Source organism: Pseudomonas sp. A1230 (assembly GCF_044218825.1).
GTDB lineage: Bacteria > Pseudomonadota > Gammaproteobacteria > Pseudomonadales > Pseudomonadaceae > Aquipseudomonas > Aquipseudomonas iridis.
The window spans coordinates 1,813,398-1,871,068 of sequence record NZ_CP162582.1 but is presented as its reverse complement, the minus strand read 5'-3'; the positions used below and the strand labels follow the sequence as shown (position 1 = coordinate 1,871,068).

The 57,671-nt window shown below is 59.4% G+C and carries 40 protein-coding genes and 4 pseudogenes (1 of these 44 only partly in view); 35 read left to right on the top strand and 9 right to left on the bottom strand.

Features of this window, described 5'->3' with window-relative positions:
* A protein-coding gene (locus AB4P97_RS08940) for a hypothetical protein (protein ID WP_042559031.1) crosses the window boundary here: on the bottom strand, window positions 1-99 show its start. It extends 153 nt beyond the left edge of the window; 99 of the gene's 252 nt are visible here — the first part of the coding sequence; its start codon is at window positions 97-99; its stop codon lies off the left edge, out of view.
* A 154-nt stretch (window positions 100-253) separates the two neighbouring features.
* Here AB4P97_RS08940 and AB4P97_RS08935 point away from each other — a divergent pair, with 154 nt between their 5' ends.
* Window positions 254-571 carry a YqjD family protein gene (locus AB4P97_RS08935; RefSeq protein ID WP_047300978.1) on the top strand — a complete coding sequence of 106 codons (318 nt, stop codon included), beginning with the start codon at window positions 254-256 and terminating at the stop codon, window positions 569-571.
* Window positions 572-612: 41 nt separating this feature from the next.
* On the opposite strand, the gene AB4P97_RS08930 is transcribed toward AB4P97_RS08935, so the two are convergent.
* Window positions 613-1,653, bottom strand: coding sequence for an Ldh family oxidoreductase (locus AB4P97_RS08930; RefSeq protein ID WP_115148051.1), 1,041 nt, complete (start codon window positions 1,651-1,653; stop codon window positions 613-615).
* A gap of 219 nt (window positions 1,654-1,872) precedes the next feature.
* Between AB4P97_RS08930 and AB4P97_RS08925 the strand changes: the two genes are divergently transcribed.
* Window positions 1,873-6,672, top strand: a complete 4,800-nt coding sequence (locus AB4P97_RS08925; RefSeq protein ID WP_395602478.1) for a dermonecrotic toxin domain-containing protein — start codon at window positions 1,873-1,875, stop codon at window positions 6,670-6,672.
* Between the two features lie 58 nt (window positions 6,673-6,730).
* Here the strand turns inward: AB4P97_RS08925 and AB4P97_RS08920 are convergent, their stop codons facing one another.
* Window positions 6,731-7,000 carry a PepSY domain-containing protein gene (locus AB4P97_RS08920; RefSeq protein WP_042559028.1) on the bottom strand — a complete coding sequence of 90 codons (270 nt, stop codon included), beginning with the start codon at window positions 6,998-7,000 and terminating at the stop codon, window positions 6,731-6,733.
* A 152-nt stretch (window positions 7,001-7,152) separates the two neighbouring features.
* On the opposite strand from AB4P97_RS08920, the gene AB4P97_RS08915 reads away from it, so the two are divergent.
* Window positions 7,153-8,154 carry a FecR family protein gene (locus AB4P97_RS08915; protein ID WP_395602477.1) on the top strand — a complete coding sequence of 334 codons (1,002 nt, stop codon included), beginning with the start codon at window positions 7,153-7,155 and terminating at the stop codon, window positions 8,152-8,154.
* A gap of 55 nt (window positions 8,155-8,209) precedes the next feature.
* On the opposite strand, the gene AB4P97_RS08910 is transcribed toward AB4P97_RS08915, so the two are convergent.
* Window positions 8,210-10,555: an acylase gene (locus AB4P97_RS08910; RefSeq protein ID WP_395602476.1), complete on the bottom strand. Its 2,346-nt coding sequence runs from the start codon at window positions 10,553-10,555 to the stop codon at window positions 8,210-8,212.
* Window positions 10,556-10,856: 301 nt separating this feature from the next.
* Here AB4P97_RS08910 and AB4P97_RS08905 point away from each other — a divergent pair, with 301 nt between their 5' ends.
* Complete coding sequence (locus AB4P97_RS08905; protein WP_261735335.1) at window positions 10,857-11,234, top strand: fe2+ zn2+ uptake regulation protein; 378 nt, start codon at window positions 10,857-10,859, stop codon at window positions 11,232-11,234.
* 18 nt (window positions 11,235-11,252) lie between these two features.
* Here the strand turns inward: AB4P97_RS08905 and AB4P97_RS08900 are convergent, their stop codons facing one another.
* The gene (locus AB4P97_RS08900; protein ID WP_042559024.1) at window positions 11,253-11,441 is read right to left on the bottom strand and encodes a hypothetical protein; all 189 of its coding nucleotides are present in this window, start codon (window positions 11,439-11,441) and stop codon (window positions 11,253-11,255) included.
* A 450-nt stretch (window positions 11,442-11,891) separates the two neighbouring features.
* Here AB4P97_RS08900 and AB4P97_RS08895 point away from each other — a divergent pair, with 450 nt between their 5' ends.
* Genes AB4P97_RS08895 through AB4P97_RS08875 form a run of 5 tightly spaced genes read left to right on the top strand, consistent with a single transcriptional unit; the run spans window position 11,892 to window position 18,954 of the window.
* Window positions 11,892-13,139 carry an MFS transporter gene (locus tag AB4P97_RS08895; protein ID WP_395602475.1) on the top strand — a complete coding sequence of 416 codons (1,248 nt, stop codon included), beginning with the start codon at window positions 11,892-11,894 and terminating at the stop codon, window positions 13,137-13,139.
* Window positions 13,140-13,149: 10 nt separating this feature from the next.
* Window positions 13,150-14,280: an acyl-protein synthase gene (locus AB4P97_RS08890; RefSeq protein ID WP_395602474.1), complete on the top strand. Its 1,131-nt coding sequence runs from the start codon at window positions 13,150-13,152 to the stop codon at window positions 14,278-14,280.
* 1 nt (window position 14,281) lies between these two features.
* Entirely contained in the window at window positions 14,282-16,684 is a 2,403-nt protein-coding gene (locus AB4P97_RS08885; protein WP_395602473.1) for an aldehyde dehydrogenase family protein, read from the top strand.
* A 46-nt stretch (window positions 16,685-16,730) separates the two neighbouring features.
* Window positions 16,731-18,041, top strand: coding sequence for a phenylacetate--CoA ligase family protein (locus tag AB4P97_RS08880; RefSeq protein ID WP_395602472.1), 1,311 nt, complete (start codon window positions 16,731-16,733; stop codon window positions 18,039-18,041).
* Entirely contained in the window at window positions 18,019-18,954 is a 936-nt protein-coding gene (locus AB4P97_RS08875; RefSeq protein ID WP_395602471.1) for a GNAT family N-acetyltransferase, read from the top strand. Before AB4P97_RS08880 ends, AB4P97_RS08875 begins: the two co-directional genes overlap by 23 nt.
* A gap of 63 nt (window positions 18,955-19,017) precedes the next feature.
* Here AB4P97_RS08875 and AB4P97_RS08870 read toward each other — a convergent pair whose 3' ends face one another.
* Window positions 19,018-19,545 carry a hypothetical protein gene (locus tag AB4P97_RS08870; protein ID WP_042559018.1) on the bottom strand — a complete coding sequence of 176 codons (528 nt, stop codon included), beginning with the start codon at window positions 19,543-19,545 and terminating at the stop codon, window positions 19,018-19,020.
* Window positions 19,546-19,925: 380 nt separating this feature from the next.
* Between AB4P97_RS08870 and AB4P97_RS08865 the strand changes: the two are divergent.
* The 25 genes and pseudogenes from AB4P97_RS08865 to AB4P97_RS08745 form a co-directional block, all read left to right on the top strand.
* Window positions 19,926-21,008, top strand: a pseudogene (locus AB4P97_RS08865) (cache domain-containing protein); the annotation flags it as partial.
* A 381-nt stretch (window positions 21,009-21,389) separates the two neighbouring features.
* Window positions 21,390-21,917 (top strand): annotated as a pseudogene (locus AB4P97_RS08860) (methyl-accepting chemotaxis protein); the annotation flags it as partial.
* 272 nt (window positions 21,918-22,189) lie between these two features.
* A complete protein-coding gene (locus tag AB4P97_RS08855; RefSeq protein ID WP_395602470.1) occupies window positions 22,190-22,636 on the top strand; it encodes a DUF411 domain-containing protein in 447 nt (148 codons plus the stop codon).
* Window positions 22,636-23,070, top strand: a complete 435-nt coding sequence (locus tag AB4P97_RS08850; protein WP_261735326.1) for a YqaA family protein — start codon at window positions 22,636-22,638, stop codon at window positions 23,068-23,070. The genes AB4P97_RS08855 and AB4P97_RS08850 overlap by 1 nt, the downstream gene beginning before the upstream one ends.
* Window positions 23,071-23,156: 86 nt before the next feature.
* On the top strand, window positions 23,157-24,206 hold the full coding sequence (locus tag AB4P97_RS08845) for an alpha/beta fold hydrolase (protein WP_395602469.1): 1,050 nt from the start codon (window positions 23,157-23,159) through the stop codon (window positions 24,204-24,206).
* A 13-nt stretch (window positions 24,207-24,219) separates the two neighbouring features.
* The gene (locus AB4P97_RS08840; protein WP_395602468.1) at window positions 24,220-25,173 is read left to right on the top strand and encodes a D-2-hydroxyacid dehydrogenase family protein; all 954 of its coding nucleotides are present in this window, start codon (window positions 24,220-24,222) and stop codon (window positions 25,171-25,173) included.
* Window positions 25,174-25,790: 617 nt separating this feature from the next.
* Complete coding sequence (glgA, locus tag AB4P97_RS08835; protein WP_042559011.1) at window positions 25,791-27,377, top strand: glycogen synthase GlgA; 1,587 nt, start codon at window positions 25,791-25,793, stop codon at window positions 27,375-27,377.
* Between the two features lie 18 nt (window positions 27,378-27,395).
* Entirely contained in the window at window positions 27,396-29,198 is a 1,803-nt protein-coding gene (gene treZ, locus AB4P97_RS08830; RefSeq protein WP_115148060.1) for a malto-oligosyltrehalose trehalohydrolase, read from the top strand.
* Window positions 29,195-31,273: a 4-alpha-glucanotransferase gene (gene malQ, locus AB4P97_RS08825; protein WP_047300953.1), complete on the top strand. Its 2,079-nt coding sequence runs from the start codon at window positions 29,195-29,197 to the stop codon at window positions 31,271-31,273. The genes treZ and malQ overlap by 4 nt, the downstream gene beginning before the upstream one ends.
* Window positions 31,270-34,038: a malto-oligosyltrehalose synthase gene (locus tag AB4P97_RS08820; RefSeq protein WP_395602467.1), complete on the top strand. Its 2,769-nt coding sequence runs from the start codon at window positions 31,270-31,272 to the stop codon at window positions 34,036-34,038. Before malQ ends, AB4P97_RS08820 begins: the two co-directional genes overlap by 4 nt.
* A gap of 27 nt (window positions 34,039-34,065) precedes the next feature.
* Entirely contained in the window at window positions 34,066-34,395 is a 330-nt protein-coding gene (locus AB4P97_RS08815) for a DUF2934 domain-containing protein (RefSeq protein WP_395602466.1), read from the top strand.
* Window positions 34,396-34,618: 223 nt separating this feature from the next.
* Window positions 34,619-36,778, top strand: a complete 2,160-nt coding sequence (gene glgX / locus AB4P97_RS08810; RefSeq protein ID WP_042559006.1) for a glycogen debranching protein GlgX — start codon at window positions 34,619-34,621, stop codon at window positions 36,776-36,778.
* A gap of 1 nt (window position 36,779) precedes the next feature.
* Complete coding sequence (locus AB4P97_RS08805; RefSeq protein ID WP_395602465.1) at window positions 36,780-37,778, top strand: acyl-CoA dehydrogenase; 999 nt, start codon at window positions 36,780-36,782, stop codon at window positions 37,776-37,778.
* The gene (locus AB4P97_RS08800; protein ID WP_395602464.1) at window positions 37,775-38,545 is read left to right on the top strand and encodes a PIG-L deacetylase family protein; all 771 of its coding nucleotides are present in this window, start codon (window positions 37,775-37,777) and stop codon (window positions 38,543-38,545) included. Before AB4P97_RS08805 ends, AB4P97_RS08800 begins: the two co-directional genes overlap by 4 nt.
* Window positions 38,542-39,141, top strand: a complete 600-nt coding sequence (locus AB4P97_RS08795; protein WP_042559003.1) for an SAM-dependent methyltransferase — start codon at window positions 38,542-38,544, stop codon at window positions 39,139-39,141. The genes AB4P97_RS08800 and AB4P97_RS08795 overlap by 4 nt, the downstream gene beginning before the upstream one ends.
* The gene (locus AB4P97_RS08790; RefSeq protein ID WP_042559002.1) at window positions 39,138-39,824 is read left to right on the top strand and encodes a glycosyltransferase family 2 protein; all 687 of its coding nucleotides are present in this window, start codon (window positions 39,138-39,140) and stop codon (window positions 39,822-39,824) included. The genes AB4P97_RS08795 and AB4P97_RS08790 overlap by 4 nt, the downstream gene beginning before the upstream one ends.
* Before the next feature lie 155 nt (window positions 39,825-39,979).
* Window positions 39,980-40,738, top strand: coding sequence for a PIG-L deacetylase family protein (locus tag AB4P97_RS08785; RefSeq protein ID WP_042559001.1), 759 nt, complete (start codon window positions 39,980-39,982; stop codon window positions 40,736-40,738).
* 116 nt (window positions 40,739-40,854) lie between these two features.
* Window positions 40,855-41,010 (top strand): hypothetical protein, encoded by a 156-nt coding sequence (locus AB4P97_RS08780; RefSeq protein ID WP_395602463.1) that lies wholly within the window; start codon window positions 40,855-40,857, stop codon window positions 41,008-41,010.
* Between the two features lie 21 nt (window positions 41,011-41,031).
* A complete protein-coding gene (locus tag AB4P97_RS08775) occupies window positions 41,032-42,237 on the top strand; it encodes a YncE family protein (RefSeq protein ID WP_395602462.1) in 1,206 nt (401 codons plus the stop codon).
* Window positions 42,238-42,410: 173 nt separating this feature from the next.
* A pseudogene (locus AB4P97_RS08770) lies at window positions 42,411-42,593 on the top strand (PIG-L family deacetylase); the annotation flags it as partial.
* 116 nt (window positions 42,594-42,709) lie between these two features.
* The gene (locus AB4P97_RS08765; RefSeq protein WP_395602461.1) at window positions 42,710-44,083 is read left to right on the top strand and encodes a YncE family protein; all 1,374 of its coding nucleotides are present in this window, start codon (window positions 42,710-42,712) and stop codon (window positions 44,081-44,083) included.
* Between the two features lie 206 nt (window positions 44,084-44,289).
* Window positions 44,290-44,394: pseudogene (locus AB4P97_RS08760) on the top strand (DUF6124 family protein); the annotation flags it as partial.
* 125 nt (window positions 44,395-44,519) lie between these two features.
* Entirely contained in the window at window positions 44,520-45,302 is a 783-nt protein-coding gene (locus tag AB4P97_RS08755; protein ID WP_042558998.1) for an endonuclease/exonuclease/phosphatase family protein, read from the top strand.
* Window positions 45,303-45,501: 199 nt separating this feature from the next.
* Window positions 45,502-48,054: an autotransporter outer membrane beta-barrel domain-containing protein gene (locus tag AB4P97_RS08750; protein WP_395602460.1), complete on the top strand. Its 2,553-nt coding sequence runs from the start codon at window positions 45,502-45,504 to the stop codon at window positions 48,052-48,054.
* Window positions 48,055-48,374: 320 nt separating this feature from the next.
* On the top strand, window positions 48,375-49,445 hold the full coding sequence (locus AB4P97_RS08745; protein ID WP_395602459.1) for an autotransporter domain-containing protein: 1,071 nt from the start codon (window positions 48,375-48,377) through the stop codon (window positions 49,443-49,445).
* A 129-nt stretch (window positions 49,446-49,574) separates the two neighbouring features.
* Here the strand turns inward: AB4P97_RS08745 and glgB are convergent, their stop codons facing one another.
* The 3 genes from glgB to AB4P97_RS08730 all read right to left on the bottom strand — a co-directional run bounded on the left by glgB (window position 49,575) and on the right by AB4P97_RS08730 (window position 57,291).
* Entirely contained in the window at window positions 49,575-51,806 is a 2,232-nt protein-coding gene (gene glgB, locus AB4P97_RS08740) for a 1,4-alpha-glucan branching protein GlgB (protein ID WP_395602458.1), read from the bottom strand.
* Between the two features lie 2 nt (window positions 51,807-51,808).
* Window positions 51,809-55,150, bottom strand: a complete 3,342-nt coding sequence (treS, locus tag AB4P97_RS08735; protein ID WP_395602457.1) for a maltose alpha-D-glucosyltransferase — start codon at window positions 55,148-55,150, stop codon at window positions 51,809-51,811.
* 143 nt (window positions 55,151-55,293) lie between these two features.
* A complete protein-coding gene (locus AB4P97_RS08730; RefSeq protein ID WP_395602456.1) occupies window positions 55,294-57,291 on the bottom strand; it encodes an alpha-1,4-glucan--maltose-1-phosphate maltosyltransferase in 1,998 nt (665 codons plus the stop codon).
* Between the two features lie 218 nt (window positions 57,292-57,509).
* On the opposite strand from AB4P97_RS08730, the gene AB4P97_RS08725 reads away from it, so the two are divergent.
* Window positions 57,510-57,668 (top strand): hypothetical protein, encoded by a 159-nt coding sequence (locus tag AB4P97_RS08725; protein ID WP_164488111.1) that lies wholly within the window; start codon window positions 57,510-57,512, stop codon window positions 57,666-57,668.
* The last annotated feature ends 3 nt before the right edge of the window (window positions 57,669-57,671 follow it).

The window sequence follows — 57,671 nt, the reverse complement described above, 5'->3', positions numbered from 1 at the left end:
CTTGCCCAGATTACTTTGCCAGAGGTCGAACAGACGGGATTTCTCGTCTTCCAGCGCGGCGCGCTCTGCGAGGGGTTTGTCGGCCAGATTGAAACTCATGGGGATTTATCCTGCGGCGTAAAATGCCGACATCTTACACGCTCGACGGAAATCTCCCGCGCAGGTTTTTGATTCCGGACTAAATTCAGTGCAACTTTTCACCCAGCGTCACACTCCATTGATCACTGTCCATTCAACTGCAAGGAGTCACCCAATGGCCCGCAAATCCGCCGTGCAAGCCGCCCAGGATCAAATCAAGGATCAAGCCTTCAGCGACCTTCAGGCGCTGATCGAAGAGTCCGAAAAACTACTCAAGAGCAGTGCCTCGATGGTAGGTGAAGAAGCGGAGACCCTGCGCGGACAAATCTCGGTGAAGCTGCAGCAGGCGCTGGACTCGGTATCCAGCGTGCGTGATCGCACCAAACCTGCGGTCGAAGCCACCGAAAGCTACATCGGCGGCCACCCTTGGCAAACCGTGGCAATCTCGGCCGGCTTTGGCCTGGTGGTGGGTCTGCTGCTCGGTCGTCGCTAAGCAATCTCCTGTGGTGAGGGGACTCGTCCCCTCACCACACTTCAGTATCCTGCCAGCGTTCTGAGCTGCAGCAAAGTCGCCTCATCCAGCACAATCCCCTGCGCCAGTGACCTCGCCCTCTGCAAATGCCGACGGTCCCCCGGCAAGCGCTTGAGCCCTGCCCCATGCATCTGACGCACCAGTTCTTCGCTGCGCTCGGCAAAGCTCTGGCCCGCCGCCTTGCTTGGGTCGATGACGATCAACAGCTGGCCGGTCCACGGTGTTTTCGCCCCTGGATGGTTGGACCAGTCGAACTCGAAAGAAAAATTCCCTCCCGTAAGCGCCGCCGCGAGCAATTCGACCATCATCGATAGCGCCGAGCCCTTGTGCCCGCCAAATGGCAACAATGCCCCGCCTTCCAGAATCGCCTTGGGGTCCTGAGTCGGCTGGCCGAGGCTGTCGACGCCCATCCCCGGCGGCAGTTTTTCACCTTTGCGCGCGGCGATCTGCACGTCGCCATGGGCGATGGCACTGGTGGCCAGGTCGAAAACGATGGGTGCGGCGCCGGCGCGTGGGGCGGCAAATGCAATCGGATTGGTGCCGAACAATGGTCGGTCAGCGCCGTGTGGCACCACGCAAGTCATGCTGTTGACCACGCTCAATGCCACCAGCCCTTCCTCGGCGAAAGGCTCGACATCCGGCCACAGCGCGGCGAAATGGTGAGAGTTGCGAATGGCCAACACGGCGATCCCGGCATGACGCGCCTTCTCCACCAGCAGCGCTCGTGCAGCCGCCAGTGCAGGCTGGGCAAAGCCATTACCGGCATCGACCCGAACAAAACCCGAGGCGACGTCTTCAACCTGGGGCACTGCCTGGCCGTTGACCCAGCCACTGTTCAGGGTCGAAACATAGCCGGGAATGCGGAACACGCCGTGGCTATGAGCACCATCACGCTCGGCATTGGCGCAGTTGGCAGCCAGCACCCGCGCTACTTCGGCACTGGTGCCATTGCGCAGAAACACGCTTTCAAGCAACCGGGTCAGCGCCTCAAGGGTGATCGAGGAAGCGGCGGCAGGTATTGCACAATCGTTTGGCGCAGACATCTGAAGCTCCAGAATAGTTATTGGAGGGAACACCAGCGTACGGACAACTTGCGCACCGATTAACCACGCCACAACAGTACCCTGTCAACCCTTCGACGCCTGCCGTCCAAAGCACCAGCATCTGGCCGTGCGATAACTATCTACCACCTGCGCCACCTTCATCGCCCCTAGTCTCGGATTTCATTCTTCGCGCCGCACGCGCCATTTCGAGACCTGATGATGACTGAGCCGGCATCCCCGCTGCTGTTTCCCGAAACCCTGAATTTTCCCGCGCTGTGGAGGCAACTGGGTAAAACGCACAACCTCAATGCCAAGGATTTCACCTGGCTGGGCCATGTAAAACTCGCCACCCAGGCACTGCGTAGCCGGCAAACCCCGCCGATGCTCGCGCAAAGCATTCACATTCACGCGGGCACGGCGCCCTCGGTGACGTTGGCAGGCTGTTTCATTCTCAGCGAAACGCCTGACGACCAAGGCGCGATCCTGTACACGCCCTATGACGGCATCAAGAAATACGAAAACCTGGCCACGCTGAAAAAACAGCTCGAAAAACGTCTGAAGGACGCCGAAGAAGACGACCTGCTCCTGGCCTTCATCGCGCTCGGCCAACGCAGGGACATTGTCGAACAGCGGCAACGCACGCTGACGTTCGAAACCATCGAAGGCGACATTTTCGATCAGCAGAAGGCGCAGATTCTCGCGAGCCAGCAACGCAATGCCCAGGCCACGCTCGACGAGTTGAAACGCCTGCCCTCGCTGACATCGATGCTGGAAACGCTCCTCAACGGCTTGTTGAACATCCGTTTGCCTCACATCAATCAGGCGCTGACCCGAGTCAACTTCTACTTCGATGCCGCGCTGGGCATCGCTAACGCCGCATCGCCAACGCAGTCCGTCAGGCACTGGCACGACTCCATCAGCCTGAGTGACGCAGTGTTGATGGTCTACCGCAATCAGGGTTGGCCAACTGACCAGATGCATGATTTTTCCCATCCCGGGCGTGCACCGTTCGATCGCGACCAGGCCGTATGGGAAGAGGCGCTTGATGCGGTCGCGGGCAAGCTGCAGGTGTTGCTGTTTCAGCAATTGCAACACTACTGGCAGGCGCCCGCCGAAACAGGTTCGCCGCGTAACGCGTTCTTCAGTGCCGTGCTCCAAGAGCAGGCGCGCGCCGACCTGATGATCAAACGCGAAGGCGCCATCCTCAGCGCTGACAAGTTCGCCGTCCTGCATCAGATGATTCAGCCCGACGCATTACCGGCCGGTCGCCCGACCATCGAAAACGTGCGGATCTGGGAGTACCAACCCGAGTATGTCGAGTTGGCCGGTTCGCTGATGATCAGCCACATTGATGCCTGTCTGTACACGCCCACGCACGGTTTGCAGGTGCTCAAGGACTACCCTGACCTGCGAGACACCGTGTTGAGCAAGTTCGGCGCACGCGGTCATCAGGATGAATTCTACGGCTTGCTGAGCATGCAGGAGCGCAACCGGTTCATTGGTTTCAATCGCCCGAACGTGACGGGAGAAAGCCTCGGCGGCGAGCCCTTCAAAGTGCTGTGCGAAGCGATCATCACCAAGCAACGGCAGAACATCGCCTACGCCTTGCAAGTGTTCCGCCAAAGCGATGGCGGCGTCGACATTCATTCATTGTTCGACAAGGCCCTGGATATCCGCGCCATGCTGCATGAACGGCTGTTGACTCTCGACGCCGGCGAGCGTTGGTCGACACGGCCGGTATTGACCGGCGTGCAACAACCTTCCGAAGTGCTGGCGCACAAGGCGACGAGGATTGCCGACACCTGTGATCTGGAAAACATCGTGCTGACCGGCACGTTCAGAGGGCAGCCGACAGCGACCGAAGCTGAACAGCGCCGGTACCTCGACACTCTCAAAGGCAGGCTCAGCAACGTGTTGGTCAGCGGCGTGACCCATGAGGCGCAGCTACGCGTTATGAGTGGTTCGCTCAAGGCGCCGGAGCAAGCGATTGTCGACACCGTGTTCAACAACGCTCAGCCCAGTCGCGATGATCGTCGCTCGCTCAATGGTTTCCGGCCCGATGCCTGGTCAATCACCCTCAGGAGCGCAGGGGTGGCGCAAGCGTTGACTTTGGCCCACTGCTTTTTACTGACCGAGCGTGGCGGCCTGGATGACCTGTACTCCGGTCGCGCCGTTTTGTGGACACCCGCGCAGGGCCTGGAAGTCTTTGCCAGCATCGGCGCCGCCCGCCTCGCGCTGGAACATCGGCTCAAGGACAAGCTTGATCGCCTGACCCTGCTGGAAAACCTGCTGCCCCAGCAACGTCGGTTTCACAACGAGTACACGCTGGGTGCCTTGCGGTTGATCGAGGACAACGTGCTGCTGGAACGTGTGCAGTCCGGCATCGAGCATTTCCTTGCGCGTTGCAATCAGCTTCGCCAGCGCATCAAGACGGCGTCGAAACTCAAGGCTGCCTTTGACGTTGTGGTGAAAACCCCGATTGACACCAATTTGGAGCGCAGCGTCTACCTGGCCAACGCCATCCGCCAGCAACAATCGCTGCCGGCCTGGATGGGCATGGCGCCGGTGCAGGAGCAACAGCTTTATCTCGAACTGCTGGAGCAATGGCGCCACAGCGTGGTTGACCAGCAGGATTACCTCAGCGGCCTGCCTTCACTGCCCGAGTACGTCAGCCAGCGCTTGCAGTCGTTGCTCGACAGCCGTTTCCCGGGTAGCGCGCTCGACCCGCAGAACATCGAGATCACCCCCAACCTGGCATTGGCCGGCCCTGCGCGCCCGCTGACGGAATTTGCGTTGAATCATTTCAACATCGGCCAGGGCACCGGGTTCAAGGTCGCCTCGAAAACCACTCGGCGTCTACCGGCCGGCCTGGATCAAAGCGCTGTCAGGCAATTGCTGTTGTCGCTGGACATACCCACGACATTCACGGCGAAGATCACCGCCGCGTTGTCACCGAGCCATGCGCAAGCCACGGCGCGCAGACAGCGCTTTTATCGCCAGTTACCCTGGCAATTGCTGCAACATGCGCAAGGTCTGAAGATGCAGCAACAGCTGTCCGCCAGCGCGTTCGATCACCTCTGCCAGGTGCTCGACATGCCGGATGGCCTCGCCCGCAAAACCGTCGAAGGCGCCCACGCGATTGTTTCTCCGCTGTCATTGTTCAAGACCGCAGGCGCAGTCGCTGTCGAAACCTTGGGGATGTACCTGATCGGTCCGGGTGGCGGCCACACCGGCCCATTGGTCCTGTATTCGCCGTATGGCGAAGAGGTGTTGCGCGAGTTCGCGGATTCGGCGAGCGTCATCGCCGCCATCAACACACCGGGAAGGTTCCAGGACCTGCTGATTCGCCGTTTGCCCCAGGCACAACAGTCGATCTTCGCTACGCTTTTACAATCGAGCGCTGGCACGACCAGTGAGTTCACCCTGTCCAGCACGCCTATCACCGGCAACGTGCTGCACAGGTTTTTCACTGACAACCTCAAGCTGCTGCCGCAATTGCTGAGCTGCCAATTGCAACGCGACGCCCAGGCTGACTGGGACACGGCCAAAGCGCTGTTCAACCGAGGTATTAGCCTGAGCGCGAGCCTGCTACCGGGTAAAATCTCCTACCTCACTTTTCTCTGGCAGGCCTACAAAGACTTCAAGCACTCCGCTGAAGGCTTGCAGGATCATCACTGGCCGCAAGCCCTGAAAAGCTTTATTTCAGGGGCGGCGCAAATGATCTCGCTGGGGCGTCTCAAGCTGGAAGGCGCCGCGCCCGTCACCGACGTCCCTGCACCGCCCACCGCGCAGGCTGCACCGAGCTGGTCGCAAATCAGAACAACCTCGCCGCTGCGCACCGAGTTGCAGCCCTTCGAAGCCACGGATGTAGCGCTGCAGGATCTGCGGCATGTCCCACAAACCGGCCTCTACGAGGATCTGCTCAGCAAGCGCACCTATGCGCCGATCGCTGGCAAGGTAAACCGTGTAGAACAACCAGGGCCCGTCTGGCAGATGGTCAACGATCTGACACCCGGTCCGAGCCTGGTCCAGAGCGGCTCGCGCCTGCTGCTGGCGCCTGATCAGAACGCCGCGCATTACGGCAAAGTCATGTCGATCCTTTCGCGCGCGGATGATATTGAAGCCAACCGCAGGGCGTTGCTGAACATTGAAGCGATTGGCATGAAGGAGATTCAGCGTCTTCATCCGTATAAAGCACGGCAGATCCAGCAGGCCATCGACATTGCCCGCTTTTACGCTTTCAACAGTTTGCACAATCTGGCCCAGCTCAAAGCCAACGTTCCCGGCAGCCGGCTGGATGGCTTTCTCAAGGTTTTTTTCGGGGTGACTGCGGTCGATAAAAACCTGTTAGGCAAGGTGCACAAGGCGATCGTGCCGATCTGTGAAGCGCTGGTAGACCCCAGCGATGACCTGATGAACACCGAGCGGTTTGTGGTGGGCTCCAATATCTACAAGTCCTCCGTCAGTGCGTTTGTACTGATCAAGGACGAGCGCAAAATGGTGCATTTCACCGAACATTTCTTCGACCCGAACCTGGCCTACTACCAGGAGCATCTGAGTGAGCCCTTCAACATCGAAGGCCACGCCCAGGCCGCCACCCTGATCCACGAATTTTCCCATCAATACTCCGGCACCGAAGACTTCGCCTTACTGGAAGCGCGGCGACCGTTTCCCGATCTGATCAACACCATCACGGTCTTCGGGCGAGACCTGAGGGATTCGCTGGAAGAATTTCGAAACACTGCACTGTCCCTGCAAACGTCTCGTCAGGCGCTGTTTGCGCGCGAAAGCAATCAGCGCGGCGTGTTTGTCGATCTGGACAAGGTCCCCGATGGCAAACACATCGGTAAAGAAATACTCAGGCTGACCAGCAGCCCGAACATGGATGAGGCGCGCAACGCTTTTTACAACCGGATCTCAGCGGATGCGCGGATCAATATCATTTTGCACAATGCCGACTCGCTCGCCCTGTTGATCTGCGAGATGGGCCGGCAACTGGACCCGGCGCCGGTGCCCTGAAAAAAAACATAAAAAAAGGCGCAGGTCGAAACCTGCGCCCTGGCTCAGACGATCGGGATCAGTCTTTCTGATCGCGCAGTATGTTGCCCGATGCGCCATCGATGCGGAACTCATAGACGACACCGTCAGACTTGCGCCCTTCCCCTTCCCAATAGCCATCGTTATCGGCCTCGATCTTGTAGATCTCGACATAACCTGCCTTGGTCTTCGCGGTATCGATGGCTTTTTCGATGGTGATCCAGCCTGCGCCTGGCTTGTCTGCCAGCGCGGCACCGGCGCTGAGCAGGCTTGCAGTGGCAATCAGTGCAGCAAAGGTCTTCTTGATCATTTTTTCACTCCATTTGTGGATAGTGGTCATTGGCGTCCTGTTTTTTGGGCGCCTGAGCGAAAAATAAGTTCCACATTGATGGGTAAATGCCATGACTTATGTTCTCGGCAACTTCCCGTCAAGGTTAGAATGTGCGAAATCAGGATGAGTCAATGACCCACGACACTCTCTCGGAAGCCGAATACGATGCGATCACCGATGCCGCCGCGCATTGGTGCATGCGCTTGCACGCCGCCGACTGCACGGAAGACGAGCGTCGCGCATTCCAGCAATGGCACGATGCACATCCTCTGCATGCATTCGAGTACGAGGCCATGCTGGAAATCTGGGACGTTGCCGGACACCTGCCGCGCCCGGAGACAGCATTGGTTGTGCCGGTTACTCAGCCTGACCGCCCATGGCGCCGCTACGCGATAGCGGCCGGGGTCTGCGCACTGGCGTTGCCGCTGACGGCTTACACCGGTTGGCATCTGGGCTGGCTGCCCAACAGTTATGAGCATTTTGCCGCCACTGACAATGTGCGTCAGGTGACGCTGAGTGACGGCAGCCAACTCGAACTGAACCTCAACACTGACCTGACCTTCAGCAACTACAAGGACGAACGCCGCGTCACGCTGAAAAAAGGCGAGGCATTCTTTACCGTCAGTCACGACACGTTGCACCCGTTTGTCGTGCGGGCAGGCGAAGGCAGAATCCGGGTGACCGGCACGCGGTTCAATGTCTGGATGTACGAGGATCAAGTGCGAGTGAACCTGATCGCAGGTTCGGTGCTGGTCAGCAGTAATCGTCAATTACCGGGCGATGGCTTGCGTCTCGAGCCGTCCATGCAAGCGCGTTACAAACCGGGCGACTACATGCCGCAAATCAGCCAGACCTACCCTGACGATGCTTCGCTGGCCTGGCGCAGCGGCAAACTGGTGCTGGACAATCTGCCGCTCAGTGAAGCCCTGCCGCTGATCAACCGCTACCTGGAAAAACCGTTGATGCTCGCCGACAACAGCACCGGAGCGATTCGGGTGGGCGGTATCTACAACATCAAAGAGCTGAACAACCTCGCCAACTCCCTGCCCAAGGTCTTGCCCGTTTACCTGACGCGCAACAAGGAAGGCAACCCGGTGATCAACCCTATGCCGCAACAGCCGCCAAAAAGCTGAAGGCCGCGCCCCTTGCGGGATGCGGCCTTCAGTTTTTTTTCCAGTAACACCGTGTTTACTGTGCGGCGACCTTCCCCGTCTTGTCCAACGTCCCGTGAATGGTTTGCACCTGATACTGCGGGTCAGCCTGGATCTGCTGTTCGGTAAACGGCAGCACACTCCACTGTTTCTTCGAGAATGCCTCAGTCTGATCGCGCGAGTATTTCGATGCCGGATCGCTGGACAGCGAGAAGGCCAAAAGCCCCTGCGCGTGCGGGCCTTTTTCATCGAACGTCACGACTTGCAGATAACTGGTGCCACTGACCACCTCAAGCTTGCCATCCTCGCGTGGCACGCTCTGGATCGCGTTGTAGATCCCCAGCGTACCCGGCCCGCCATGGATCGGCGTCTGCCGCCCGCCGCTGCTGACCACCTGAATGTCGCCCCAACGGGTTTGCGGTTTCAGGCCCATTTTGGCCACCGTATCGACCGACGCCAGCATCGCTTCGCGAAGCGCCTTGGCCACCGCTGACTGCTCGACCGCCAGACCACGCGGCGTGTGTTGCGCGTCTTGCGGATCGAAGGCGACACGCCAGATGTCCACCGACTTCTGCAGGGCTTGCATGATGTTCTGGAAATGCACCAGGCCCAGGCCCGAATCCAGATTAGCCCGCCCGTCCCACGCTTTCAGGCTGGCACACACAGGTTTCAGTGCTTGCGCGTCGGTGCCAAGGTCAGCGGCGCAGAACTTCAGCAGATCCGGCACCACCTGGGTCGCCAGATACACTTGATCGTCCATCACCATCTGCTGCAGATCCTTGATCCCCAACGCGCCTTTTTTGTTCAGGCTCGCCAGACGATCGAGGGCAAAGCGTGAACGCAAGCCCAGCGGTTGGCCATCCTGACTGATCAGCGGCGAGAAACCGGTGAGCGGTTGCGCCGGGTTGGCCAGCCATGCGGAATCGTTGGAGTGCTGGACAAAGTCCTTGCGCAGCAGTTGCGGCAATTGGCTGGCAGCAAAAATGCCCTTCTGCGCGGCTTGCGGGTCGACGTCCCAGGCGCAGGCGCTGTTTGAGCCGTCGAGCACGATCATCTGGGTGCCGATTCGCGGGTCACTGCACTTTGCAAGTTTTTCGCCGCTGACGTTCGGCACCACCGACAGGTTCATGTACAGCGTCTGCCCCTTGTCATCTGCGGCGAGCGTATTGACCCAGGGAATACCCTGAATCTTGTGCACCGAATCCTGCAAATCCTCAAGCGTGGAAGCCTGATTCATCGCATACCACTGCTTGAGCACGCGATCGTTGTCGAGGTTGGCATCACGCAGGCTGTAGGCGAACTGATTGTCCCAATCGAGCTTGCCCGGCCACTGCACAATCGGGCCGAACTTCGAGCTGTAGATGTCACGTGCCACCGGCAACACTTGCCCGTCCGCCTGTTTGACCTGCACGGTCACCGTCTGCTTGCTCATCGGCAATGATTGGCCATCGAGCAGATAGCGCGTCGGGTCTTTCGGATCGAGTTGCAGGCGATACAGAGTGAAGTGTTTGGAGGAATCGACCGTATGGGTCCAGGCCAGATGCTGGTTGAAACCGATGTTGATCATCGGCAGGCCCGGTAACGCGGCACCCATGACGTCAAGTTTGCCGGGAATGGTCAGGTGCATTTGATAGAAACGCATACCGCCAACCCAGGGAAAGTGCGGGTTGGCCAGCAGCATGCCGCGACCGTTGAACGACCGCTCGCCCCCCACCGCCACGGCATTGCTGCCACGATCAAGCGCAAAGCGCTGCTGACGGACATCTGCCATTTGGTAGGCGTGCGTATCGTTGGCGATCCGCGCCGTGGCCTGTGGCGGCGTGGCACCGGCAAGGGCTTCGGCGAACTGACCAACCCCGCCCTCGACCAACAGACGACGGGTCAGTTTGACCAGATCCTCTGGGGCAATATCGCGAACCCATTCGCCCTGACATTGTTGCGGCAGGCCCTGCTGACGGCGTTCGGCGAGATAGCGGTTGTAGCCCGCGGCATAACCCTGGACCAGATCACGCACCTGTGCCGTTTGCGCCTGCCAGAAGGTGCTGACCGCTTGCGGCGTATTAAGCCAATTGAAAAAGACATCGCTGACACGGTTTTCACGCTCCTCGACGGTGAACTGATCCGGGCCGAAATAACGCGAACGCTGGCCATTGACCGTGACGATTTCGTTGGCCAGCAGGCACAGGTTGTCCTGCGCATAGGCGTAACCGATGCCGAAACCCAGGCTACGCTCGTCTTGTGCGCGGATATGCGGCACGCCGAAACCGGTACGACGGATCTCGGCGCTGGTATCAATGGAGGGGCTGAATGCATGGGCCGAAAGGCTCAGCCCGAAAAGCATACCGGCAACGGCCAGTCCGGTTAACTGCCTGGAAATAATCACGCTCGCTCCTGATCGAAATGCCGAAGAGCGGATCTGCCTTGCCGCGCGAAACATGTGACGGGCAACGGATCCGCTGTGGTAACACCCACGCGTCCACGCGCAATGAGCCTGTCCTGAAAACGAACGTCGACGAAAAAAATTTAGCGCGGTTGGCGGCAGTTTTGCGCAGTGATTACGCGCAGAAGACGAAATCCCGACAAATTTTCTACATTTTTTCTTTCATGATTTGGCGAGCTGAAACGTCTTGTTTAGAGAGCGCAAAAAAACCTTTCCCGATCGGGCTCTGAAAAGGAGTAATTGCATGTACAACCCGCAACTACCAACGGACGGTAGCCAGGCGTCACAAGGAGCATCCATGAGCCCCCACGCGAGCGATTTCGGACAACGCATCGAGCGTCACGGCAACGAACGCATCCGGCTGTTGCTCAAAAGCTTCGGTCTGCGCACCAGCCTGATTCGCCTGAAGGTCATCGACGCCCTGCTGGTCGCGGCACAAAACGACCGTCGCCTGGGCGTTCGCGGCGTCCATAGCCAATTGCTGGATCTGGATATTCCGCTGTCCTTCCTCAGTGTGCGCGAAGTCCTCAAGCGCCTGAGCGCCGAAGGTGTGATCACCTTCAACGCGGACAAGAGCTACAGCCTGCATCCGCAGGCTGCTGCAGTCCTCGACGCCGAGTGAAACGTACTGCGATCGCCGTCAGGGTTTGACCTTGCGGCGCATTACGCCATTGATCACCACGACGATCACCGCCACACCGATGGCGATGTACTGGAAGGTCTTTTCATCGATCTTCCCGGTGTTTTGCAGCCAGGACAGGCCGAGCATGATCGCCAGTACGGAGACGGCGATCAGAATCGAATAAATCAAACGTTGCTTCTGGGTCATTGCGGCTTCCTGAAACTTTGGAATGTATCCACTTGCATGCCATGCACTTGCCGTCATACGGGTAGGCGCCGCTGCAAACGGGGCCTCATGTTACAGCCGATAGAGGCTTTTGGCTTCATCACGGCTTCAAGACGACCATCATCCTTGCGCCGGGGAAGCCCCGGCGACGATCAACATCGTTAACAGGATATTTCACCCCGCCTGCTCGCCAGTGTCAGATGCCGGGCATGAAAAATACACACTGAATTAACTGAAAAACAATGCCCGTCCCATTCGCGGGCATTTTTTTTGAGCATGGATGAGTGCCCCGTAACGTCTTGTTTTACTGGCGTTTTGGGTCCGTTTCATATCCTGCAAAGATTCGAAATCTAATGTTTCAGCTAACCAGTAGGTCACGCCAATGTCTGGACCTAGGCTCTGCAACCTCCTCCTTACCTGACAAGGATGTTTATGCAGAGAACATTGATAAGAATCGGGCCACGCCAAGTGGTGGGATTCTGCCTGGCGCTTGGCGCTTTTGAACTCCTGACCTATATGGCCAGTGATTTGATCATGCCAGCGATGTTGAGCGTCACTGAAGAGTTCCAGGCCGATGTTCGCCATGTTCCCAATGCCTTCAATCTTTATCTGTTGGGCGGCGTCTGCCTGCAATGGCTGCTGGGACCCATGTCTGATCATTGGGGGCGGCGCCGACTGCTGTTGATCGGCTGCGCCGCATTCGCTGCTGCCTGTGCCGCCGCTTTCGCTACCCGCAGCATTGAAGTGTTCAATGCGCTGCGCCTGATACAGGGCATGGGGCTCGGGTTTGTCGTGGCCGTCAGCTATCCGGCCCTACAGGAAGTGTTCTGCGAAGCGGATGCCGTGCGCCTGATGGCCCTGCTCGGCAACATTGCGCTGCTATCGCCGTTGCTCGGCCCCATGCTCGGCAGCGTAATGCTGGAATGGCTGACATGGCGCGAACTGTTTTTGGCACTCGGCATTGCTGCGGTGCTGGTCTGGCTGGGGCTTTACGCCTGCATGCCGGAGACCGTGGGGGTTATCCGCCGCGATGGGCAGCAGCAAGCCCGCGTGGCCTTTTCCATGCGTCAGATCCGCCAGCGCTACCTTGCCCTGCTCGGTAACCCGCGGTTCCTCGGCGCGAGCCTGGCCTTGGGGCTGATGAGCCTGCCACTGATTGCCTGGATCGGTCTGGCGCCGTTGCTGCTGATCCAGGGCCTGGGCCTGACGCCGCTGACGTATGGCCTGTGGCAAATCCCGATTTTCTCTGCCGTCATCGTCGGCAATCTGATTCTCAACCGTCTGCTGGTGACGCACTCGTTATCACGCCTGATTCAACTGGGGCTTTGGCCGTTCTGCCTGGGCCTGCTGGCGCTGATCGGCTGCGCGATGCAGGGTCTGGGACTGACAGCGACAGTCGCCAGCCTGGCGCTTTACGCCGTTGGATTGGGCATCAGCAACGCGGCGTTGTATCGGCTGGCGCTGTTTTGTTCGGATGACAGCAAAGGCCTGGTCTCGGCCATGGTCGGCATGATTTCGATTGCCGTGATGGGCATCGGCGGCTCAATTATTGCGGCGATTGGCGGCGGAACCCGGCTTGAGTTTTTCGCCCTGTGGGCCGCGCTCGGAGGCTTGATGTGCCTGCCGCTGCTGCTCTGGTTTCTACAAGACGCCAAAACCGCGTTCGCCGCACCTGAATAAGGGAACATCGATGATCCATTTACCCGCGAGCGATGCGTTATGCGCGTTGCCCCATCCTTATTGCCCGCATTCCGTGCCCACGGGCCTGTTCGAACGGGCCATGGCCGAGATCAGCCGTTTTCATTGCCAGCACACACCGGGCTACGAACATTGGTTGAACGCCCACGGGCTCGGTGCGCATGACCTGGACACGCTTGATGACTGGTCGCACTTGCCACCGATCTTCGCCAATTTTTTCAAGCAACGGCTGCTGCTCAGCAGCACCGGCGCCAATGCCCTGGAACTGACGTCTTCCGGCACCAGCGGTCAGCGCAGCCGCATGCGCTACGACGAGCGCAGCCTTGGCGCGGCGCAATTCATGGTCGCGCAGATCTTCCGCCATTACGGTTGGGACACCCCGGACACGCCCTGCAACTACTTGCTGCTGAGTTATGAGCCGCAAGGGCTGATCACGCTTGGCACCTCGTTCACCGATCAGTTTCTGTGCCGCTTCGCCCCCGCCAACCGTGTGGTCTATGCCTTGCGCAGCACCGGTGACGGTCATCGGTTTGATGTGTTTGGCGTCGTCCAGGCCTTGCAGGCGTTTGCCGAAGAAGGCCTGCCGGTACGCATCCTCGGCTTCCCGGCGTTTCTCTGGCAGACCTTGCAACAGATGCAGGCCCTCGGCATGCCAGATCTGAAACTGCCGGCCGGTTCCCTGGCATTTTTCGGCGGTGGCTGGAAAACCCAGGCCGCACATGAGATTCCCAGGCAACAGCTATATGCCTGCATCCACCGCCAACTGGGCATTGAAACCTCGCGTTGTCGAGATGGTTACGGTGCCGTCGAGCATGCCGTGCCTTACATCGAATGCGCCCATCACCGTTTTCATGTCCCGGTCTATTCGAAGGTGTACGTGCGCCATCCAGCTGATTTTTCTATTCAACCCTATGGCCAGCGAGGCCTGCTGGGATTCGTCTCGCCCTATATCTCGTCCAGTCCCGCACACGCGGTGGTGATGAGCGATCTGGCGACGTTGCACCCTGGCCAGAGTTGCGGCTGCGGGCTGAGCAGCGACTGGTTTGAACTGCACGGCCGCGCAGGCACTACCGCAGGCAGAAGTTGCGCGATGGCAGCGGCCGACCTGCTGGGGAGCTACTGATATGTACTTGATCAACGGACAATTACGCGACGCCTGCGACCTTGACGCTGCGCTTGAATGCCTTCAGGCAGATCTTGCGGATCATCTGAGCACGCCGCTGCAAAGCAGCACGGTGATCAGCGCCGCAACCTGCTTTGCCGAGCAACTGAGCGGCGACAATCAAGCGCTCGCGCTTGATCTCGAACATCGACAGGCCCTGATCGAGTTCTGCACGGCCGAGGCATTGCAGATCAAATTGCAACGCGAACTGGGCGCCCAACCGGGCTCATTACGCCGCATCGACTATCGACAATCGCACTTCGAATGCTGGAGCCCACTCGGGCTGGTGGTGCACATCACGCCGGGCAACGCGCCGTTGCTGGCGTTCTGCGCGGTACTGGAAAGTCTGTTGGCAGGCAACGTCAACTGGTTACGACCCAGCAGCAGCGATCAAGGCCTGACCGCACGGTTACTGCACGCCTTGTTGCAATGCGATTCGAGTGGCCAAATCGCTGGTTACGTGGCGGTATTGCCAGTGGGAACGGGGCAGATCGGGCAACTGTGTAAACGCGCCAATGGCGTTGCGGCGTGGGGCGGTGAGCCCGCCTTACAAGCCATTCGCAAGCAGCTCCCGTCCGGTTGCCGGTGGATCGACTGGGGACATCGCATCAGTTTCGTCTATCTGACGACCGAAGCCGCCACAGCGCAGAACCTCGATGCTGTCGCCGATGAAGTCTGTCGACTGGATCAGCAGGCCTGCTCCAGCCCGCAATGGCTGCTGGTGGACAGTGACGACCCGGTCGTATTGCGCGAGATCGGTGAACGCCTGGCGGCAGCCTTCGAACGCCGCGCCGGGCAATGGCCGGCGCTGTTGCCAACGCCACAGGAAGGCGCGCAAATCACCACGCACACGCACATGGCTCGCTTGGCGCAGAGCTTCGCGGAACAAACCGGCCATGTCTGGAACGCGCCGAGCTGGCGGGTGATCTGGGCGCACGAGCGTCAACTCGCCCCCTCCCCGCTGTTTCGCAGCGTGCTGCTGCATCCGGTACCGCGGTCGCTGATCACCGACACCCTGCTGCCATGGCGCAACGTCCTGCAAAGTTGCGCGCTGCTGTGCGGCGAAGCACAGATTGGCGAGTTGGCACGGATGCTGATCCGTGCCGGTGTGACGCGCATCGCGCCAGTGGCCGGCATTCACGATGGCTATGACGGTGAGCCCCATGATGGCGTCTACGCGTTGCAACGGCTTAGTCGACGTGTGTCGGTCAGCGTCGCCGCCGGCCTGTTGCCAAGCCACGCCACCCTTGATCCCGCGCCTGTACCCGTAACGCTTTGCGGGCAGCCGATCATGGACAAGGAGCGTTTCAAGGGCCAGCCGTTCAACGCGGCGGCGCAGTTGTATTTCCGCTCCGGTGGCAGTAGCGGGACGCCTGTGCTGTCTGGGTATAGCTATGGTGATTTCCATCGACAGATGCGCGCAACAGCGGACGGTTTGTTTGCTGCGGGCCTGGATCCGGCGCGGGATCGGGTAATGAACCTGTTCTTCTGCGGCGGGTTGTACGGCGGTTTCCTGAGTTTCGCCAAAGTGCTTGAGTTGCTGGACATCCCCCACCTGCCGATGGGCGCCCCGGCCGATGACGATTACCGCGACATCGCCGAGCTGATCATCAGTCAGCGCGTGACGGTGCTGATGGGCATGCCAAGCACTCTGCACCGCTTGTTCCTCAACGAAAGGGAGCGCTTGCAAGCCTACGGCGGTATCACCAAGGTGTTTCTCGGCGGCGAACATCTCAGTGAACCGAGTCGTGCTCTTTTGCGCCGGTGCGGTGTGACCAGCATCCGCTCGGCGATTTACGGAAGTGTCGACGCCGGCCCTCTCGGTCATGCCTGCCAGGCTACGGGAGATGGCATTTTTCATCTGATGAACGACACCCAACATCTGGAAATTGTCGCGCTCGACGCCGATGAGCCTGTGGTCGGCAATCAAGTCGGCCGCCTGTTGTTCACCTCCATCGCCCGGGAGGCGCAAAACGTTCAGCGCTATGACGTCGGCGACACTGGCCGCTGGGTATCCGGTGCCTGTGCTTGCGGACTGGCCTCTCCACGCTTCGAACTGCTGCAACGCCACGGCAAATTGATCCGCATCGGCACCGACTTCATTTCATTGAGCGAACTGGCGGTGCATCTGCAAGTGCCGTTTCAAGTGCTGCTGGATCATGCACCCGACGGTGTCGAGCGCATGCGTTTGCGCAGCGAACTCGAAATTGTTGACGTGCAGACCCGACTGTCGAGTTACCCGACCCTGGCAACGATTATTCACAGCGGGTTGCTGAATCTCGAAGTTGAAGTCTGTGCCATCAAAGACTTCGCCCGAAACAAGCACAGCGGCAAGACGCCGTTAATGATTGATTCGCGCAACTGACACTTCCCGTGAGTCAAGCCAGAAAACTATAAAAAAGGTCAACCTTGTGAACATCACTGACTCAGTGGGCGAATTGATCAACTTCGCTCGTCAGCACTCGCCCTATTACCGCGAACACTTTGCCGAAGTCCCTGGACAAATCGCGTTGCTCACCGAGCTACCGATCATTGATCCCGACGAATTCTGGCGTCACAGCGAAACCCTCGACCTGTGGCCGGTATTGACCGACTCAGCGCAGGGGGCACTGGTATTCAGAACCGGCGGTTCCACCAGTGCCGGGAAACTCTCTATTTACAACCGGTATGAATGGCGGCGCCTGGTCGGCGATTTCGGGAGCGCCCTCAGTGTGCAATTCAACCCGGGAGACCGGGTGGCCAATCTGTTTTTTGCTGGCGACCTGTATGCCAGCTTCCTGTTCATCCACGATTCATTGGCACATGTGCGTGTGGACATCACTGAGTTTCCGTTCACCGGCGACATCGATTCTCAGGTATTGGCGCAATCCATCCAGCAGCATCGGATCAACGTGCTTGCAGGCTTGCCGGCACATCTGTTGACCTTTGCCGCCTGGCTTGAGCGTCGCAAGCAAACCTTGCCGGTTGTCGACACGCTGCTCTACGGCGGCGAAAGTCTGTTTGATTCACAGCGCCAGATTCTCAACCTGGCGTTTCCCAACGCGCGCATCGCCTCCATCGGCTACGCCAGCGTCGACGCCGGTTTCATCGGCAGCAGTCAGCGCGACTGCGCCGAGGGCGAGCATCGAATGCATGAAAATCACGCCATCCTGGAGATCATCGACGAATACACCGGAGAGGTGATCGAGTCTTGCGATGAAGTGGGTTTGCTCGTTCTGACCAGCCCCCACCGGCGCTTGATGCCGCTGATTCGATACCCGGTAGGCGACCGCGCCTGTTGGCGAGAACCGCTCGGCACTGCGCAGCGAAAATTCGCGATCAAGGGGCGCAGCGCCAGCAGCCATCGGGTCCGAGTGGGCATTTTGTCGCTGGTCCCCCAGGAAATCGCCGAACTGATACGCCGCGACGCTGCCTGTGACGACTGGCAACTGGTGATTGAACAGGTCGCGCTCAAGGACTTGCTGACGCTCAAATGGGTGCCAACTGCACAGTCTCCCGACCGCGCCGACGTCAATCGGCAACTGGAAACCGAAATGCTTGAGCTTTATCCGTTGATCACGCAATTACGGACGGATTATTTGCTGGAACTGCACATCCAGTGCTGCACGCATGAGGATCTGCCACGACATCCCCGCTCGGGCAAATGCCTGCGCGTGCTGGACTTGCGTCGTTATGAACACAAGGATCAGGAGGGCCCGGATGGTACCGCTGATTCTGCGTAATTATCGCGCCAGCGACGCCACGGCGGTCAGCCGGTTGTTCCGCGAGGTGTACGGCGATCTTTATGTGCAACCGCACGTTTATCTGCCGCAGATGATCAACCAGAACCACGCCCACCAGCGCTGGCACTCGCTGGTCGCCGAGGTCGACGGGCAGATACGCGGACACGCCACCCTGTTTCGCGACACAGGCGCCCGCACGGCCGAACTGGCATTGAGCGCCGTCCATCCTGATGCCCGGGGACAAAACATTGCCACACGTCTGAGCCAGCAACTGCTGACCCACGCGCAAGCACTGGGCTGCCACGACGTGTCCATCAAACAGGTCACTCACCACCCGTACACGCAACGCATGGCCGCCAGTCTCGGTTTTCATAACACCGGGCTGTTGCCGGACTACGTGCCCTCGCCGTTTGGTAGCTCAACGCCGGAATCGATTGTCGTGGGATGTCGCATCATCGACGGGTATCAACGCCCGTTGCCACGGCAGAGCTGGCCGTCTGCTTACCGCAGTTTCATGGAACATTTATGTGATGTATTCGGCACGCAAGAGCAACGATTTTACTGGCGTGGCCCCGCGATTCAGCTGGAACAACACACCAATCGTTACGACATCCTGCTCAAAGCCCTGCGGCCCGATCTGCTCGAGCAGCTAAGGGGATTGCCGCAGCAATGGCTGGTGTCGATCCGGCTCGGATTGTCACCGCAATTTACCTGCGACCTGAACAGACTGGCTGCAATCGGATTTGTCTTTACCGGGCTGGCACCCGTCGAGGGTAAGGAGGGAGGATGGCTGGCGCTGTTTCACCGGGGTTACCGGCGGGGAAAACTTGAGTTGCACTGCCCGCAGATGCAGCAGTTACACGATCAGGCACAACAGCAAGTCGTGCCTCACCTGAACAAAATAGCGCTGTGACTTGAGCGTACCGCGATCTTGCTAACTGACCCGCTCACCTTGAGTGGGTCATTGTCTGGCGGCTCAAGCCCTGGCTTTGATGCCGTCTTTATTGGGAAGCGGCGCGTTGCCTTCCCCATAGGTTTTCAGGTTTTGCAGGACGTAAATCGCTTTCTTGAATTCGGGGATCAGATTTTTGCCGTACGCATTGCCATTGAGACCATTGTTCTGGATCGCATCAAGCTGAGTCGCGAAATACTCCAATGCGTTGAATTTGACATCAATGTCCTTGGTCACGCCGAAACGATCGAACTTGTCACCAGCATTCAGCAAGGTGAAGGACGTGATTTCAGAGATCAGCCCTCGGCTACGCAGCATCGCCGCCAGGTTACCCATCTGTTTTACCGAGACGTTCGCGGGGTCAAAGCCCTTGATGTTTTTGCGCAGGCCTTGCTTGTCCATCTCGGCTGTATTCAAAGCGTTGGGATCGTTTCCGACCATGGTCAGCATCTGCTGCACCTTGACGCTCTGTGCCACCTGTTTCTTCGCGCCAGTATTACGCACCATGACGCCAGCCTTGCTTTCCCAGCCGCCGACAATGCCAATCGTCATGAGAAAACTCCCTGTGAAATGAACATGAAATATCCTTGTTGAAGCACTCGAATGCTGGGGAGTATCCACCGGCTCACTGATGGCACCAACCCTTTTTGTGCACTCACTTACAATTCTCGTACATTCTCGATACAAATCAGCAGACCTCCGTGGATGCTGGCTTTCAAGCCCTTCATCGAACCGCGACCGGTCGAAATTCACTCCGGTGCCATGGCTGGTTAATTCCTGTGTATCAGGTTCGATACCGACCAGTCATCGGCCTTCAGCTTTTTAGCACGCCGGTACCTAAAGCTTCTGGCGGCAACGACGATACCTAGTGATACCCGCACTGTTTACGCCTCCCGCCCCTAATAAGAATCGCAGCTCAAGGACCGGTTTCCATGCCCGCATTCCGCACTATTCAGGCTCGCTACACGCTGTTTCTGGTTCTGTTCATGCTGCTGTTGTCAGTGCTGACCGTGGTCGGTATCAGCCAACTGGTAGCGCCCAAACTGCGTCATACCGAAGAACAGGTGGTGCTCAACCGCATTGCCGAAGTCGCGGAGCAGATTCAGGGCGAGTTGAACAAGGTTCAGGCGCAACAACGCAGCATCACCCAGACCATCCCGCTGCTCGACAGCGCGGCCATCGACACGGTATTGCCGGGCCTGGTGGATCAATACGGCGAACTGAAAGTGTTTGGCGGTGGTATCTGGCCGCTACCCGGCCAGCGTGAAGCCGGACGCAACAAGTTCAGCACCTTCTGGCATCGCGATGCCTCGGGCAAACTGGCTGTCAACACGTTCTGGAACAGTGATGCGGCGCCCAACTACTACGACCAGACCTGGTACAAGGGCGGCATGGCCACCCCGCGCGGCCAGTGCGCATGGGCGGCGGCCTACAAGGACGACGCCAGCGCCGAGCCGCGCACCAACTGCGCCATGGCCATCCAGAAAAACGGCAATGCCTGGGGCGTGTCGACCATCGACGTCACCCTGGGTTTCTTCAACGACCTGGTGGCCCGCAAGGAAAAAGACCTCAACGCCGAAATGCTCATCGTCGAGGCCGATGGAAAAATCATCAGCAACAGTTCGCGCATCAGCGGACCGATCGTGCTGAAGAACATCAGCGAACTGGCTGGCAGCTCGACCTTCGCCAGCCAGGTCAAGGCGGGCCTGCAAAGCCGCGATCAGGCGCAGCGCGTCGAATTCGACAACAACGGTGAAGCCAGCACCTTCTTCATGCGCCCGATCGAGGGCACGCCGTGGTTCCTCGCCACTGCTCTGCCGACCAAAATGCTCACCGCTCAGCGTGACGATGTGCTCAGCACCCTGAGCCTGTTGCAGATTCCGCTGGTGATTCTGTTAGTGCTGTTGCAGATCTACGCCATCCGTCAGCTGGTTTCGCGCATGAAAGCGCTGAAAGCCAACATCGACCTGCTGTCCAGCGGCGATGCCGACCTGACTCGACGCATCACCATCCGCGCCGAGGACGAACTCGGCGCCATCGGTCATTCGGTCAATACCTTTATTGCCTATCTGCAAAACATGATCGGTGAAGTCACCCAGGCCACCGGCGCCATGGCGTCGAGCCTCGACAATCTGCAACGTACCTCGACGCATACCAGCCAGATCCTGCTGCGTCACGCTTCGGAAACCGATCAGACCGTCACCGCCATCACCGAGATGAGTTCGACCGCCGAAAGCGTGGCGCAGAACGCTGCTGAAACCGCGGCGTTCACCCAGCGCGCCAACGAAAACGCCGACCGTTCGCGGGTGGTGGTGGGCGAGGCGACCAACAGCGTGGTTGCGCTGATCGATGAAGTGGCCAGCGCCACCCATAAAGTCGAAAACATGCAGCAGGACGCTCAACGCATCACCGAGATTCTCGGGGTGATCGGCGCGATTGCCGGTCAGACCAACCTCCTGGCCCTCAACGCCGCCATCGAAGCGGCGCGCGCCGGTGAACAGGGTCGCGGCTTCGCCGTGGTGGCCGATGAAGTACGCGCCCTCGCCGCCCGGACCCAGGCCAGCACTTCGGAAATCAACGAGATGTTGAAGCGCCTGACCCAAGGGGTCAGTTCGTCGGTCAGCGCCATGGAAAACACTCAGGCCAGTTGCCAGTCGGCGGCCGACGCCACGGCACGGGTCAACTCGGGGCTGGATGAAATGGCCGGTTCCGTCAGCCATATCAACAGCCTCAGCACGCAAATCGCCACCGCCGCCGAGCAGCAAAGTGCGGTGACCGAAGAGATCAACCGCAGCATGGTGCAAATTCGCCACATGGTTGATGAACTGGTTCAAAGCGGCCAGGCCAGTGAACTTAACACCCGCCAGTTGCTGGAAGCCAACAGCCGGGTGAGTGCGATCATGGGGCGCTTCAAGGTCAGTTGATTCACCTCAATCTCATGTAGGAGCTGCCGCAGGCTGCGATCTTTTGATGTTGCTTTTAAAAGATCAAAAGATCGCAGCCTGCGGCAGCTCCTACACAGGATCGCGTGCAACCTTACAGATTTGTCATCTCTCGCTCATGGGGCTGTCAGGGTTGATCTACGATTATCCTGCCAGTCTGCCTTGTAGCAACTTGAAACACTGAGTTGATGCCTGGCAGGAAAAACCGGTCAAAATACGTTCTTTTTGACCGCCACCCGAGTCGAGAGTCCGTCATGCGAATCCACCTGCGTCTGGTCGCCCTGAGCGCCCTGTTCATCTCCTCCCTGGCCCAGGCTGTCGACCTGATTCCCATCGAAGTCCATCGCGATGCCAATTGCGGCTGCTGCAAGAAATGGATCAGCCACCTAGAAGCCAACGGTTTCAAAGTCGAAGATCACGTTGAAACCGACATGAGCAGCTTCAAGCAACAACACGGCGTGCCGCCACGGCTTGCCTCATGCCACACCGCAATCATCAACGGCAAATTTGTCGAAGGCCATGTCCCGGCGGAGCAAGTGCTGGCCCTGAGCAAGCGTGACGATCTGCTGGGTGTTGCCGCACCGGGCATGCCGATCGGCTCGCCGGGCATGGAAATGGACGGCATGAGCGATGCTTATCAAGTGATTGGTCTGAAAAAGGACGGCGCTGACGTCGTAGTGGCGGACTACCCGGCTCGTTGATGGGCGCGGCTTACACAGGACTGTTCTTTGCCGCCTTCGGCGCCGCGACGTTGCTGCCATTGCAATCCGAAGCCCTGCTGGTCGGGTTGATCGTCAGCGACCGTTACTGGCTCTGGGGATTGTTGGCGGTGGCGACCGTGGGCAATGTGCTCGGCTCGCTGGTCAACTGGTGGCTGGGTTGCAGACTTGAGCGATTTCAGGATCGGCGCTGGTTTCCGGTCAGCGCCAGACACATGGACAACGCGCGCAGGCACTATGAGCGATACGGCCATTGGTCACTGCTGTTCAGTTGGTTGCCGATTATTGGCGATCCGCTGACGTTGGTTGCCGGGGTGATGCGCGAGCCGCTCGGGCGCTTCCTGTTGATCGTCACCCTCGCCAAAGGCGCGCGGTATGGCGTGCTGGCCATGCTGACGCTGGGCTGGATCGGTTGAACCATCATCGCCGCACATTGCCTGTGTTTAACGTCGCCCTAATCCCGCCGTTCCAGCATCGGCCGATTTCAATGGAGTTAGCCCTTATGTCTGTCACGTTATCCCGTTGGCTGCCCGGCCTGTTCCTGACTGCCGCCCTGCCGCTGTTTGCCCATGGCGCCACGCAAACGACAGCACCCGCCGAAGGTCCGGCGTATGGGCCACAGCTGCAAGGCTTCAAATACCCCTACACGCTTAAACACTTCGATTTCCAGTCTCAGGGCAAAACCCTGCAGATGGGTTACATGGATGTCGCCGCCCTCGGCAAGGCCAACGGTCGCACCGTGGTGCTGATGCACGGCAAGAATTTTTGCGCGGCCACCTGGGACAGTTCGATACAGGCCCTGAGCGAGGCCGGTTACCGGGTGATCGCGCCAGATCAGATCGGCTTCTGCACCTCCAGCAAACCGGACAACTATCAATACAGCTTCCAGCAACTGGCAACCAATACCCAGCAATTGCTCAAAGCGCTGGGCATTCAGAAAGCCACCTTGCTTGGTCATTCCACTGGCGGCATGCTCGCCACGCGTTACGCGCTGCTGTTCCCGGAGCAGGTGGACCAATTGGCACTGGTCAACCCGATTGGTCTGGAAGACTGGAAAGCCCTCGGCGTGCCGTATCGAACGGTGGATCAGTGGTACCAACGGGAATTGAAAGTTACCGCCCAAGGCATTCGCGACTACGAGCGCACGACTTACTACGATGGCCGCTGGAAACCTGAGTTCGACCGCTGGGTCGACATGCTCGCCGGCCTAAGCAAAGGCCCGGGCAAGACCCAGGTGGCGTGGAACTCGGCGCTGATCTACGACATGATTTTCACCCAGCCGGTGTACTACGAGTTCAAGGACTTGAAGATGCCGACACTGTTGCTGATCGGCACCTCCGACACCACGGCCATCGGCAAGGACCTCGCGCCACCTGAGGTGAAAGCGAAAATCGGTCACTATGAGGTGCTTGGTAAACAGGTCGCCAAACTGATCCCGCAGTCGACTCTGGTTGAATTCCCCGGCATGGGCCACGCGCCGCAGATGGAAGAGCCGGCGAAGTTTCACCAGGCCCTGCTCGGCTGGCTGAACAAAACCAATCCCGTTGATTGATGAGGTAAGGCTGATGGCGGTGCAGATTGCGGTGATCGATGACTGGCAGGACGTGGCGCGGGACGTGGTCGACTGGTCGGTGCTCGATGGCATCGGTGAGGTGACGTTCGAGCATGATTACCCGGCGGACAATGCCACGCTGGCCAAACGTCTGGGCAAGTACTCAGTGATCTGCGTGATGCGCGAACGCACGCGTTTTGACGAAGACCTGCTCAAGCGTTTGCCCAATCTCAAGTTGTTGGTGACCGGCGGTATGCGCAACGCAGCGCTGGACATGCAAGCCGCAGCGGCGCTGGGCATCAGGATCTGCGGCACCGACAGCTACAAACACGCCGCGCCGGAACTGACCTGGGCATTGATCATGGCCGCCACGCGCAACCTGCTCAATGAAGCCAACGCATTGCGCGCAGGCGTGTGGCAACAAGGCCTTGGCGGCGATTTGCATGGCAAGACGCTGGGCATCCTCGGCTTGGGCAGCATCGGGCAACGGGTGGCGCAGTTCGGGCAGGTATTTGGCATGCGCGTTATCGCCTGGAGCGAAAACCTCACGGCCGAGCGCGCGCAACAAGCCGGCGTGACCTATGTCAGCAAGCAACAATTGTTTGAGCAGGCGGACGTGCTTTCCGTGCATCTGGTGCTCAGCGACCGCAGTCGTGGGCTGGTCAATGCGCAGGCATTGGCCTGGATGAAGTCGACTGCTCTGTTGGTGAACACCGCCCGCGGCCCGATTGTCGATGAAGCAGCGCTGATCAAGGCCTTGCAGAAACAACAGCTCGGCGGCGCGGCGCTGGATGTGTTCGATCAGGAACCGCTGCCAGCGCTGCACCCGTTTCGCACACTCGACAATGTGCTGGCGACCCCGCATGTGGGGTATGTGAGTCGGCAGAATTATCAGCAATTCTTTTCGCAAATGATCGAGGATATTCAGGCTTGGACGGCGGGCAGTCCGGTGCGCTTGCTGAATTGATGTCAACCTCTCGACATTGCTGCGCCCTCTGCGCCGCCATCGCTGGCAAGCCAGCTCCCACAGGTCCGTGGCGCCCACAAGATTTGTGTACGCCGCCAGTCCTGTGGGAGCTGGCTTGCCAGCGATAAGGCCATTGGACACAACCCATCAACAAATCGCACGCACCACAACAGTGCGCTCGTCTCCCTCGCTAGCACGAAAACGTGACCGCCCGGTCACCGTTTTGACCCCTCCAGGCAAAAAAACCTGCCCTTCGTCGGTGCGTTTCCCTCCACATACCTCCCCTCGCAACACCACGTAACCGATTGTCGAACAATTTACCCATTTGCTCTGGCCCGCTCTAGGATCTGGCCTAGACTCATTTTCGCGGGGTAAAAACTGTCGGTCACAAACTCGAAAAAAAGTCGAAACTTTTGCGGAGCCCGGCGGGTCATCTCAAAGGTAGGGCTGAAGCGAGTGGTGCAATCCTTGCAATGGCCTCTCCACCCATTCTGCTTTGCGCGTGCTGGGTAGCGTTTGCTCCCCACTGCGCGGTGCGTTTGCGCCCGGCCACAGGATTTGGCCATGAACATCGTTTGTTTGAGACAAGAATCAGATCAAAAACACGGGAGATTCATATGATCAGTGCGGCATTGGACATTCAGGGAGAACGTGCTCAGCAGTCGATAGGCGAAGCGAGCACCGTCAGCATTCCCGGCAGCCGGTCGATCAACGTCCCGAGCAGCAAAACACTGACACCGGTAGCCAGTCAGAATCCCAACAAGAAAAAAGTATTGTTCGTGACCTCGGAAATCGCCGATCTGGTGAAGACCGGCGGCCTGGGTGACGTGTCCGCCGCCCTGCCCCGCGCCATGGCGCATCTGCACGACGTCCGGGTGTTAATCCCCGGTTACCCGCAGGTGATGCACAGCGAGAACCCTATCCACATCATCGGCGAACTCGGCGGCCATGCAGCGCTGCCGCCGTGCAAGATCGGACGCATGGATATGCCCGACGGGCTGGTGATCTACGTGTTGATCTGCCCTGAACTCTACGAGCGTGAAGGCTCGCCCTACGGCGCCAACAACGGCCGCGACTGGCCAGACAACCACATTCGCTTCGCACGTCTGGGCTTGGCCGCTGCCGACATCGCCGCCAACCTCGCGCAAATTCACTGGTGCCCGGACCTGGTGCACGCCCACGATTGGCCCGCTGGCCTGGCGCCTGCTTACATGCACTGGCGCGGTCAGCGTACGCCAACCCTGTTCACCATCCACAACCTGGCTTATCAAGGCGTGACCAGCCTGGGCTCGTGCCCTGAACTCGGCATCCCGAACCATGCCCTGCAACAGGAAGGCATGGAGTTCTACGGCAAGATGTCGTTCCTCAAGGCCGGCATGGCTTATTCGAGCCACATCACCACGGTCAGCGCGACCTACGCGCAGGAAATCACTACCCCGGATTTCGGCTGCGGTCTCGACGGTTTTCTCGCCGCCAAAACCCAGCAAGGTTTGCTCAGTGGCATTCCCAACGGCATCGATGAAAGCTGGGATGCCGCAACCGACCCGCACCTGTTCGCGCCGTTTGCCATCGGCGACTGGGAAGGCAAAGCGGTCAACGCCGCGCACGTTCGCCAATTGTTTGGCCTGAAAGATTCCACTGGCCCGCTGTTCGCTGTGGTGTCGCGCCTTGTTTATCAGAAAGGCCTGGACCTGACCGAGGCTGTCTCCGAGTACATCGTGCAGAACGGTGGGCAGATCGCAATCATCGGACGTGGCGAGCCGGAAGAAGAACAGGCCATGCGTGAACTGGCGTTGCGCTTCCCCGGCCAGATCGGTGTGCGCATCGGCTTCAACGAAACTGACGCACGCCGCATGTTTGCCGGCAGCGACTTCCTGTTGATGCCTTCGCGTTATGAGCCTTGTGGACTGAGCCAGATGTATGCGCAACGCTTTGGTTCGCTGCCCGTGGCGCGCAATACCGGGGGTCTGGCCGACACCATTGAAAATGGCATGACCGGGTTCCTTTTCGACGAATCCACGCCTGAAAGCTATCGCGAAGCGCTGAGCCGCGCGTTCAAGGTTTTCGCTTTCCCTGAACTGCTCAACGCCATGCGTTGCCGCGCCATGGCTGCGCCGTTCAACTGGTGCAAAGCGGTCGAACCGTACGCTGAACTTTACGAAAAACTGGTCGCCAAGGCACTGGGTAAGGCTCACCACAAATAAGCAGGGAGTTTTTTAACGATGCCGTTACGGACCCAAGAGAACTGGCCCCACGGCGCGATCAAGCTGGACGCCGAACACACACAATTTGCGCTGTGGGCACCTGACGCGTTTTACGTCAGTGTAGAACTGGACAATGGAGAGTCGCTGCCGATGCTGCCTCAGGCAGACGGCTGGTTTGTGGTCAAGACCCGCTGTCCGGCGGGCACTCGCTACCGTTACAACATTGATGGCGAACTGGAGGTGCCCGACCCGGCCTCCAGGGCTCAGGACGGTGACATCGATCGCCACAGTGTGGTGGTCGACCCTCTCGCCTATCAATGGCAACACCTCGCCTGGCACGGTCGCCCGTGGCACGAGGCGGTGATTTACGAACTGCACGTTGGCGCGCTCGGCGGCTTTGCGGCGGTTGAAACGCATCTCGCGCGACTGGCCGAAATGGGCATTACTGCTATCGAGCTGATGCCGATTGCGCAGTATCCCGGCGATCGCAATTGGGGCTACGACGGCGTCTTGCACTACGCACCGCAAGCGTCCTACGGCACGCCCGAACAGCTCAAACACCTGATCGATACCGCTCACGGCCATGGTCTGGCGGTGATTCTCGACGTGGTCTACAACCACTTCGGACCCGACGGCAATTATCTCAACCGCTATGCCAAAGGCTTTTTCCGCGAGGACAAGCACACGCCTTGGGGCGCCGGGATCGATTTCCGCCGCCTGGAAATCCGTGATTTTTTCATCGAAAACGCTTTGATGTGGCTGCTGGAATACCGCTTCGACGGGTTACGCCTGGACGCGGTGCATGCCATTGAAGACCCGCAATTCCTGCGCGAACTGGCGCGACGCATCCGCCAGCAGGTTGATCCTTCCCGACACGTCTGGCTGACCGTGGAGAACGAATTCAACCAGTCGAGCCTGCTCGAAGAGGACTACGACGCGCAGTGGAACGATGATGGGCATAACGCCCTGCACGTGCTGCTGACCGGCGAAACCGATGCGTATTACGCCGATTACGCGCTGCAGCCGACCGAGCAACTTGTGCGCTGCCTGAGCCAAGGCTTCGTGTTTCAGGGCCACATCACCCGCCATGGCGAGCCTCGGGGTGAACCGAGCGAACATCTTCCGTCCACCGCTTTCGTGCTGTTCTTGCAGAACCATGACCAGATCGGCAACCGTGCCTTTGGCGAACGCCTGCATCAACTGGCCGATCCCCGAGCCTTGCAGGCCGCGACCGTGTTGCTGCTGTTGTCGCCGATGATTCCGCTGATGTTCATGGGCGACGAGTTCGCCGCCGAACAGCCGTTCCTGTTTTTCACCAGCCATCATGGCGAACTGGCGGAGCTGGTGCGCGAGGGCCGGCGCAATGAATTCGCCGCGTTCAGCGCCTTCGCCGATCCGCATAAACGCGAGCAGATTCCCGATCCCAATGCCGAGCAAACCTTCCACGCCTCGCAGCCACAGCTGATAGACGGCGGCACCGCGCAACAGCAGGAAACCCTCGCGCTGTACCGGCAACTTCTGCAATTGCGCCATCAGCACATCATTCCGCACCTCAGTGGCACACAAGCCCTTGGCGCGCAAATGCTCGGTTATGCGGCCGTCAGTGCGCGCTGGCGCCTGGGCGATGGCAGTGAGCTGCGAATCGACCTGAACCTCAGCGATACCGCAGTGGTCAACCCTCCACGTACCGGCGCGGTGTGGCTGTTTCAAAAGCCGCCCGCCGTCGAAGTGTCGGATGAAGGCCTGCTGCCACCGTATTGCGCGCTCGTCAGCCTCACGGCCGCAACCCCCTTGCAACCTCTGAATGGAGAGCGCCTATGAGCGATGCGCAACTGGAAATTCTTGCCAGCCGAGCCGGCCTTGCCGTCGACTGGATTGACGCCAACGGGCGGCCACAAAAAGTCGCCCCGGCGGTGCTGCGCAATGTTCTGATCGGCCTCGGCCACCCCGCCAGCACGGCGCTGGAAATCGATGCCAGCCTGCTTGAATTGCAAAAAGTCCAGCAAGACCGCCATCTGCCCCCGCTGCTGACCAGTGACGTGGGCGTCAGCGTTGACCTGGCACGCTTTTTCAAGCCCGAGACGCCGTGTGAAATCCACCTTGAAGACGGTTCGCGGATGAACCTGAAACTCGATTCCGAAGCCATGCTGCCTGGCGTGGTCCCGGTCGGCTATCAGCAAGTGCACATTGACGATCAGTACTTCACGCTGGCCGTGGCGCCGGAACGCTGCTTCAGTGTCGGCGATGCGGTCGACAACCCGCTCCCCCGCGCCTGGGGTCTGAGCGTGCAGTTATATGGCCTGCGTCGGGCTGGCGACGGCGGTTTCGGTGATACTCAGGCCCTGGAAGAACTGGCCAGGGTCGCCGGCGAGCGCGGTGCCGATGCATTGGCGATCAGCCCGATGCACGCGATGTTCAGCGCCGACACCGGGCGATACAGCCCTTATTCGCCGTCCAGTCGCTTGTTTCTGAATTCCCTGTATGCCGCCCCCGGCGCGATTCTCGGCGAACGCGCCCTGCGCGATGCTATCGACAGCGCAGGCCTGGCGGCGCAGTTCGCGCAACTCGAAGACCTGAAACTGGTCGATTGGCCGACCGCCGCCGACGCCAAACAAAAACTGCTGCACGCCTTGTATGAAGGCTTTGTCGCTGGCGATCATCCGTTGCACCCCGACTTCGCCAGTTTCCGTCACGCCGGTGGTGATGCGCTGGAAAACCACTGCCGCTTTGAAGCCATTCAGGAAATGCGCGCCGCCCGTGGCGAGAGCCTTGACTGGCGCGAATGGCCCGAGCACTGGCACGACCCGCGTGGCGCTGCCCTCGGCGCATTCGCCGAAGAGTATGCCGAGCGCATCGGTTACTTCGCCTTTTGCCAATGGCTGATCCACCGCTGCCTGGAACGCGCCCAAACCGCGGCACGCAGTGCTGGCATGGGGATTGGACTGATCGCCGACCTGGCGGTCGGTGCCGATGGCGGTGGCAGTCAGGCCTGGAGTTTTCAAGATGAGCTGCTCGCCTCGCTGACCGTTGGCGCGCCGCCCGACATCCTCAATCGTTCCGGTCAGGGTTGGGGGATTTCCGCATTTTCTCCCGAAGGTCTGATCCGCAATGGCTTTCGTGCATTCATCGAAATGCTCCGTGCCAACTTCGCCCATGCCGGCGGCCTGCGCATCGACCATGTCATGGGCCTGCAGCGGTTGTGGGTGATTCCCAATGGATCGGCGCCGGCCGACGGTGCGTACCTGTATTACCCGGTGGATGATTTGCTGCGTTTGCTCACCCTTGAGTCGCACCGCCATCAAGCCATCGTGCTCGGTGAAGACCTCGGTACCGTGCCCGACGGCCTGCAGGAAAAACTCATCGCCCGCTCCATACTTGGCATGCGCGTGCTGTTGTTCGAACAGAACAACACCCATTTCAAACCGATTCTCGACTGGCCTGACAACGCACTGGCGACTACCAGCACCCATGACCTGCCGACGCTCAACGGCTGGTGGCATGGCCGCGATATCGACTGGAACGCCCGCTTGGGTTTTGTCGATGCCAATGGCGAAATCGAATGGCGTCGCTACCGCCAGCGTGAGCGTGAAGGCTTGCGCGGTGCCTTGAGTCAGGACCCGCAGAATTTTCGCGAAGAATCCCACGAAGCAGATCAAATCGTCGACGCCGCTGTGCGTTACCTGGGCCATACCCGCGCACCGCTGGTGTTGCTGCCGCTTGAAGATGCGCTAGGCATCGACGAACAAGCCAACCTGCCGGGCACCATTGACACGCACCCGAACTGGTCGCGGCGATTGCCCGGCAACAGCGAAGCATTGCTTGACGGTGCGGATGCCGCACGGCGTCTGGAACTCTTGGCGTGTGCGCGCCTGCAAGCTGCCGAGCGTGACCAATGAGCCAAGCGAACATACAACCGTTGCGCGCCACCCTGCGACTGCAATTTCATAAAGGCTTCACCCTCGAACAAGCCGTGCCACTGGTGCCGTACTTTGCCCGCCTCGGCATCAGCCACATTTATGCCTCGCCACTGCTCGCTGCGCGGGCCGGTTCGATGCACGGCTATGACGTGGTCGACCCGACACAAGTCAATCCGGAACTAGGTGGCGAGCCTGCGCTGCGCCGCTTGGTCAGTACCCTGCGCGAACACGGCATGGGGCTGATCCTCGACATCGTCTCCAACCACATGGCGGTCGGCGGCAACGACAATCCGTGGTGGCTGGACTTGCTGGAGTGGGGCCGTCTGAGCCCTTACGGCGAATTCTTCGACATTCAGTGGCACTCGCCGGACCCTTTGATGGAAGGCCAGTTGCTGTTGCCGTTTCTGGGCAGTGATTACGGTGTCGCGCTGCAAGAGGGCACGCTCAAGCTGCAGTTCAATGCGCAAACCGGCGGCTTTTATGTCGAGCACTATGAGCATCATTTCCCGATCTGCCCGAACGATTACGGCGAGCTGCTCACATCCGAAGAAGCGCTGAAATCCTTGGCCGACCGTTTCAGCTCGCTCAGCTACCAGACCGATGCTCATTCGCTGGCCATTCCTCTGAAAGAAGAGCTTCGGCAATTGGCAAGCGAGCCGCAGATTCTCGCAGCCATTCACAGCAATCTGGCGCATTACGACTCCACCACCGAGGAAGGTTTCCAAAAGCTGCATCAGTTGTTGGAACGCCAGAGTTATCGCCTGGCCAGTTGGCGCACGGCGGCGGATGACATCAACTGGCGGCGCTTCTTCGACATCAACGAACTGGGCGGCTTGCGCGTCGAGCGTCCGGCGGTCTTCGAAGCGACTCACGGCAAAATCTTCCAGTTGATCGCCGAAGGTTTGGTGGATGGCCTGCGCATCGACCATATCGACGGCCTCGCCGACCCGCGTGGTTATTGCCGCAAACTGCGCCGCCGTGTCGATCTGCTCGCGCCGGGGCGTCACTTACCGATCTACATCGAGAAGATCCTCGGTGCCGGCGAAACCCCGCGGCGCGACTGGGCGGTGGATGGCACCACCGGTTACGAGTTCATGAATCAACTGTCGCTGCTGCAACACGATCCCGACGGTGAACACGTGCTGGGCGACTTGTGGCAACGCCGCACCGAACGCCCTGCCGCGTTCATCGAAGAGGCGCAACTGGCGCGTCAGCAGATCCTCAACGGCTCGCTGGCCAGCGATTGCGAAAGTGTCGCGCAGGCGTTACTGCAAGTGGCCCGCGATGACTTGATGACCCGCGACCTGACCCTCGGCTCGATCCGCCGGGTCTTGCAGGCGTTGATCGTGCACTTCCCGGTCTATCGCACCTACATCAGCGCGATGGGCCGCTCCGCTCAGGATGAGGTGTTTTTCCAGCAGGCCATGGACGGTGCGCGGCAGATCCTCGGCGAAGGCGACTGGCCGGTGCTCGACTGCGTCGCGGCCTGGCTCGGTGGCACGCCGTGGCGGCAGAAGCCGCGCGGGCGTTCACGCAAGATCCTCAAGCACGCTTGCGTACGCTTCCAGCAACTGACTTCACCGGCAGCCGCCAAAGCCGTGGAAGACACGGCGCTGTATCGTTCGGCCGTGTTGTTGTCGCGCAATGACGTCGGCTACAACACCGAACAGTTCAGCGCACCGGTCAGCGATTTCCACGAGATCAATCAGCAGCGTCTGGAGCAGTTCCCCGACAACCTGCTGGCCACCGCCACCCACGATCACAAACGCGGCGAAGACACCCGCGCGCGCCTCGCTGTTCTCAGCGAGCGCAGCCACTGGTACGCCGAACAGATCGAACTGTGGCGCGCCCTCGCCCGCCCGGTGCGCAGTGACGATCAAATGCCGTCGACCGGCGATGAGCTGATTCTCTATCAAGCCCTGCTCGGCAGTTGGCCGCTGGATCTGCACGATGGCGATCAGGCCGGATTGGCTGACTACGCCAAACGCATCTGGCAATGGCAGCAGAAAGCGTTGCGCGAAGCCAAGCTGCAAAGCAGTTGGAGCGCTCCCAATGAAGCCTATGAAAACGCCGCGCAGTCGTTCACCGAAAAACTGCTCACCGGCGAAGAAGGCGAACTGCTGCGCGCGGCCCTGCACAAGACCGTCAACAGCATCGCCGCCGCCGGCGCGCTCAATGGCTTGGCGCAGACTTTGCTGCGCATGACCGTGCCGGGTGTACCGGATTTGTATCAGGGCAACGAGTTCTGGGACTTCAGCCTGGTCGATCCGGACAATCGTCGGCCGGTGGATTACGCCGCTCGCGAGCACGCCCTGGAAGCAGCGTTACCGGTCGGGGAGTTGCTGCACGATTGGCGTGACGGGCGCATCAAGCAGGCCTTGATTGCTCAGGTACTGAACCTGCGCGTCGAGCATGCCGAGTTGTTCCGCCGCGGCTCGTATCAGGCCCTTGAGGTGCTGGGCAGCCAGGCGCACAACGTGCTCGCCTTTGTCCGCGAACATGCAGGGCTGCAAGCTATCGTCATCGTGCCGATTCGCTGCGCGAGCTTGCTGGAAAACAGTGCTGTACCGCAGGTCGATGCGCTGCGCTGGGGCGATACGCGAGTGGTTTTACCGTTCGCCGCCTCTGACACAAACCTGAAGGGACTTTTTGCAACCCGCGCAGTCACAAAAAACAGGGAGTTGAAAGTCAGCGACGCGCTGGGGGATGTCCCGGTCAATCTCTATATCCAACACTTAACCTAAGCGTGAGTTCAGTTCAGGAGTATTGCGATGAGCACCGACGATAAACGCATTCGCGAGTTCGCCTATCAGATCTGGGAATCTGAAGGTCAGCCGCAAGGCCAGGAAGAACGCCACTGGGAGATGGCACGCAAACTGGCCGAGGCCGAAGCACTGGCGCCGAAAAAATCGCCCAAGGCTGCCGGCAGTAAAACCGCTGGCAAGTCTGTAACCACCAAGACAGCAGACAGCAAAACCGCAGCGGCAAAACCTAAAGCGGCGTCCAAGGCCAAGCCTGCAAGCGCTGCCTCGGTGATCCCGCCGGGCGAAAAAGCCGCCGAGAAAAAACCGCGAGCCGCACGCAAGCCCCCGGCGAACTGACGCTCTTCCGAGTATTGAACTGAACGACTGTGTGGCGAGCGTGCTCGCCACCGAGGGCTCACTCGCCCTGAAAAAAGCACACAAACACCTGTGGGAGCGAGCCTGCTCGCGAAGACGTCGGTACATCCGACATCGCTGTTAGCTGACCCACCGCCTTCGCGAGCAGGCTCGCTCCCACAGGGGCTTGTGTAAAACGAACTACCCGAATTTTGCAGGAGCAATCATGACCCGTCCAAATAAAGCCGAGCCCGCCACACACGCCGAGCCATCGAGAATTCGTGAGGGTCTGCCCTTCCCGCTCGGCGCGACCTGGGATGGCTTGGGGGTGAACTTTGCCCTGTTCTCCGCCAACGCCACCAAGGTTGAACTGTGCATCTTCGATGATGCCGGCGAAGTCGAACTCGAACGCATCGAACTCCCGGAATACACCGACGAGATCTATCACGGCTACCTGCCCGACGCGCACCCGGGGATGATCTACGGCTACCGCGTTTATGGCGCGTATGACCCCGCCAACGGCCACCGCTTCAACCACAACAAACTGCTGATCGACCCCTACGCCAAACAATTGGTTGGCGAACTCAAATGGTCGGAAGCGCTGTTCGGCTACACCATCGGCCACCCTGACGCCGACCTCAGTTTCGACGAACGCGACAGTGCGCCATTTGTACCCAAGTGCAAGGTCATCGATCCGGCGCACACCTGGGGCAACGATCAGCGCGTCAGCGTGCCGTGGGACAAAACCATCATCTATGAGACCCATGTGCGCGGCATCAGCATGCGGCACCCATCGGTGCCGGAAAACGTGCGCGGCACCTTCGCCGGTTTGATGAATGACGATGTGCTCAAGCACATTCGCAGCGTCGGGGTGTCGTCGGTGGAGTTGCTGCCGATCCACGCTTTCGTCAACGACCAGCATCTGCTGCACAAGGGCATGACCAATTACTGGGGTTACAACAGCATCGCGTTCTTCGCCCCGGACCCGCGTTATCTGGCCAGCGGCAAGATCGCCGAGTTCAAGGAGATGGTCGCGCACCTGCACGAAGCCAACCTCGAAGTCATCCTCGATGTGGTCTACAACCACACCGCCGAGGGCAACGAGCAAGGCCCGACCCTGTCGATGCGCGGTATCGACAACGCGTCGTACTACCGCCTGATGCCGGATGACAAACGCTATTACATCAACGATTCCGGCACCGGCAACACCCTGGACCTGAGTCACCCTTGCGTGCTGCAAATGGTCACTGACTCGCTGCGTTACTGGGCCAGTGAGATGCATGTCGACGGTTTCCGCTTCGACCTGGCGACCATTCTCGGTCGCTATCACGACGGGTTTGACGAGCGTCACAGCTTCCTCGTGGCCTGCCGTCAGGACCCTGTGCTGCGTCAGGTGAAAATGATCGCCGAACCTTGGGACTGCGGCCCGGGTGGTTATCAGGTCGGTAACTTCCCGCCGGGCTGGGTCGAGTGGAACGACAAGTTCCGCGACACCGTGCGTGCGTTCTGGAAAGGTGACGACGGCCAGGTAGCCGACTTCGCCGCCCGCATGACCGCATCCGGCGAGATGTTCAACCAGCGTGGACGGCGGCCGTATTCGTCGGTGAACTTCATCACCGCCCACGACGGCTTCACTCTCAATGATCTGGTGTCGTACAACGACAAGCACAACGAGGCCAACGACGAGAACAATCAGGACGGCAGCAACAACAACCTGTCGTGGAACCATGGCGTCGAAGGCCCGACCGACGATCCCGAGATCAATGCCCTGCGCCATCGGCAGATGCGCAACTTCTTCGCCACCCTGCTGCTGTCCCAAGGCACCCCGATGATCGTCGCCGGTGACGAATTCGCGCGGACTCAAGACGGCAACAACAACGCATATTGCCAGGACAGTGAAATCGGCTGGGTCAATTGGGACCTGAGCGAGGACGGCAAAGCCCTGCTGAAATTCGTCAAACGTCTGATCAAGTTGCGCCTTGCTTACCCGATCCTGCGCCGTGGCCGTTTCCTGGTTGGCGAATACAACGAAGACATCGGCGTCAAGGACGTGACCTGGCTGGCACCCGATGCCACCGAGATGACCACCGAACATTGGCACGACGCCAATAACCGTTGCCTGGGCATGCTGCTCGATGGCCGCGCGCAGGAAACCGGCATCCGCCGCAAGGGCGCCGATGCGACCCTGCTGCTGGTGGTCAACGCCCACCACGACGTCGTCAACTTCACCTTGCCGGAAGTGCCTGAGGGCAGTTTCTGGACGTGCATGATCGACACCAATCAGCCGTCGATCCGTGGTCAGGAACGATTCGACTTCGGCCACGAGTACTCGGTCACCGGGCGTTCGCTGCTGCTGTTTGAACTGCAACGTGATGAAGAAGATTGATATGGACTTGCAAAACTATCTCGCCCGCCGCCCCCCGGACTACAGCGATACCGTAGCGCTGGGTGGTTGCTTGCGGGCGATGGTCGAGGCAGGGCTCGACCGCTTGCCGCTACCGGGCAGCGGTCACACGCTGCAGCGGTGGCAGCATCTGGCCACTGTCAGCGGCCACGATCTGGGGCTGTGCAAACTCTATGAAGGCCACACCGACGCGCTGGCTATCATTGAGCAACTGGGCGGTTCGCCAACGCCGGGCAGCACGTGGGGCATGTGGGCGGCAGAACCGCCGCAGGCGCGGGTGCAAGTGAGACCCGCCGGGCACTTGGTCACGTTGCATGGACGCAAGGCCTGGTGTTCTGGCGCCGCCGTTCTCAGCCATGCGCTGCTTACTGCGTGGGACGCCGATGATCAACAGCAACTGGTTGCGGTCGCACTCGATCAACCGGGCGTGACCGTCACCGATCAGGGCTGGCAAGCGGTTGGCATGGGCGCCACCGGTAGCGTCGAGGTCTTGTTCGACGGCGCCGAAGCCCAGGCCATTGGCAATCCCGGCGATTACCTGCAGCGCCCAGGGTTTTGGCAGGGCGGGATCGGCATCGCCGCCTGCTGGTATGGCGCGGCACGGCAGATTGCCGAAGTGTTGCGCCAACAGTGCACACAGCGACAGGAACCACACGCCCTCGCCCACCTCGGCGCGGTCGATACGGCGTTGCAGGCGGCTGCCGATGTGTTGCGTTTCAGCGCCTTGCACATCGATGCGCATCCGCAAGAGAACGCCGAACTCCTCGCCCGTCGCGCCCGCGCCGTGGTCGAACAGTCGGCTGAGCAGGTGATTCGCGAAGCTGGCCGCGCGCTGGGCGCCGGGCCGTATTGCAAGGATCGGCATTTCGCCCGCCTCATCGCAGACTTGCCCGTGTTCCTGCGACAAAGCCACGCCGAACGCGACCTCGCCGCCCTCGGCCAAATAGTTGCCGCACAATCTGCTGAGGCCTGGACGCTATGAACGCCGCGCAGAAAGACAATCCGATCGTGGGTCACGGCACGTCCCTGCAGCAATGGCAAAACTCGCGGCATCTGGCGGAACTGGACAGCATCGATATCCTCGAGCTTGTGCCTGCGGGCGCCCGGGCGGTGATCATTGCACCGCACCCGGACGATGAAGTGCTGGGCTGCGGCGGCATGTTGCAACTGCTTGCCGCCGCCGACCGTCCAGTGCAACTGATCTCGGTCACCGACGGCTGCGCCAGTCACCCCGGCTCGGAGCGCTGGCCGGTGGAGCGTTTGAGCGTGATTCGTCCGCAAGAGTCCGCCGAAGCCTTGCGCCGGCTCGGCATGCCGATGCATCAACTGAAATGGCTGCGCGGTGGTTTCGCCGACACCCAGGTGGCCGCTCAGGAGTCTGCATTGAGCGACTTTATCGAGCGCTATCTACGTCCCGGCGATGTGGTGTTTACCACTTGGCGTGAAGACGGCCATTGCGACCACGAAGCCGTCGGCCGCGCCAGTGCCGACGCTGCGCGCAAGGTCGGGGCAAGCTGCCACGAACTGCCCGTGTGGACGTGGCACTGGGCAACCCCCGAAGACGCGGTCGTGCCGTGGCAACGAGCACGCAAGATTCTGCTGACGCCTGAACAAGTCGCACGCAAACGCCACGCAGTGCACGCCTTTGCCAGTCAACTGGAAGGTGATCCCGCCGCCGGACTCGCCCCGGTCCTGGCGCCGCATATTCTCGAGCGTCTACTCCAACCCTTCGAAGTGGTGTTTTTATGAGCGTCGAGGATCGATATTTCGAAGGCCTGTTCGCAGATAACGATGACCCTTGGGCTTTCCGCGAACGCTGGTACGAACAGCGCAAACGCGCGATTACCCTCGCGGCGTTGCCTCGAGCGCACTATCGGGCGATTTTCGAACCGGGCTGTGCCAATGGCGAGTTGAGCGCAGAACTGGCCAGCCGTTGTGACCGACTGTTGTGCTGTGACACGGCAAGTGCTGCGGTGAAACTGGCGCGAACCCGGTTGGGCTTGTTTGATCACGCCGAAGTCCGCCAGAGCCGCTTGCCCGGCGACTGGCCGGAGGAAAAATTCGACCTGATTGTATTTAGCGAAATCGGCTACTACCTCGATGGCAAGGATCTGACAGAAGTGATCCGTCGGATCAGCGATTCACTGACGGCCGACGGGCAATTGCTGGCCTGTCACTGGCGCCCGCCCATTGAAGGCTGCCCGCTGAACGCACGGCAGGTTCACGATCTGATTCACGAACAATTGCGGCTGCCGCGTGTGGCGCTGCACCAGGAGTCGGACTTCATTCTCGAGGTGTGGAGCCGCGAACCGCGCTCGGTGGCGGCATTGGAGGGCTTGCGATGATTGGCATTCTGATCCCGGCGCACAACGAAGAAGACCTGCTCGACGAATGCCTGAGTGCGGCCATACGCGCCAGCCAGCACGGTTTGCTCGCTGGTGAGCGAGTCGAAGTGCTGGTGGTGCTCGACAGCTGCACTGATCGCTCGGCGCAAATCGTCAGCCGCTATCCAGTGCAGAGTCTGCACATCGAGGCCCGCAACGTCGGCCAGGCCCGCGCCGCCGGAGCCCAACTGTTACTGGAGCGCGGCGCGCGCTGGATCTCCTGCTCGGATGCTGACAGCCGGGTCGCCGATGACTGGCTGGTGGCTCAACTCGGGCTGGGCGCGGACGCGGTGTGCGGCACGGTCACCGTTGAGCGCTGGCATGAGTCGTTCGATGAAGCGGCGCAAATCCACTATCACCGAAACTATCGGGCGTGCGATGGTCATCGGCATATCCACGGCGCCAATCTGGGCATCAGCGCTGACGCCTATCGATGGGCCGGAGGCTTTAAACCGCTGGCGTGCGACGAAGATGTGCAACTGGTCCGGGAGCTGGAACTGGTCGGTGCCAACATCGCCTGGAGTCATCGCCCGCAGGTTCACACCAGCGCTCGCCTGGACAGTCGGGCCCGCGGCGGCTTTGGCGACTATCTGCGTCATCTGGCACAGTTGGACGCAAAAAAACCGGATCAGATTGATCTGTGACGCGACGAATCTGAATTCATGGGCAATACTCCTGTGCGCGGCAATCCAGGATTCGGAGCGCTGCCAGGCAATCAACCAGCCTTCAGGGGTCGACCACGTCGGATTTCATGACGGTGAGCGCGATCGAGGGCGAGACAAACAAGGACGTCACACCCATGAAACCGTTATCGCTAACTGAAGGTCCTTCGTCGGCGCAAATCTGGAATAGCGCGGCGCAACTCGACAACATTCCCGTCATCAACACCCGCAGCCTGGTGCCCACCGGCGCACGCGCGGTGATCATTGCGCCGCATCCCGGCGACGAAGTCGTGACCTGCGGCGGCCTGCTGCAATTACTCTCAAGCCTGGGCCATCCACTGCAATTGCTCTCCATCACCGATGGCAGCGCCAGCCATCCCGGTTCGCGACAATGGTCGGAAAAACGCCTGAGCGTATTCCGCCCGCAGGAAAGCGTCGAAGCCCTGCGCCGCCTCGGCTTGCCGATGCACAGCCTGAAATGGGTGCGCGGTGGCTTCACCGACAACGCCCTGAGCGATCAGCACAGCCAGTTGACCGAGTTCATCGGCCGTTACCTGCGGCACGGCGATGTGGTGTTCAGCACTTGGCGCGGCGACGGCAACAATGACCATGAGGCAGTCGGTCGCGCCGCCGCCGAAGCCGCAGAACTGGCCGGGGCGACTTTCCACGACGTACCCGTCTGGGCATGGCATTGGCCAGAGCGCGACCAGCAATTGATCCCCTGGCAGCGAGCGAGAAAACTGCGCCTCGACACCTGGACGGTCGCCCGCAAAAGCCACGCCACCCACGCTTATGCCAGCCAGCTCAAGGGCGAACCGGCACTCGGCATCGCACCGATGCTGCCGCCGGTGATTCTTGAGCGGATGCGATTGCCGTATGAGATTGTTTTCGTCTGACTTATCACTCGCGCGCGAATGACCATTCGTCGGCACCTGTCAGATCTGACAGGTGCGCAATCCTCCCATTCAGCGCGTAATGACTCCGGTCCCTAACCGACCGGAGTACCTCACCCATGTCCGCCAACGACCTGCCCGAAAACAGCCCCCCGACCTTAAAGGAACTCGGCATCCCCGAACTGGACCTCTCCACGCTGGTCCCCGACGCAAAAACACGCATTGATAGCAGCTCCGATAAAAGCAAAGCGGTAACGTTCCCGGTGCGCACCTAAACCATCAAGGCTGTGGAGGATGTGAAGCCGCAAATTACGTCCGTCAAAGGCTCGCCGAGCGGGGATGAAATTCCCGAGGGTGGCACTACCGTGGAAACCGCCGTCACCCTGACTGGCACTGCGGCCAAGGGCCAGAAAGTTGAAGTGTTCGACGGCACGACGTCCAAGGGGCAGCCCGTAGTTCATGCGACCACCGGCGTCTGGGAACTGGCCGTTAACGAACTTAGCGTGGCCGCGCACAGTTTCAAAGCCAAGGCCTTGTACGGCTCGGGCACAGAGTCGGCAATCCGGACGTTCACCGTGGCAGACAAACTGAAAATCACACACATTCAAGATCCACAGTACATGACGGTCAGTCCCGATGGAACATTCGCCTATGTATGCTGTTATGAATGGCCATTTCGTACAGGTGATAGATCGCTGGACCTGATCAATCTCGCGACACAGACAATAACGAAATCTGTGGTCCCGGACTACTTTGGCTATCACATTAGTGCAGTACTCTCCCCAGACGGCAGGCGAGTCTACGTTTGTGCGGGCAATATCGTCGGGTATGATGCAACTGACTTGACACTCGAACGGACCTACACTCGCAGGCATCACGCTAAATCATTGTCTTTAAGCCCTGACAACACCCGATTCTATTGCGCAATCAGTCACATCAACGCTGAACCCCCTGGAAAACTGGAGGTAATTAATGTTGCCGACGGCCAGACTATCCGAACAATAGACGTGGGATGGAACCTGGGTAAAAACCTTATAAATCCCGACGGCAGTCTAGTTTATGTTTTATGCCGAAATAGAATAGGTACTGTGCAAGGAGGAGTTGGCGTAATTGATACCAGCACTTTGAGACTTATTGACGTTATAGACACGGGAGACAACCCTTCAGACATGGTCGCAAGCCCTGACTGGGAATTCTTATATGTTACAAGGGAGTATTACAATGAATTAATCGAAATCAGCACCCGCACAAATAAGGTTACACGCCGCATACCAACCAAGTTAAAAATAACAAAGTTAGCAATCACACCAGATGGAAAACACTTGTGTGGTCTCGGGCGTGAAAATAATAACGAAGCCACGATATTCGATACCAACACACTGGATGCTCGCCCCATCCCTGCTGGCCGCAAGCCTTCCGCAGTAGCCTTCAGCAAGGACGGCCAGCGCTTATACATCTGCAATTCTCAAGACGGCAACATATGGGATGTCTCGTGGCTATAAGGATTTGAATACCTACTCCTGGAAATTCAAATGAGCGAGCTGTCGTAGCGGATTACGTCCGCTACGACACACATGAACCGCTCTGCGCCCCCCCTCTTCGCCACCAATCCGGAGTTCCGTCACCCGACGCCCACACCTTCCCCGGGTACGGCGGGGATACTGCTGCACGATAATTGATCCCCTGGCAGCGAGCGAGAAAACTGCGCCTCGACACCTGGACGGTCGCCCGCAAAAGCCACGCCACCCACGCTTATGCCAGCCAGCTCAAGGGCGAACCGGCACTGGGCATCGCACCGATGCTGCCACCGGTGATTCTTGAGCGGATGCGATTGCCGTATGAGATTGTTTTCGTCTGACTTATCACTCGCGCGCGAATGACCATTCGTCGGCACCTGTCAGATCTGACAGGTGCGCAATCCTCCCATTCAGCGCGTAATGACTCCGGTCCCTAACCGACCGGAGTACCTCACCCATGTCCGCCAACGACCTGCCCGAAAACAGCAACCCGACCTTAAAGGAACTCGACATCCCCGAACTGGACCTCTCCACGCTGGTCCCCGACGCAAAAACACGCATTGATCGCAGTTCCGATAAAAGCAAAGCGGTAACGTTCCCGGTGCGCACCTATACCATCAAGGCTGTGGAGGATGTGAAGCCGCAAATTACATCCGTCAAAGGCTCGCCGAGCGGGGATGAAATTCCCGAGGGTGGCACTACCGTAGAAACCGCCGTCACACTGACTGGCACTGCGGCCAAGGGCCAGAAAGTTGAAGTGTTCGACGGCACGACGTCCAAGGGGCAGCCCGTAGTTCATGCGACCACCGGCGTCTGGGAACTGGCCGTTAACGAACTTAGCGTGGCCGCGCACAGTTTCAAAGCCAAGGCCTTGTACGGCTCGGGCGCAGAGTCGGCAATCCGGACGTTCACCGTGGCAGACAAACTGAAAATCACACACATTCAAGATCCACAGTACATCACGGTCAGTCCCGATGGAACATTCGCCCATGTAGGCTGTTATGGAGATCCATATTATACAGGCAATAGATCGCTGAACCTGATCAATCTCGCGACACAGACAATAACGAAATCTGTGGTCCCGGGCTATGTCATTAGTGCAGTACTCTCCCCAGACGGCAGGCGAATCTACGTTTGTGCGACAAACTTCATCGCCGAGTACGATACAACTGACTTGACACTCGTACGGACCTACACTCGCAAGCACGTCCCTATATCATTGTCTTTAAGCCCTGACAACACCCGATTCTATTGCGCAATCACTCACAGCGATAGCCCCCCTGGAAAACTGGAAGTAATTAATATCGCCGACGGCCAGACTATCCGAACAATAGACGTGGGATGGAACCTGGGTAAAACCCTTATAAATCCCGAAGGCAGTCTAGTTTATGTTACAAGCCGAAATGACATAGGTGCTACGAAAGGAGGAGTTGGCGTAATTGATACCAGCACTTTGAGACTTATTGACGTTATTGACACGGGAGACCACTCTTCAGACATGGTCGCAAGCCCTGACTGGGAATTCTTATATGTTGCAAGGAACTATTCAAATGAATTAATCGAAATCAGCACCCGCACAAATAAGGTTACACGCCGCATACCAACCAAGTTAAAAATAACAAAGTTAGCAATCACACCAGATGGAAAACACTTGTGTGGTCTCGGGCCTGAAAATAATAACGAAGCCACGATATTCGATACCAACACACTGGATGCTCGCCCCATCCCTGCTGGCCGCAAGCCTTCCGCAGTAGCCTTCAGCAAGGACGGCCAGCGCATATACATCTGCAATTTTCAAGACGACAACTTATGGGATGTCTCGTGGCTATAAGGATTTGAATACCCACTCCTGGAAATTCAAATGAGCGAACTGTCGTAGCGGATTACGTCCGCTACGACACACATAAACCGCTCTGCGCCCCCCCCTCTTCGCCATCAATCCGGAGTTCCGTCACCCGACGCCCGCACCTTCCCCCGGTACGGCAGCGATACTGCTGAACGATGGCTGTGGAAAAGCGAAGGCCGATAAAAGTGCGGGTGCCAGCGTCACAACGCCGGACGCTGTTGGGGATTGCGCAACTGATCATGCTGGAAGAGTTGGCGGTGAATCGCGTGCTGGATAATCTGGAATTGCCGGGCTAACCCTCGGCACATCCCCCTCGCAACAGAATGGGGCAACTCCACCGGTGGGTGTGCGCATTCCGACGGAACTGCCGCCCCCACCCATCAGTCGCATGAACAGGCACTCAGGATTCAGAGGAGTAACCGTGTCCAGCGATCCCCAGCCTCACCTCGTCGACGCACCCGCCATTCATCGTCTGCGGGTGCTGACGGTCAATACCCACAAGGGTTTTACCGCGTTCAACCGGCGTTTCATCCTGCCGGAATTGCGTGAAGCGGTACGCAGCACTTCGGCCGATCTGGTGTTTTTGCAGGAAGTGGTGGGTGAACACGAGCGGCATTCGAACCGCTACAACGAATGGCCGCAAACGTCGCAATACGAATTTCTCGCCGACAGCATGTGGAGCGATTTCGCCTACGGGCGCAACGCGGTCTATCCCGACGGCCATCACGGCAATGCGTTGCTGTCGAAATACCCGATCCGCGAATACCGCAACCTCGACGTCTCGATCACCGGCCCCGAACGCCGTGGCCTCTTGCACTGTGTGCTGGATGTGCCGGGGCACGCTGAAGTGCACGCGATCTGCGTGCACTTGAGTCTGCTCGAAAGCCATCGTCAATTGCAGTTGCAACTGCTCTGCCAGTTGCTCGAATCCCTTCCGGACGACGCACCGGTGATTATCGCTGGCGACTTCAACGATTGGCAGTTGCACGGCAACGCCGCCCTCGCCCGTCGTGATTATCTGCACGAAGCCTTTGAGCGCCACCACGGTCGCCCGGCCAAGACGTATCCGGCACGGTTTCCTTTGTTGCGTCTGGACCGGATCTACCTGCGCAACGCCAGCAGTCATGACCCTCAGATCCTTGGCAACAAGCCCTGGACGCACCTGTCGGATCACCTGCCGCTGGCGGTTGAAGTGCATCTGTAACATTACATTGTGCAGGACCGTTCGTCAGACATGCTGTCCGACGCCGGGAAAACCTTCTACACCTGTAAAGGCCAAGGACAGCACTTTCATAACGTTAGGGTTCAGATCTCACGTAGTTCATCAGCAGTTCAGAGGTTTTTTAGATCAGGCACCCATCCAAGGATTAATACCCACTGGTTCCTCCATGGAAATTGCCAACATGCGATCTATAAATTCTTTGAAGGCTTTGCCACAGACTTTACTGCTGCCCGCTTCCATCCTGCTGCTCGTCAGCCCGCCGGCCTGGTCCGCCTGCGTGTTGACGCCCGGCGCCGGTAACGACACCTTCACCTGTGACAGCGGCACCAGCGGTTCACTGACCGACCTTGCGGGCAACAACAGCCTGACTCTCCCCACCAATGGCACAGGCCGGATCAACGGCAGCGTGACCTTCGGCGATGGTGCCGACCGCGTCGACATACACTCCGGCGTCATCACCGGCGCCGTCAGCCAAGGCAATGGCATTGATGATTTCGTGATGTCCGGCGGTTCGATAGGCTCTTTGGCTCAGGGCGACGGTCGCGACACCCTCCTGATGACCGGCGGTACCATCGTCGGTGCTTTCGAGGACGGCGATGTCGCGCGCATGACCGGCGGCAGCATCGGCCGGGTCGACATGAAGCTCGACAAAAATATTTTCGATCTGTCCGGCGGGCAGATTATCGGCAACCTGGTGACTGGTTTTGACACCGACACCATCATCGTCTCCGGCGGGCGCGTTGGGGGCAATGTCAGTGTCAGCGGCGGCAACGACAGCATCACCGTGACCGGTGGCGAAATCGGCGGCGAGATCCGCGCCAGCACAGGCAACGACACCTTGCTGTGGGACGGCGCAGGCATTATCCGCTCGGCAATCCTTATGGACGTCGGCAATGACAGCGCCACATTGCGCAACCTTGACGACAGCATTCTCGCGCTGACTCCCAGCGTCAATGGCGGTGTCGGTACCGATGTGCTGAATTTCGACAATACGCGCACAGCCCTGCCCGCGCGGTTTATCAACTGGGAAACCGTCAATCTGAGTAACAGTTCGCAACTGGATCTGGGCTCGAGCAGCCTGGTACTGGGCGACGCCGGAACCGGCAGTGGCGTGCTGAATGTCGATGCGAGCAGCGTTGTGCTCGCGACGCAAGGGGCTGTCGCTCCCGCAGTGGCCGGGCAAGCAGTGACGTTCAATAACGCTGGCACCATTGACCTCACCCGCAACAACAGCCGCACCGACGACACGCTCACGGTTCAGGGCAACTATGTCGGCAACAGCGGTCAGTTACTGTTGCAAAGTGTGGTGGCTGGCGATGATTCGCCGAGTGACAAACTGGTGGTCAACGACGGCAGCCTCGGCGGTGCCACGGTGATCAGCGTCAGCAACGTCGGCGGACTCGGCGCACTGACCCAGGCCAACGGCATCCAACTGGTGCAGGCGCAGGGCAGCACGGTCAGTACCGATAACGCGTTTACCCTCAGTGGCCCGGTGTCTGCCGGCGCCTACGATTACTACTTGTTCAAGGGCGGCGTGACTGCCGGTACGCAGAACAGTTGGTACTTGCGCTCAGCCGTGGTTGCGCCGCAGGTGATCAGCGTGCCGAACCCCGATCCAGCGTTGCCGCCGATTCTGGTTCCGGTAGTGGCCACCCCCGTCGCGGCAGCCATCACGCCTATTGCCAGCTCACCTGGCATACCCGGCGAACCTGCGCCTAACCCGGCGGCGCCGGCACTGCCTGTCCTGCCGGCGGCTGTGCCGGGCGCCGAGCCGATTCCTCTCTATCGTCCGGAAGTCCCGACCTGGTCGGTGCTGCCACCCGCTGCGGCGCAGTTGACGCTCAACGCACTGGGCACATTCCATGATCGTCAGGGCGATCAGCGCTTGCTCAGCGAGACCGGCGCCTTCGGTGCAGGTTGGGGTCGGGTTTATGGCAAAAACCTCGATCAGACCTGGGCCGGCACCGTTACGCCGCGCCTGGATGGCTCACTCAATGGTTTTCAGGTTGGCAACGACCTGTACAGTTTGCTGACCTCGGGTGGCCAGACCCAACGTCTCGGTTTCTTCGTTGGCCATAGCCGCTTGCAAGGTGATGTCGACGGCTTCAACGAAGGTTTTCAGAACAACAGCGCCGGCAAGGTCAAACTTGAGGGCGACAGTTATGGCTTGTACTGGACGCTGACTGATCCGTATGGCTGGTACATCGACACGGTGGTGATGGGCACCCGCTTTGACGGCGACAGTCATTCCGACCGCGGTGTCGAACTGGACAACCGCGGACATGCGCTGACGCTCTCGGCGGAAGCCGGTTATCCCTTTGCGCTCAACGACACCTGGGTAGTCGAGCCGCAGGTGCAAGTCATCCACCAGAAAATCTCCCTCGACAGCCAGGACGATGGCATTTCCCGGGTGTCGTTCGACTCCGACGACGCCTGGACCAGTCGCCTCGGCACGCGACTCAAGGGTCGCTATCAGGTCAGCGGTATGCCGCTGGAGCCGTATCTGCGTGCCAACCTGTGGCATACGTTCTCCGGCACCGATTCGGTGACTTTCGACGACAGTGATGTGATCAGCACCGAGCAAAAATCCTCAACGGCGGATGTCGGGTTCGGTGTGGTGCTGACCCTCGACCGCGCAGTGAGTGTCTACGCCAGCACCGATTACAGCCGCAATATTGACAGCAATGACTTGCGCGGCATGTCGGGAAACATCGGGATCCGCATTAGCTGGTGAACCTTCCGTCGGTAAGAAAATGCTCTGGGCCGGCGCTTTCGTTACGTTTTTCCATGCAAACAACCACTTAGTTATGTGCAGAAAAACAAACGCTTGCGTCGGACAATTTGCCACTACCGCTCATCGTTCAATTTCTTGACGCGCGCCCTTCACTCTTCTTATCTCTACCTTACTACCCCCGGAATCCTAACCGGGGCAAGCCTTCGGACTCTCGCGAAATCGAGCGCCCACGGTTTGCCTCGCTCCATTCGGTCGCCCCTCGTTCGGGGTAGGAGAGGCGCCACATCGAGATGCTGCATGCGCCCGCAAGGTAGACCTCCATGAAAACGTCAATCACCCCACACGAGATCAAAATCACTTTTTGCACAGTATCGAGTTCTATCTTGCTGTGCTCATCCATGGAGGCGCAGGCCGGTTCTGCGGCGGATGAAACGTCCCCTTGGTATCGAGAGAACGTCCCGGTGATGACCTTGCCCGCGACGGTGATCACCCCGGAGCCGCAACGCTTCAGCCAGCGCCCTGACCTACAAGACTCCCGCCTGATCACCGAAGACCTCGCGCCCGGAGCCTGGGAGCGGTTCTACGGCCAAATCTCCCGCCAGGCGCAAATCGACGTGCTGTCATCAGGTTTCGCAGTACCCGGCGGTGGCCATTCAAAAGGTCCTGCAATCCTGACACTGCAAAGCGGCAGCGGCGCCACCCAGACCATCGGTTTGATTGGCGGCGTCAACCAGATTCAAGCCAACGGCAACGGCCCGCTCACCAGTCGGGCCCTCGCCGCCCCGTCCACCGCCACCCTGAATCTGGAGGGCCAGAGCCTCGGCGCCTATTACAGCCTGACGGGGGCGCAAGGCTGGCACGTCGACCTCTCGGCCAGCGGTGGGCGAGTCAGTGGTTTCAGCCGCAATCAACAAGGTGCGCGGCAAGCCACCGAAGGCAGCGCGATCACCTTCTCGGTCGAGGGCGGCTACCCGATTGGCTTGAGCGAAAACTGGGTGGTCGAACCACAGGCGCAACTGATCAATCAACGCATCACCCTCGACACACCGTCAGCAGGTTCGGGCAATGCGTCGTCAAGCGACCTGACCTCCTGGAGCGGTCGCGTCGGCGCACGGTTGAAAGGCAGTTATGACTTGAACGGTTTGCCGGTCGAACCCTATGTGCGGACCAACCTGTGGCACACGGTGTATACCGGCAGCACGGTGACCCTGGACCAGGTCGACAAGATCAGCAGCAGTCGCAAGTCATCAACTGTGGAATTGGGACTGGGACTGGTGGCACGGGTGACACCCGTGGTCAGCCTGTACGTCAGCGCCGATTACAGCAGTGACGTCGATGACAATGATTTGAATGGGCTGATAGGCAGCCTTGGGGTGCGGATGCGTTGGTGATCTTCGGATCACCGTAGATCCCTGTGGGAGCTGGCTTGCCAGCGATGGCGCTGGATCATGCAACAGTGATGTTGAATGTCACGCCCTCATCGCGGGCAAGCCCGCTCCCACAGGTTATGCGGCGCCTGGCTAGCCCTGCGGTCGCAAGATCAACACCGCCAGCGGCGGCAGGTTCAGCTCCAGTGACATCGCCTGGCCGTGGCTCGGTACTTCTTCGGTAAACGCCCCGCCGCCGTTGCCATAGTTGGAACCGGCGTAGGTGTCGGCGTCGCTGTTGAGCAGCTCGGTCCAGCGCCCGGCAAACGGCACGCCAACGCGATACGCCTGACGCGGCACCGGCGTGAAGTTAGCCACCACCAACACGGGCTCGCCGTCCTTGCTCCAACGCAACCAGGCATAAACGCTGTTGATCGCATCGTCACCGATCAGCCACTGAAAACCCTGCGGCGCGTCATCCTGATCGTGCAGAGCCGGCACTTCGCGATACAAGCGATTGAGGTCGCCGATCAGTTTCTGCACGCCTTTGTGCTCGGAATACTGCAGCAGATACCAGTCGAGCTGTTGATCATGATTCCACTCGCGCCACTGACCAAACTCGCAACCCATGAACAGCAGCTTCTTGCCCGGATGGGTCCACATGAAACTCAGGTAGGCGCGCAGGTTGGCGAACTTCTGCCAGCGGTCGCCGGGCATCTTGTCGATCAGCGAATGCTTTCCGTGCACCACTTCATCATGGGAAATCGGCAGGATGAAGCGCTCGGACCATGCGTAAACCAGACCAAAACTCAGCTCGTTGTGATGATGGGCGCGGTAGACCGGGTCCTGCTGAATGTAATGCAGCGAATCGTGCATCCAGCCCATGTTCCATTTATAGGCAAAGCCCAGGCCGCCCTGCTGCGTACTCTGGCTGACGCCCGGCCACGCGGTGGACTCCTCGGCGATCACCAAGGCACCCGGCGCTTCGAGTTCAACAACATCGTTCAAGTGGCGCAGGAAGTCGATTGCTTCCAGGTTTTCACGTCCGCCATGGCGGTTCGGCACCCATTCGCCAGCCTTGCGCGAATAGTCGCGATAAAGCATCGAGGCCACCGCATCGACGCGCAGTCCGTCGATGTGAAAATGCTTCAACCAATGCAGCGCCGAGGCAAGCATGTAGCCATGTACTTCGGTGCGCCCGAGGTTGTAGATCAGCGTGTCCCAATCCTGATGGAAACCTTCCAGCGGATTGGCGTATTCATACAGCGCCGTGCCGTCGAACTGGGCCAGACCGTGGGTATCGGTTGGAAAGTGCGCCGGTACCCAGTCGAGGATCACCCCGATCTCGGCACGGTGGCAGGCATCGACGAATTCGCCGAACTGTTCCGGCGTGCCATAACGCGCGCTCGGGGCGAACTGCGAGAGCAGTTGATAACCCCACGAGCCACCGAATGGATGCTCCATGATCGGCATCAGTTCGATGTGGGTGAAACCCAGTTCCTTGACGTACGGAATCAGCCGTTCAGCCAGTTCCGGCCAGCTGTACTGGCGCGCCACTTCACCGAGATCATCCAGCTCGCATTGCCACGACCCTGCATGCAGCTCGTAGATTGACAGCGGCGCCGCATGTTTCTGCCGCTCGCGGCGGCTGTTCATCCAGTCCTGATCCTGCCAATTGACCTGCAATGGCGCGGCGACTTTCGACGCGGTGTCCGGCGGCAGGCTGGTGGCCAGCGCCATCGGGTCAGCCTTGAGCGGCAGAATCCCGTGAGCACCCAGTATCTCGTATTTGTAAAGCTCCCCCGCTTGCAGGCGCGGGATAAACAATTCCCAGACCCCGGAAGGATGGCGCAGGCGCATCGGGTGGCGGCGACCGTCCCAGACGTTGAAATCACCGACCACCGAGACCCGCCGCGCATTCGGCGCCCAAACCGCGAAACGTACACCGTCGACACCATCAACCGTTTTCAGTTGTGCGCCGAGGCAGGCACTGAGGTCACGGTGATTGCCTTCGGCGAACAGATACAAATCCATTTCGCCAAGCAACTGCCCGAAGCTGTAAGGATCCTCGGCAACCTGCTCACCACCGGCCCAACGGGTGCGCAAGCGATAGTGCCGCTCCACGTTGAAGTGGCCAACAAACAGCCCTGGCGTCTCGGTTTGCTCCAGCGCGCCGAGTTCTTCATCGCTGTCCTTGGCCAGCACGGAAACGCTTAGCGCACCGGGTAGATAGGCTCGAATGAACTGCCCGCCAGCGCCATCGCCGTGCGGGCCAAGAATGGAAAATGGATCCGGGTGTTCCGCACGTACCAGCGCGTCGATGTCTTTCGCCGACGGCAGTAACGCTTCTTTAGCGTGACCCTGTTCCTTGTTCGAGAAACTCATGACTACTCTCCACCAAGATCGGAAAAGGGTTTAAGCCCCGTCAATAACCCATACAAACCGTGCAACGGCACGGGCAGCCACGTGGGGCGATTTTCGGCTTCATAGGCCACTTCATAGGCCGCCTTCTCCAGACCGAACAACGCAAGCGCGGCGTCGGCACCTTCAGGATCCTGCCAGGCATGATCAAGACTAGCTGTCGCTTGGCGATATGCCTCGACAAATGCTGCACGCGCCTCAAGCAGATACCGCTGCGCCACCCGACGGCGAGCGTCTTCGGATTCCGAGCTGTGATCGACGTTGTGCACGTTGATGGTCATCGCTGCGGCGTAGTCGAAAGAACGCAGCACTCCGCTGACATCCTTGTAAGGACTGTGCTTGCCACGACGTTCGCTCAGTGGTCGCGCTGGCTCACCCTCGAAATCGATCAGATAAGCATCGCCCTTGATCACCAGCACCTGGCCCAGGTGCAAGTCACCGTGGACACGAATACGCAAACCACCGACGGCTTTTTTCGCCAGATCCTGCACATGGGCAAGGATGGTTTTCTTCTCGTCGAGTAGCCGTGCGACCAGTTTCTGATCCGCAGCACTGAGTTGCCCCTGATGTTGCTTCAAGAGTTTCAGCGCATGCTCGACCTGCGCCACGACATCCTTGCCGGTCGCCTGCATATCCTTGGCCGAACTCACCTGTGGCGCAAAATCGGCGTTGTCGGTCGGCGCAGCCAGCAACTGGTGCATCTCACCGAGGCGCTGGCCAAGCATACCGGCAAAATCCTTCAGCTCGCCCAAAGCGTTGTAGTGCTGATCCTGCTCGGACATGGAGTCGGCCAATTCATCGCGCAACGCCCGTTCGAGATTGTTCTGCGTCCATTCCCACGCATCGCCCTGATTGCTCAAATATCCTTGGGCGATCATCAGCAGGTTGTCTTCGCCCTTGGCGTCGCGACGGATCACCGAGCCCAGCAGCGGCGAGATATTGGCAAATCCGGCAGCGGTCAGGTAAGCGCTCATCTCCAGTTCCGGGTGTACGCCAGACGCTACTTTACGGATCAGCTTAAGCACCAGGCTGTTGCCGATCACCACGGAACTGTTGGATTGCTCGGCCGACAGATAACGCACTTCAGAGTCGGCACCCAGGTTGAGTGTTTCCAGATGTGCCGTCGGTGCGAAACGGATTTCGCCATCGGTCGATTCCAGCACGGTGTTGTTCTGCATGCCTTGCAGCACCGCATGGACAAACCCTTCAAGGCTGAAGGCGTCAGTGATCAAACCTACCTGACGAACCCGACGCACGCGGGCCAGTGCCAATTGCTGTGGCAACGGTGGACCGACGTAATCTTCGGCGATAAAGCCGAACGGCAGCTGATAACGGCTGGTCTGGCCGCCACTGGTGACTTCGATTTCGCTGAGCAACACGGGTTGCTGCGCATCGCCAAACCGCACGCCGTAAGCCAGATTGACCTTCTCGATCGCCGCATCCTTGCCGGCGAACCAGCGACGGTTTTGCAGCCAGCTCGGCAGAATGCTCTGCTCCAGCGTCGCGCGGGATGGCGCTTCGAGCAGCTCTTCCATGCGTTTTTTCAGCACGAGCGTGGTGAAGTCCGGCAGGCTCTGTACCGGTTCCACGTGCCAGCTCGGCATCTGGTTTTCGGTCGCCAGGGCGAACCAGTAGAAACCGTACGGCGCCAGGGTCAGGAGGAAATTCAACTGGCCAATCGGCGGAAAAGCATTACCGCCGAGCATTTCCACCGGCACCATCCCGGTGTAGGCAGACAGGTCGAGTTCCGCCGCCTGAGCACTGCGCGACACGTTGGCCACGCAAAGAATGATCTCGTGTTTGCCATCGGCATCGGTGAATTCGCGGGTGTAGGCCAGAATCCGTCGGTTGCTCGGCGAAAGCATTTTCAACGTGCCGCGCCCGAACGCCTTGGACTGTTTGCGCACAGCGAGCATGCGCCGCGTCCAGTTCAGCAGCGAGTGCGGGTCGCCGGCCTGGGTTTCGACGTTGACGGACAGATAACCGTATTGCGGGTCCATGATCGGTGGCAGCACCAGGCTGGCCGGATCGGCGCGGGAGAAGCCGCCGTTACGGTCGATCGACCACTGCATCGGCGTGCGCACACCGTCACGGTCACCGAGGTAGATGTTGTCGCCCATGCCGATCTCATCGCCGTAATACAGGGTTGGCGTGCCCGGCATCGACAGCAGCAGGCTGTTGAGCAACTCGACGCGACGACGGTCGCGCTCCATCAACGGCGCCAGACGTCGGCGAATACCGAGGTTGATCCGTGCGCGACGGTCAGCCGCGTAGTAATTCCACAGGTAATCGCGTTCCTTGTCGGTCACCATTTCCAACGTCAGTTCATCGTGGTTACGCAGGAAAATCGCCCACTGACAGTTGGCGGGAATTTCCGGGGTCTGGCGCAGAATGTCGGTGATTGGAAAGCGATCTTCCTGGGCCAGCGCCATGTACATGCGCGGCATCAACGGGAAGTGGAAAGCCATGTGGCATTCGTCACCATTCAGGCCTTCGGCGTCGGTATCACCGAAATACAGCTGAGTATCTTCCGGCCATTGGTTGGCCTCGGCGAGCAGCATGCGGTCCGGGTAGTTGGCGTCGATTTCGGCGCGGATCTGCTTGAGGACGTCATGGGTTTCCGGAAGGTTTTCGTTGTTGGTGCCATCGCGTTCGATCAGGTACGGAATCGCGTCCAGGCGCAGACCGTCAATGCCCATGTCCAGCCAGTAGCGCATCACCGACAGCACCGCTTTCATCACTTGCGGGTTGTCGAAGTTCAGGTCCGGCTGGTGTGAGTAGAAACGGTGCCAGAAGTACTGGCCGGCGACCGGATCCCAGGTCCAGTTGGACTTTTCGGTGTCGAGGAAAATGATCCGCGTTCCGTCGTATTTCTGGTCGTCGTCCGACCACACGTAGAAGTCTCGCGCCGCCGAACCGGGTTTGGCCTTGCGCGCACGTTGGAACCACGGATGCTGGTCGGAGGTGTGGTTGATGACCAGCTCGGTGATCACTCGCAAACCGCGCTTATGCGCCTCGGCGATGAAACGCTTGGCATCGGCCATGGTGCCGTAATCGCTGTGCACGCCGCGATATTCGGCGATGTCGTAGCCATCATCACGACGTGGCGAGGGATAGAACGGCAGCAACCAGATGGTGTTGACGCCGAGTTCGGCAATGTAATCGAGTTTGGCGATCAGGCCGGGAAAGTCGCCGATCCCGTCGTTGTTAGAGTCGAAAAACGATTTGACGTGAACCTGATAAATCACCGCGTCCTTGTACCAGAGCGGGTCTTTGATAAAGGTGGCTGCCTTGGGTTTCTTCGCCATGTGAAACTCCTGAAAAATTCGTTTCTGCACATGAATTGATCGTGCGAGTACCTGTAGGAGCTGCCGAAGGCTGCGATCTTTTTTGAAGCAAGATCAACAGATCGCAGCCTTCGGCAGCTCCTACAGGGGGGTTGTGCAATGCTTTATGTAGCGGTGATCCGCCAGATGCCGAACGGCTGATACGCCGGATCAAGGCGCATGAACTGGTACTTGCCATGCCAGTCCCAGCGGTGCCCGTTCATCAAGTCTTCGCCGTGCGTAGTCGCATCGTCCGGCAGGCCCATTTCCCACAACGGAAGCTCGAAATTCGCTTCCTGCACGTTATGCGGATCAAGGCTCACCGCCACCAGAATGAAATTGCTGCCATCGGCGCTGCGTTTGCCGAAATACAGAATGTTGTCGTTCCACGCGTTGTAGACCTGCAAGCCCAGATGGGTGTGCAGCGCGGGGTTTTGCCGGCGGATGCGGTTGAGCTGGGCAATTTCGGCAATGATGTTGCCCGGCGCATTGAAGTCGCGGACGCGGATTTCGTACTTCTCGGAATCGAGGTATTCCTCCTTGCCCGGTACCGGCGCCGCCTCGCACAGTTCAAACCCCGAATACATGCCCCACAGGCCCGACCCCATGGTCGCCAGCGCCGCACGAATCAGAAAGCCCGGGCGCCCGGATTCATGCAGGAACGCCGGGTTGATGTCAGGCGTATTGACGAAGAAGTTCGGTCGATAACATTCGCGCCACGGCGATTCGTTCAGCTCGGTGAAGTACGCGGCCAATTCGGCCTTGGTGTTGCGCCAGGTGAAATAGGTGTAGCTCTGGGTGTAACCAACCTTGCCCAGGCGCGCCATCATCGCCGGCGTGGTGAAGGCTTCGGCGAGGAAAATCACTTCCGGGTGCAGCGCCCGCACATCGGCAATCAGCCACTGCCAGAACGGCAGCGGCTTGGTGTGCGGATTGTCGACGCGAAAGATCTTCACGCCCTCCTCGACCCAGCCAATGACGATGTCCCGCAGCTCGACCCACAGACTCGGGATCGCGTCCGGCGCATAAAAGTCGACGTTGACGATGTCCTGATATTTCTTCGGCGGGTTTTCCGCGTATTTGATCGTGCCGTCCGGCCGCCAGTTGAACCAGCCCGGATGCTGTTTGAGCCACGGGTGATCCTGGGAACACTGGATCGCGAAATCGAGGGCGATTTCCAGACCATGATCGGCAGCCGCAGCCACCAGCCGACGGAAATCCTCACGCGTGCCGAGCTGCGAGTGAATCGCCTCGTGGCCACCCTCCTCGCTACCGATGGCGTACGGGCTGCCGGGATCATCCGGCCCAGCGGTCAGGGAATTATTGCGGCCCTTGCGGTGGGCGCGGCCAATCGGGTGGATCGGCGTGAAGTACAGCACGTCGAAACCCATGTCCTGAATCATCGGCAACCGAGAGTGCACGTCATTGAAAGTGCCGTGACGGCTGGGATCGTCGGTGATCGAGCGCGGAAACAACTCATACCAACTGGCGAACTCGGCCAGTTCGCGCTCGACATCCATGGGGAATTCAGCGCTGACACTGAGGTAAGCGCGGTGATCCGCCTGGGCCATCAGTTGCGCACTGCGCGAGTGCAGAAACAGCGCGACCTGCTCGGTTTCGAGCAGACCGGACAGTTCATGGTGCAGCGCGGCCAGTTGTTCGCTGAGCTGACCTTCACTGCGCTCGGCGGCGTGTTGCACCATGCTGCGACCTTCTTGCAGCTCCAGCGAAACCGGGACGGCGGCGTTGTGTTTCTTTTCCAGTTCGTACTGGAAACTGGCGAAATGGTCGATCCACGCTTCGACGCAATACACGAATCGCCCTTGGTGTTCCGGGCGGAAACTGCCACGCCAGCCGTTGTTGCCCAGCTCCGACATGACTTCGCTTTGCCAGGTTTCCTGACCTTCCTCGCGCCAGCGAATGCGCACGGCGAGCTTGTCGTGACCGTCGGCAAACACCTTGCTGGTAACGATCACGTCGCGCCCGGCAATCGACTTCACGGCGAACTGGCCGCCATCAAGAGTTGGCATAGTGTCTTCGATAACGATGCGAGGCAGCAGCAATGCCTGCGATAGCGGCATGTGCGGGTTATAGCTCAGCTCTGAGGGTTTTTCAGCAGTCATCGAGCATCTCTCCTTTACGCCCCAAGGACGCTCTTGTGCCGGTTCAGTCTTCACAACAAAGCACCTGCCCCGGAATGAACTCACTTAGGTTCCGAGCGACCGCGGCCGAGAAAAGTTCACAGCGATTTGTCTGTTTGAACCGGCGGATCGAATTCGTCGCGAGGTGGTCAATCCACTTAAGCACTTCTCACGCCATGTGCCACACGGAGGTCTACCTGATGAACAACCCGTTCCCGGCGGAAACGCCAGATCCGAACATCGACAACCCGACCATTCCTGAAACCGAGCCGCAACCGATCCCCGAGCAGGAGCCGCCAGGCACCACGCCGCCGCCCAAGGAAGAGCCTCCGACGACGATGCCGCCGGTGATCCTCTAAACC

What these genes read in the sequence shown, in the direction of transcription:
- treZ (WP_115148060.1), top strand. Translation starts at nt 27,396, where the DNA reads ATGCCGTTACGGACCCAAGAGAACTGGCCCCACGGCGCGATCAAGCTG.
- AB4P97_RS08885 (WP_395602473.1), top strand. Translation starts at nt 14,282, where the DNA reads ATGTACTTGATCAACGGACAATTACGCGACGCCTGCGACCTTGACGCT.
- AB4P97_RS08890 (WP_395602474.1), top strand. Translation starts at nt 13,150, where the DNA reads ATGATCCATTTACCCGCGAGCGATGCGTTATGCGCGTTGCCCCATCCT.
- AB4P97_RS08935 (WP_047300978.1), top strand. Translation starts at nt 254, where the DNA reads ATGGCCCGCAAATCCGCCGTGCAAGCCGCCCAGGATCAAATCAAGGAT.
- AB4P97_RS08905 (WP_261735335.1), top strand. Translation starts at nt 10,857, where the DNA reads ATGTACAACCCGCAACTACCAACGGACGGTAGCCAGGCGTCACAAGGA.
- AB4P97_RS08750 (WP_395602460.1), top strand. Translation starts at nt 45,502, where the DNA reads ATGCGATCTATAAATTCTTTGAAGGCTTTGCCACAGACTTTACTGCTG.
- AB4P97_RS08915 (WP_395602477.1), top strand. Translation starts at nt 7,153, where the DNA reads ATGACCCACGACACTCTCTCGGAAGCCGAATACGATGCGATCACCGAT.
- AB4P97_RS08725 (WP_164488111.1), top strand. Translation starts at nt 57,510, where the DNA reads ATGAACAACCCGTTCCCGGCGGAAACGCCAGATCCGAACATCGACAAC.
- AB4P97_RS08925 (WP_395602478.1), top strand. Translation starts at nt 1,873, where the DNA reads ATGACTGAGCCGGCATCCCCGCTGCTGTTTCCCGAAACCCTGAATTTT.
- AB4P97_RS08900 (WP_042559024.1), bottom strand. Translation starts at nt 11,441, where the DNA reads ATGACCCAGAAGCAACGTTTGATTTATTCGATTCTGATCGCCGTCTCC.
- AB4P97_RS08895 (WP_395602475.1), top strand. Translation starts at nt 11,892, where the DNA reads ATGCAGAGAACATTGATAAGAATCGGGCCACGCCAAGTGGTGGGATTC.
- AB4P97_RS08875 (WP_395602471.1), top strand. Translation starts at nt 18,019, where the DNA reads ATGGTACCGCTGATTCTGCGTAATTATCGCGCCAGCGACGCCACGGCG.
- AB4P97_RS08845 (WP_395602469.1), top strand. Translation starts at nt 23,157, where the DNA reads ATGTCTGTCACGTTATCCCGTTGGCTGCCCGGCCTGTTCCTGACTGCC.
- AB4P97_RS08850 (WP_261735326.1), top strand. Translation starts at nt 22,636, where the DNA reads ATGGGCGCGGCTTACACAGGACTGTTCTTTGCCGCCTTCGGCGCCGCG.
- AB4P97_RS08930 (WP_115148051.1), bottom strand. Translation starts at nt 1,653, where the DNA reads ATGTCTGCGCCAAACGATTGTGCAATACCTGCCGCCGCTTCCTCGATC.
- AB4P97_RS08800 (WP_395602464.1), top strand. Translation starts at nt 37,775, where the DNA reads ATGAACGCCGCGCAGAAAGACAATCCGATCGTGGGTCACGGCACGTCC.
- AB4P97_RS08785 (WP_042559001.1), top strand. Translation starts at nt 39,980, where the DNA reads ATGAAACCGTTATCGCTAACTGAAGGTCCTTCGTCGGCGCAAATCTGG.
- AB4P97_RS08815 (WP_395602466.1), top strand. Translation starts at nt 34,066, where the DNA reads ATGAGCACCGACGATAAACGCATTCGCGAGTTCGCCTATCAGATCTGG.
- glgX (WP_042559006.1), top strand. Translation starts at nt 34,619, where the DNA reads ATGACCCGTCCAAATAAAGCCGAGCCCGCCACACACGCCGAGCCATCG.
- AB4P97_RS08855 (WP_395602470.1), top strand. Translation starts at nt 22,190, where the DNA reads ATGCGAATCCACCTGCGTCTGGTCGCCCTGAGCGCCCTGTTCATCTCC.
- glgB (WP_395602458.1), bottom strand. Translation starts at nt 51,806, where the DNA reads ATGAGTTTCTCGAACAAGGAACAGGGTCACGCTAAAGAAGCGTTACTG.
- malQ (WP_047300953.1), top strand. Translation starts at nt 29,195, where the DNA reads ATGAGCGATGCGCAACTGGAAATTCTTGCCAGCCGAGCCGGCCTTGCC.
- treS (WP_395602457.1), bottom strand. Translation starts at nt 55,150, where the DNA reads ATGGCGAAGAAACCCAAGGCAGCCACCTTTATCAAAGACCCGCTCTGG.
- AB4P97_RS08840 (WP_395602468.1), top strand. Translation starts at nt 24,220, where the DNA reads ATGGCGGTGCAGATTGCGGTGATCGATGACTGGCAGGACGTGGCGCGG.
- AB4P97_RS08820 (WP_395602467.1), top strand. Translation starts at nt 31,270, where the DNA reads ATGAGCCAAGCGAACATACAACCGTTGCGCGCCACCCTGCGACTGCAA.
- AB4P97_RS08870 (WP_042559018.1), bottom strand. Translation starts at nt 19,545, where the DNA reads ATGACGATTGGCATTGTCGGCGGCTGGGAAAGCAAGGCTGGCGTCATG.
- AB4P97_RS08805 (WP_395602465.1), top strand. Translation starts at nt 36,780, where the DNA reads ATGGACTTGCAAAACTATCTCGCCCGCCGCCCCCCGGACTACAGCGAT.
- AB4P97_RS08780 (WP_395602463.1), top strand. Translation starts at nt 40,855, where the DNA reads ATGTCCGCCAACGACCTGCCCGAAAACAGCCCCCCGACCTTAAAGGAA.
- AB4P97_RS08920 (WP_042559028.1), bottom strand. Translation starts at nt 7,000, where the DNA reads ATGATCAAGAAGACCTTTGCTGCACTGATTGCCACTGCAAGCCTGCTC.
- AB4P97_RS08795 (WP_042559003.1), top strand. Translation starts at nt 38,542, where the DNA reads ATGAGCGTCGAGGATCGATATTTCGAAGGCCTGTTCGCAGATAACGAT.
- AB4P97_RS08745 (WP_395602459.1), top strand. Translation starts at nt 48,375, where the DNA reads ATGAAAACGTCAATCACCCCACACGAGATCAAAATCACTTTTTGCACA.
- AB4P97_RS08765 (WP_395602461.1), top strand. Translation starts at nt 42,710, where the DNA reads ATGTCCGCCAACGACCTGCCCGAAAACAGCAACCCGACCTTAAAGGAA.
- glgA (WP_042559011.1), top strand. Translation starts at nt 25,791, where the DNA reads ATGATCAGTGCGGCATTGGACATTCAGGGAGAACGTGCTCAGCAGTCG.
- AB4P97_RS08790 (WP_042559002.1), top strand. Translation starts at nt 39,138, where the DNA reads ATGATTGGCATTCTGATCCCGGCGCACAACGAAGAAGACCTGCTCGAC.
- AB4P97_RS08730 (WP_395602456.1), bottom strand. Translation starts at nt 57,291, where the DNA reads ATGACTGCTGAAAAACCCTCAGAGCTGAGCTATAACCCGCACATGCCG.